Annotated in this window: 59 protein-coding genes and 3 pseudogenes (1 of these 62 only partly in view); 26 read left to right on the top strand and 36 right to left on the bottom strand. The window is 69.8% G+C overall.

What is annotated here, in order from left to right:
* On the bottom strand, window positions 1-259 hold the 5' portion of the coding sequence (locus ACFHVL_RS18985) for a hypothetical protein (protein WP_416629488.1). It extends 518 nt beyond the left edge of the window; 259 of the gene's 777 nt are visible here — the first part of the coding sequence; its start codon is at window positions 257-259; its stop codon lies off the left edge, out of view.
* Window positions 260-585: 326 nt separating this feature from the next.
* Here ACFHVL_RS18985 and ACFHVL_RS18980 point away from each other — a divergent pair, with 326 nt between their 5' ends.
* From ACFHVL_RS18980 to ACFHVL_RS18965, 4 genes are read left to right on the top strand one after another with little or no spacing between them, the layout of a single operon-like run.
* Window positions 586-1,071 carry a CarD family transcriptional regulator gene (locus tag ACFHVL_RS18980; RefSeq protein WP_326549844.1) on the top strand — a complete coding sequence of 162 codons (486 nt, stop codon included), beginning with the start codon at window positions 586-588 and terminating at the stop codon, window positions 1,069-1,071.
* Between the two features lie 53 nt (window positions 1,072-1,124).
* Window positions 1,125-1,850, top strand: coding sequence for a 2-C-methyl-D-erythritol 4-phosphate cytidylyltransferase (ispD, locus tag ACFHVL_RS18975; protein ID WP_416629512.1), 726 nt, complete (start codon window positions 1,125-1,127; stop codon window positions 1,848-1,850).
* Window positions 1,847-2,350 carry a 2-C-methyl-D-erythritol 2,4-cyclodiphosphate synthase gene (ispF, locus tag ACFHVL_RS18970; protein WP_416629485.1) on the top strand — a complete coding sequence of 168 codons (504 nt, stop codon included), beginning with the start codon at window positions 1,847-1,849 and terminating at the stop codon, window positions 2,348-2,350. Before ispD ends, ispF begins: the two co-directional genes overlap by 4 nt.
* A 44-nt stretch (window positions 2,351-2,394) precedes the next feature.
* Window positions 2,395-3,549 (top strand): tetratricopeptide repeat protein, encoded by a 1,155-nt coding sequence (locus ACFHVL_RS18965; protein WP_416629483.1) that lies wholly within the window; start codon window positions 2,395-2,397, stop codon window positions 3,547-3,549.
* A 15-nt stretch (window positions 3,550-3,564) separates the two neighbouring features.
* Here the strand turns inward: ACFHVL_RS18965 and ACFHVL_RS18960 are convergent, their stop codons facing one another.
* Window positions 3,565-4,734, bottom strand: coding sequence for a homogentisate 1,2-dioxygenase (locus ACFHVL_RS18960; RefSeq protein WP_416629481.1), 1,170 nt, complete (start codon window positions 4,732-4,734; stop codon window positions 3,565-3,567).
* 94 nt (window positions 4,735-4,828) lie between these two features.
* Between ACFHVL_RS18960 and ACFHVL_RS18955 the strand changes: the two genes are divergently transcribed.
* Together ACFHVL_RS18955 and fahA are read left to right on the top strand one after the other, a co-directional pair.
* Window positions 4,829-5,686: a hypothetical protein gene (locus ACFHVL_RS18955; protein ID WP_416629480.1), complete on the top strand. Its 858-nt coding sequence runs from the start codon at window positions 4,829-4,831 to the stop codon at window positions 5,684-5,686.
* Window positions 5,683-6,921, top strand: a complete 1,239-nt coding sequence (fahA, locus tag ACFHVL_RS18950; protein ID WP_416629478.1) for a fumarylacetoacetase — start codon at window positions 5,683-5,685, stop codon at window positions 6,919-6,921. Before ACFHVL_RS18955 ends, fahA begins: the two co-directional genes overlap by 4 nt.
* 101 nt (window positions 6,922-7,022) lie before the next feature.
* On the opposite strand, the gene ACFHVL_RS18945 is transcribed toward fahA, so the two are convergent.
* The 4 genes from ACFHVL_RS18945 to ACFHVL_RS18930 form a co-directional block, all read right to left on the bottom strand.
* On the bottom strand, window positions 7,023-7,382 hold the full coding sequence (locus tag ACFHVL_RS18945; RefSeq protein ID WP_416629476.1) for a PepSY domain-containing protein: 360 nt from the start codon (window positions 7,380-7,382) through the stop codon (window positions 7,023-7,025).
* 161 nt (window positions 7,383-7,543) lie between these two features.
* Window positions 7,544-9,061, bottom strand: coding sequence for an ATP-binding protein (locus tag ACFHVL_RS18940; protein ID WP_416629474.1), 1,518 nt, complete (start codon window positions 9,059-9,061; stop codon window positions 7,544-7,546).
* On the bottom strand, window positions 9,058-9,762 hold the full coding sequence (locus tag ACFHVL_RS18935) for a response regulator transcription factor (protein WP_416629472.1): 705 nt from the start codon (window positions 9,760-9,762) through the stop codon (window positions 9,058-9,060). Before ACFHVL_RS18935 ends, ACFHVL_RS18940 begins: the two co-directional genes overlap by 4 nt.
* A gap of 168 nt (window positions 9,763-9,930) precedes the next feature.
* A complete protein-coding gene (locus ACFHVL_RS18930; RefSeq protein ID WP_416629470.1) occupies window positions 9,931-10,350 on the bottom strand; it encodes a hypothetical protein in 420 nt (139 codons plus the stop codon).
* Between the two features lie 709 nt (window positions 10,351-11,059).
* Between ACFHVL_RS18930 and ACFHVL_RS18925 the strand changes: the two are divergent.
* Window positions 11,060-11,248 (top strand): annotated as a pseudogene (locus ACFHVL_RS18925) (DUF397 domain-containing protein); the annotation flags it as partial.
* 100 nt (window positions 11,249-11,348) lie between these two features.
* Here the strand turns inward: ACFHVL_RS18925 and ACFHVL_RS18920 are convergent.
* From ACFHVL_RS18920 to ACFHVL_RS18890, 7 genes are all read right to left on the bottom strand, one after another.
* The gene (locus ACFHVL_RS18920) at window positions 11,349-11,744 is read right to left on the bottom strand and encodes a DUF805 domain-containing protein (RefSeq protein ID WP_416629468.1); all 396 of its coding nucleotides are present in this window, start codon (window positions 11,742-11,744) and stop codon (window positions 11,349-11,351) included.
* Between the two features lie 107 nt (window positions 11,745-11,851).
* Entirely contained in the window at window positions 11,852-12,166 is a 315-nt protein-coding gene (locus tag ACFHVL_RS18915; RefSeq protein WP_416629466.1) for a type II toxin-antitoxin system RelE family toxin, read from the bottom strand.
* Entirely contained in the window at window positions 12,166-12,450 is a 285-nt protein-coding gene (locus ACFHVL_RS18910; protein WP_416629465.1) for a type II toxin-antitoxin system Phd/YefM family antitoxin, read from the bottom strand. The genes ACFHVL_RS18915 and ACFHVL_RS18910 overlap by 1 nt, the downstream gene beginning before the upstream one ends.
* A gap of 103 nt (window positions 12,451-12,553) precedes the next feature.
* The gene (locus ACFHVL_RS18905) at window positions 12,554-13,249 is read right to left on the bottom strand and encodes a hypothetical protein (protein WP_416629464.1); all 696 of its coding nucleotides are present in this window, start codon (window positions 13,247-13,249) and stop codon (window positions 12,554-12,556) included.
* Entirely contained in the window at window positions 13,246-14,466 is a 1,221-nt protein-coding gene (locus ACFHVL_RS18900; protein WP_416629463.1) for a hypothetical protein, read from the bottom strand. The genes ACFHVL_RS18905 and ACFHVL_RS18900 overlap by 4 nt, the downstream gene beginning before the upstream one ends.
* Before the next feature lie 176 nt (window positions 14,467-14,642).
* Window positions 14,643-15,176 (bottom strand): DUF6244 family protein, encoded by a 534-nt coding sequence (locus ACFHVL_RS18895; protein ID WP_416629462.1) that lies wholly within the window; start codon window positions 15,174-15,176, stop codon window positions 14,643-14,645.
* Between the two features lie 70 nt (window positions 15,177-15,246).
* Window positions 15,247-15,627 (bottom strand): MerR family transcriptional regulator, encoded by a 381-nt coding sequence (locus tag ACFHVL_RS18890; protein ID WP_289212004.1) that lies wholly within the window; start codon window positions 15,625-15,627, stop codon window positions 15,247-15,249.
* A gap of 54 nt (window positions 15,628-15,681) precedes the next feature.
* On the opposite strand from ACFHVL_RS18890, the gene ACFHVL_RS18885 reads away from it, so the two are divergent.
* Both ACFHVL_RS18885 and ACFHVL_RS18880 read left to right on the top strand, forming a co-directional pair.
* On the top strand, window positions 15,682-16,644 hold the full coding sequence (locus ACFHVL_RS18885) for an aldo/keto reductase (RefSeq protein ID WP_416629460.1): 963 nt from the start codon (window positions 15,682-15,684) through the stop codon (window positions 16,642-16,644).
* Between the two features lie 44 nt (window positions 16,645-16,688).
* A complete protein-coding gene (locus tag ACFHVL_RS18880) occupies window positions 16,689-17,264 on the top strand; it encodes a hypothetical protein (RefSeq protein ID WP_416629459.1) in 576 nt (191 codons plus the stop codon).
* Here the strand turns inward: ACFHVL_RS18880 and ACFHVL_RS18875 are convergent.
* Both ACFHVL_RS18875 and ACFHVL_RS18870 read right to left on the bottom strand, forming a co-directional pair.
* Window positions 17,251-19,131: a sensor histidine kinase gene (locus ACFHVL_RS18875; RefSeq protein WP_416629458.1), complete on the bottom strand. Its 1,881-nt coding sequence runs from the start codon at window positions 19,129-19,131 to the stop codon at window positions 17,251-17,253. The genes ACFHVL_RS18880 and ACFHVL_RS18875 overlap by 14 nt on opposite strands.
* A complete protein-coding gene (locus ACFHVL_RS18870; RefSeq protein WP_416629456.1) occupies window positions 19,124-19,819 on the bottom strand; it encodes a response regulator transcription factor in 696 nt (231 codons plus the stop codon). Before ACFHVL_RS18870 ends, ACFHVL_RS18875 begins: the two co-directional genes overlap by 8 nt.
* Before the next feature lie 111 nt (window positions 19,820-19,930).
* Here ACFHVL_RS18870 and ACFHVL_RS18865 point away from each other — a divergent pair, with 111 nt between their 5' ends.
* The 4 genes from ACFHVL_RS18865 to ACFHVL_RS18850 all read left to right on the top strand — a co-directional run bounded on the left by ACFHVL_RS18865 (window position 19,931) and on the right by ACFHVL_RS18850 (window position 24,790).
* Entirely contained in the window at window positions 19,931-21,184 is a 1,254-nt protein-coding gene (locus ACFHVL_RS18865) for an efflux RND transporter periplasmic adaptor subunit (protein ID WP_416629455.1), read from the top strand.
* 32 nt (window positions 21,185-21,216) lie between these two features.
* Window positions 21,217-21,876, top strand: a complete 660-nt coding sequence (locus ACFHVL_RS18860; RefSeq protein WP_416629511.1) for an ABC transporter ATP-binding protein — start codon at window positions 21,217-21,219, stop codon at window positions 21,874-21,876.
* Window positions 21,873-23,084, top strand: coding sequence for an ABC transporter permease (locus tag ACFHVL_RS18855; protein ID WP_416629454.1), 1,212 nt, complete (start codon window positions 21,873-21,875; stop codon window positions 23,082-23,084). The genes ACFHVL_RS18860 and ACFHVL_RS18855 overlap by 4 nt, the downstream gene beginning before the upstream one ends.
* 311 nt (window positions 23,085-23,395) lie before the next feature.
* Window positions 23,396-24,790: a PQQ-binding-like beta-propeller repeat protein gene (locus ACFHVL_RS18850; protein WP_416629453.1), complete on the top strand. Its 1,395-nt coding sequence runs from the start codon at window positions 23,396-23,398 to the stop codon at window positions 24,788-24,790.
* Window positions 24,791-24,842: 52 nt separating this feature from the next.
* Here ACFHVL_RS18850 and hisC read toward each other — a convergent pair whose 3' ends face one another.
* From hisC to hppD, 3 genes are all read right to left on the bottom strand, one after another.
* Window positions 24,843-25,928 carry a histidinol-phosphate transaminase gene (gene hisC, locus ACFHVL_RS18845; protein ID WP_416629452.1) on the bottom strand — a complete coding sequence of 362 codons (1,086 nt, stop codon included), beginning with the start codon at window positions 25,926-25,928 and terminating at the stop codon, window positions 24,843-24,845.
* A 14-nt stretch (window positions 25,929-25,942) separates the two neighbouring features.
* The gene (locus ACFHVL_RS18840) at window positions 25,943-26,992 is read right to left on the bottom strand and encodes an RDD family protein (protein ID WP_416629450.1); all 1,050 of its coding nucleotides are present in this window, start codon (window positions 26,990-26,992) and stop codon (window positions 25,943-25,945) included.
* Window positions 26,993-27,082: 90 nt separating this feature from the next.
* The gene (gene hppD / locus ACFHVL_RS18835; protein ID WP_416629448.1) at window positions 27,083-28,249 is read right to left on the bottom strand and encodes a 4-hydroxyphenylpyruvate dioxygenase; all 1,167 of its coding nucleotides are present in this window, start codon (window positions 28,247-28,249) and stop codon (window positions 27,083-27,085) included.
* Between the two features lie 142 nt (window positions 28,250-28,391).
* Here hppD and ACFHVL_RS18830 point away from each other — a divergent pair, with 142 nt between their 5' ends.
* Window positions 28,392-28,892 carry an Lrp/AsnC family transcriptional regulator gene (locus tag ACFHVL_RS18830; RefSeq protein WP_416629447.1) on the top strand — a complete coding sequence of 167 codons (501 nt, stop codon included), beginning with the start codon at window positions 28,392-28,394 and terminating at the stop codon, window positions 28,890-28,892.
* Here ACFHVL_RS18830 and ACFHVL_RS18825 read toward each other — a convergent pair.
* Window positions 28,876-29,862 (bottom strand): DUF5937 family protein, encoded by a 987-nt coding sequence (locus tag ACFHVL_RS18825; RefSeq protein WP_416629445.1) that lies wholly within the window; start codon window positions 29,860-29,862, stop codon window positions 28,876-28,878. The two genes, ACFHVL_RS18830 and ACFHVL_RS18825, sit on opposite strands and share 17 nt — an antisense overlap.
* Before the next feature lie 98 nt (window positions 29,863-29,960).
* Between ACFHVL_RS18825 and ACFHVL_RS18820 the strand changes: the two genes are divergently transcribed.
* The 3 genes from ACFHVL_RS18820 (at window position 29,961) to ACFHVL_RS18810 (ending at window position 34,472) form a co-directional block, all read left to right on the top strand.
* A complete protein-coding gene (locus ACFHVL_RS18820) occupies window positions 29,961-31,184 on the top strand; it encodes an MFS transporter (protein ID WP_416629443.1) in 1,224 nt (407 codons plus the stop codon).
* 57 nt (window positions 31,185-31,241) lie between these two features.
* The gene (locus ACFHVL_RS18815) at window positions 31,242-32,654 is read left to right on the top strand and encodes a PQQ-binding-like beta-propeller repeat protein (RefSeq protein ID WP_416629442.1); all 1,413 of its coding nucleotides are present in this window, start codon (window positions 31,242-31,244) and stop codon (window positions 32,652-32,654) included.
* Between the two features lie 135 nt (window positions 32,655-32,789).
* Window positions 32,790-34,472: a fumarate hydratase gene (locus ACFHVL_RS18810; RefSeq protein WP_416629440.1), complete on the top strand. Its 1,683-nt coding sequence runs from the start codon at window positions 32,790-32,792 to the stop codon at window positions 34,470-34,472.
* A gap of 102 nt (window positions 34,473-34,574) precedes the next feature.
* Here the strand turns inward: ACFHVL_RS18810 and ACFHVL_RS18805 are convergent, their stop codons facing one another.
* From ACFHVL_RS18805 to ACFHVL_RS18795, 3 genes are all read right to left on the bottom strand, one after another.
* Complete coding sequence (locus ACFHVL_RS18805) at window positions 34,575-36,035, bottom strand: alkaline phosphatase PhoX (RefSeq protein WP_416629439.1); 1,461 nt, start codon at window positions 36,033-36,035, stop codon at window positions 34,575-34,577.
* Window positions 36,036-36,265: 230 nt separating this feature from the next.
* Window positions 36,266-37,693, bottom strand: a complete 1,428-nt coding sequence (gene rox, locus ACFHVL_RS18800) for a rifampin monooxygenase (RefSeq protein WP_416629437.1) — start codon at window positions 37,691-37,693, stop codon at window positions 36,266-36,268.
* A 303-nt stretch (window positions 37,694-37,996) separates the two neighbouring features.
* Window positions 37,997-38,836 carry a LysR family transcriptional regulator gene (locus tag ACFHVL_RS18795; protein ID WP_416629510.1) on the bottom strand — a complete coding sequence of 280 codons (840 nt, stop codon included), beginning with the start codon at window positions 38,834-38,836 and terminating at the stop codon, window positions 37,997-37,999.
* A gap of 102 nt (window positions 38,837-38,938) precedes the next feature.
* Between ACFHVL_RS18795 and ACFHVL_RS18790 the strand changes: the two genes are divergently transcribed.
* Complete coding sequence (locus ACFHVL_RS18790; RefSeq protein WP_416629436.1) at window positions 38,939-39,673, top strand: SDR family oxidoreductase; 735 nt, start codon at window positions 38,939-38,941, stop codon at window positions 39,671-39,673.
* A gap of 236 nt (window positions 39,674-39,909) precedes the next feature.
* Here ACFHVL_RS18790 and ACFHVL_RS18785 read toward each other — a convergent pair.
* The 3 genes and pseudogenes from ACFHVL_RS18785 to ACFHVL_RS18775 form a co-directional block, all read right to left on the bottom strand.
* Window positions 39,910-40,101 (bottom strand): annotated as a pseudogene (locus ACFHVL_RS18785) (cell division protein DivIVA); the annotation flags it as partial.
* A gap of 933 nt (window positions 40,102-41,034) precedes the next feature.
* Window positions 41,035-41,292: a Txe/YoeB family addiction module toxin gene (locus ACFHVL_RS18780; RefSeq protein ID WP_326562447.1), complete on the bottom strand. Its 258-nt coding sequence runs from the start codon at window positions 41,290-41,292 to the stop codon at window positions 41,035-41,037.
* On the bottom strand, window positions 41,289-41,564 hold the full coding sequence (locus tag ACFHVL_RS18775; RefSeq protein WP_416629434.1) for a type II toxin-antitoxin system Phd/YefM family antitoxin: 276 nt from the start codon (window positions 41,562-41,564) through the stop codon (window positions 41,289-41,291). Before ACFHVL_RS18775 ends, ACFHVL_RS18780 begins: the two co-directional genes overlap by 4 nt.
* Window positions 41,565-41,898: 334 nt before the next feature.
* Between ACFHVL_RS18775 and ACFHVL_RS18770 the strand changes: the two genes are divergently transcribed.
* Window positions 41,899-42,444, top strand: coding sequence for an RNA polymerase sigma factor (locus ACFHVL_RS18770; RefSeq protein WP_416629432.1), 546 nt, complete (start codon window positions 41,899-41,901; stop codon window positions 42,442-42,444).
* Complete coding sequence (locus tag ACFHVL_RS18765) at window positions 42,444-43,166, top strand: hypothetical protein (protein ID WP_416629431.1); 723 nt, start codon at window positions 42,444-42,446, stop codon at window positions 43,164-43,166. Before ACFHVL_RS18770 ends, ACFHVL_RS18765 begins: the two co-directional genes overlap by 1 nt.
* A 187-nt stretch (window positions 43,167-43,353) precedes the next feature.
* Here the strand turns inward: ACFHVL_RS18765 and ACFHVL_RS18760 are convergent.
* Window positions 43,354-43,566: pseudogene (locus tag ACFHVL_RS18760) on the bottom strand (type II toxin-antitoxin system Y4mF family antitoxin); the annotation flags it as partial.
* 230 nt (window positions 43,567-43,796) lie between these two features.
* A complete protein-coding gene (locus tag ACFHVL_RS18755) occupies window positions 43,797-44,165 on the bottom strand; it encodes a hypothetical protein (protein ID WP_416629430.1) in 369 nt (122 codons plus the stop codon).
* 186 nt (window positions 44,166-44,351) lie between these two features.
* Here ACFHVL_RS18755 and ACFHVL_RS18750 point away from each other — a divergent pair, with 186 nt between their 5' ends.
* Entirely contained in the window at window positions 44,352-44,900 is a 549-nt protein-coding gene (locus ACFHVL_RS18750; protein ID WP_416629429.1) for a hypothetical protein, read from the top strand.
* Between the two features lie 70 nt (window positions 44,901-44,970).
* Here ACFHVL_RS18750 and ACFHVL_RS18745 read toward each other — a convergent pair whose 3' ends face one another.
* The 8 genes from ACFHVL_RS18745 to ACFHVL_RS18710 all read right to left on the bottom strand — a co-directional run bounded on the left by ACFHVL_RS18745 (window position 44,971) and on the right by ACFHVL_RS18710 (window position 50,549).
* Window positions 44,971-45,231, bottom strand: a complete 261-nt coding sequence (locus ACFHVL_RS18745) for a type II toxin-antitoxin system Phd/YefM family antitoxin (protein ID WP_416629427.1) — start codon at window positions 45,229-45,231, stop codon at window positions 44,971-44,973.
* Window positions 45,232-45,251: 20 nt separating this feature from the next.
* Window positions 45,252-45,383 (bottom strand): hypothetical protein, encoded by a 132-nt coding sequence (locus ACFHVL_RS18740; protein ID WP_416629425.1) that lies wholly within the window; start codon window positions 45,381-45,383, stop codon window positions 45,252-45,254.
* Window positions 45,384-45,414: 31 nt separating this feature from the next.
* A complete protein-coding gene (locus tag ACFHVL_RS18735; RefSeq protein ID WP_416629424.1) occupies window positions 45,415-45,816 on the bottom strand; it encodes a barstar family protein in 402 nt (133 codons plus the stop codon).
* A gap of 208 nt (window positions 45,817-46,024) precedes the next feature.
* Window positions 46,025-46,882 carry a hypothetical protein gene (locus tag ACFHVL_RS18730; protein ID WP_416629423.1) on the bottom strand — a complete coding sequence of 286 codons (858 nt, stop codon included), beginning with the start codon at window positions 46,880-46,882 and terminating at the stop codon, window positions 46,025-46,027.
* Between the two features lie 81 nt (window positions 46,883-46,963).
* Entirely contained in the window at window positions 46,964-47,833 is an 870-nt protein-coding gene (locus ACFHVL_RS18725) for a barstar family protein (RefSeq protein WP_416629422.1), read from the bottom strand.
* Between the two features lie 215 nt (window positions 47,834-48,048).
* Window positions 48,049-49,125: a DUF6183 family protein gene (locus ACFHVL_RS18720; protein WP_416629421.1), complete on the bottom strand. Its 1,077-nt coding sequence runs from the start codon at window positions 49,123-49,125 to the stop codon at window positions 48,049-48,051.
* A 46-nt stretch (window positions 49,126-49,171) separates the two neighbouring features.
* Window positions 49,172-49,732 carry a hypothetical protein gene (locus ACFHVL_RS18715; RefSeq protein ID WP_416629419.1) on the bottom strand — a complete coding sequence of 187 codons (561 nt, stop codon included), beginning with the start codon at window positions 49,730-49,732 and terminating at the stop codon, window positions 49,172-49,174.
* A 196-nt stretch (window positions 49,733-49,928) separates the two neighbouring features.
* The gene (locus ACFHVL_RS18710; RefSeq protein ID WP_416629418.1) at window positions 49,929-50,549 is read right to left on the bottom strand and encodes a hypothetical protein; all 621 of its coding nucleotides are present in this window, start codon (window positions 50,547-50,549) and stop codon (window positions 49,929-49,931) included.
* 183 nt (window positions 50,550-50,732) lie between these two features.
* Here ACFHVL_RS18710 and pglX point away from each other — a divergent pair, with 183 nt between their 5' ends.
* The 5 genes from pglX to ACFHVL_RS18685 all read left to right on the top strand — a co-directional run bounded on the left by pglX (window position 50,733) and on the right by ACFHVL_RS18685 (window position 53,622).
* A complete protein-coding gene (gene pglX / locus ACFHVL_RS18705) occupies window positions 50,733-51,662 on the top strand; it encodes a BREX-2 system adenine-specific DNA-methyltransferase PglX (RefSeq protein ID WP_416629416.1) in 930 nt (309 codons plus the stop codon).
* Window positions 51,663-51,746: 84 nt separating this feature from the next.
* Complete coding sequence (locus ACFHVL_RS18700; protein WP_416629415.1) at window positions 51,747-52,004, top strand: hypothetical protein; 258 nt, start codon at window positions 51,747-51,749, stop codon at window positions 52,002-52,004.
* On the top strand, window positions 52,004-52,630 hold the full coding sequence (locus ACFHVL_RS18695; RefSeq protein ID WP_416629414.1) for a hypothetical protein: 627 nt from the start codon (window positions 52,004-52,006) through the stop codon (window positions 52,628-52,630). The genes ACFHVL_RS18700 and ACFHVL_RS18695 overlap by 1 nt, the downstream gene beginning before the upstream one ends.
* A gap of 3 nt (window positions 52,631-52,633) precedes the next feature.
* Window positions 52,634-53,062 (top strand): hypothetical protein, encoded by a 429-nt coding sequence (locus ACFHVL_RS18690; protein ID WP_416629412.1) that lies wholly within the window; start codon window positions 52,634-52,636, stop codon window positions 53,060-53,062.
* A gap of 185 nt (window positions 53,063-53,247) precedes the next feature.
* Window positions 53,248-53,622 carry a hypothetical protein gene (locus tag ACFHVL_RS18685; RefSeq protein ID WP_416629411.1) on the top strand — a complete coding sequence of 125 codons (375 nt, stop codon included), beginning with the start codon at window positions 53,248-53,250 and terminating at the stop codon, window positions 53,620-53,622.
* Between the two features lie 71 nt (window positions 53,623-53,693).
* On the opposite strand, the gene ACFHVL_RS18680 is transcribed toward ACFHVL_RS18685, so the two are convergent.
* Window positions 53,694-53,979 (bottom strand): hypothetical protein (locus tag ACFHVL_RS18680; RefSeq protein WP_416629410.1); only part of this gene is annotated, 286 nt, incomplete at its 5' end.

Here is a 53,979-nt window from a genome sequence, read left to right as displayed (position 1 = left end):
GTAGTCGCAGGGCGGCGATCTCGTGCGGCCGGTGCCCGGCACCGAGGCCGCTGTTGCCGGGGTGTAGCCCGAGCCGTCGGTGCCACCGGTCTTGGCGACGGGCACGGTGCAGCTCCTGGCGGACCAGCTCGGCTTCGGCGGCGAGCTCAGCCGGGTCGTCGGGAATGACGATCGGACCCCACTCGGGTGGGATCGCCGGCAGGTCGTCGGGCGCTCCCGCCCCGTCCGACCACCCATCGCCGTTGCCTGTCCTGCCCACAGCACCCCCAGCCGCTCGCCCATGAGGTCGATCGGGGTCTAGCTATCAGGGTCCCGCACGGGGCTCTGTTGCGCCAGTACCGGACGCAAGATGGGTCGGGCGATATGCTGGAAGCGTCGAAACGCGCCTCGTCCGGCATGTCCAGCCGGTTAGCTGGCTGCTGATCCTCTGGTTACCCACTGTCGCCGAAGTGTGTCAGTGGTTGCCTGTCAAGCCCGAGAAAGACCTCTCACAGCCCCTCTGACCTGCGCTTACGGCAAAGACTACGACGGGACATCGGTGCCTGAGCGTGTTACCCTAGACACAGCGAAAGGGGCTTCGAACCTATGGTTTTCAGTGTCGGCGAGACCGTTGTTTACCCCCACCACGGGGCCGCACTCATCGAGGCAATCGAGACTCGGGTCATCAAGGGCGAGGAGAAGCTGTACCTCGTTCTGCGGGTTGCGCAGGGCGACCTGACGGTGCGAGTTCCTGCCGAGAACGCCGAGATCGTCGGTGTGCGTGAAGTGGTTGGCGAAGAAGGCCTTGGCAAGGTCTTCGACGTGCTCCGCGCCCCACACACCGAGGAGCCGACCAACTGGTCACGGCGGTACAAGGCAAACCTCGAGAAGTTGGCTTCCGGAAACCCGCTCAAGGTCGCCGAGGTGGTTCGTGACCTCTGGCGTCGGGAACGGGAGCGGGGGCTGTCCGCAGGCGAGAAGCGCATGCTCGCCAAGGCCCGGGACATCCTGGTAGGTGAGGTCGCGCTTGCGGAAAAGAGCACCAAGGACGAGGCGGAAACTCTCCTCGACAAGGTGCTCACCGACGCGTAGGCAGATCTCCACCCATAGATCATCTGATGCCTCCTGGTATCGAGGACCGCGACGTGACCGCGCATCTCCAGCAGCGCGGTGACGTCGCGGTCCTCGTTCCGGCGGCCGGTGCCGGCGTACGCCTGGGGCCGGGAGCCCCCAAGGCGCTTCGGCTGCTCGGCGGCATACCACTACTGGTGCACGCGGTGCGGCGGCTGGCCGGCGCACCCTCGGTCGCGGTGATCGTGGTCGCCGCCCCGCCCGACGACGTCGACGCGGTGCGTGACCTGCTCGCCCCGGCCGTCGCCGGACTGCTGTTGATCGTGGTGCCCGGTGGCGGCGATCGACAGGCCTCGGTGGCCGCCGCGCTGGCCGCCGTCCCCGCCGGCCCGCAGATCGTCCTGGTGCACGACGCGGCCCGCGCGCTCACCCCGGCAGACCTGGTCGAGTCGGTCGCCGCGGCGGTGCGCGCCGGTGCCGAGGCGGTCATTCCGGTGCTGCCGGTCGTCGACACGATCAAGACGGTGGACGCCGACGAGACGGTCCTCGCCACGGTCGACCGGTCGACGTTGCGAGCCGTGCAGACCCCGCAGGGATTCCGCCGGGACGTGCTGGCCGCCGCGCATGTCGCCGCCGCCGACCCGCACACCGACGACGCCGGTCTGGTCGAGAAGCTCGGCGTACCGGTGGTCTGTGTGCCCGGGTCGGAACGGGCTTTGAAGATCACCCGACCCTTCGACCTGGTGATCGCCGAGCACCTGCTCGGCACCGAGCCGTCGCCCCGTACCCTGCTCCCGTGATCGTTCCCCGGGTAGGTGTCGGCACCGACGTGCACGCCTTCGCCGCCGGTCGGCCCTGCTGGGTCGCCGGCCTGCACTGGCCGGGCGAGACCGGGCTGGCCGGGCACTCCGACGGTGACGTCGCCGCGCACGCCGCCTGCGACGCGCTCTTCTCCGCCGCCGGGCTCGGCGATCTCGGTGCCAACTTCGGCGTCGCCGAACCGCGGTGGGCCGGGGCCGCCGGCGTCGACCTGCTCGCCGAAGCGGCCCGCCGGGTGGTCGCCGCCGGCTTCGTGATCGGCAACGTCTCCATCCAGGTCATCGGGGTACGGCCGAAGATCGGGCCGCGCCGGGCCGAGGCGCAGCAGGTCCTCGGCGCGGCTGCCGGCGCGCCGGTGACCGTCTCCGGCACCACCACCGACGGGCTCGGGTTGACCGGCCGGGGCGAAGGGCTGGCCGGCCTCGCGGTGGCGCTCGTCTATCCGCGCGAAGCGGTTGACCTGCCGGATGCGGCCGGCTAACCGTACCCGGACAGGTTTCGGCAGCACCCGGATAGGCTCGACCGGTGTCCAGCGAGACTTCCCCCGAGCCGCCCGCCGACTTTGACGGCTACCTGCAACGCGCCGGCCTGCTGGCCGACCTGGGCCGGTACGACGAAGCCGCCGCCGAGATCGGGTTCGCGGTGGCGCTCGATCCGGACAGCGACGCCGCCCGGATCCTGCTGGCCCGGGTGCATCTCGCCGCTGACCTCCCGGATCAGGCCCTCGCGGCGATCGATTCGTTGTCCGCCGCCCCAGCCACGCTGAACCCCTGGTCGGCAGAGTCCGCCGCCCTGGACACGGCGGAGTCCGCCGGGCCGGACGCGGTGGCGACCGGGGCCGGGCGCAGCCTGCCGGACCGGATCGCCGTCACGGTGGTGCGCGGACTGGCGCTGATCGATCTGCGACGTTATCCCGAAGCGGCCCAGCTGGCCACCGACCTGCTGGCGGCGTATCCGGACGACGCGTACGCCCAGCGCAGCGGTGCGGCGATCCTGGCCGGCTCGCGCAACGGTCAGCCGGCGCTGAACGCGGCCTGGCGGGGGGTCGAGCTGGCTCCGTCGGACGCCCAGGCGCATCTGGTGCTGGGTCTGGTCGGTGCCCGGCTGGAGCTGTTCGATCTGGCGCATCGGGCGTACGAGGAGGCGCTGCGGCTGGATCCGCTGATCGGTGAGGCGCAGTTCGACATCGGTGTGATCCACCTCGAACGCCGACGGTACGCGGCCGAGCTGGCCATCCTCGCCGAGCGGGCCACGATGATGGTGCCACCTGCGCAGCCGAGGCCGGGCCCACCGCAGCAGCCTCGGACGGTCGAGGACGAGTTGCGCCGGCTGGTGCTGATCGGCGCCGGCTACAGCATGGTCGCGGCGGTGACGGTGGCCTGCCTGGCCGGCAGCGCCGCGTCGCGGGGCTGGGCCGTGCTGACGGCACTCGGCGGTGTCGCGCTGATCGTGATCCTGGCCCGGCGGGTGCCGGGTCGGATCACCGAACAGTTGCCGCTGCTGGTGGACCGCCGGTTGGCGACGAGCGTGTACGCGGTCGGGGCCGCGCCGGTGTTGATCTTCTGCTATGCGGCGATCGCGACCCCGTGGCTGCTGGTGGCGGCGATCGTGGCATCCGCCGCCGCCCAGTTCCTGGTGTTGCGGCAGATCACCACCCGACCGCCGGACCAGCGGCAGTAGCACCGGCCCGTGAGCTCAGCGGGCGGTGCCGGCCCAGGTCCAGGCGTACCCGGTGTCCTCGCAGGACAGACCGGCGTCGCAGAGGTCCAGTGGGCGGAACGTGTCGACCATGACGGCGAGTTCGTCGAAGCGCTCGGCACCGATCGACCGCTCGACAGCGCCGGGCTGCGGCCCGTGGGTGAAGCCGGCCGGGTGCAGTGAGATGGAGCCCTGCTCGATGCCGGAGCCGCGCCGTGCCTCGTAGTCGCCGCCGGTGTAGAACAGCATCTCGTCGGAGTCGACGTTGTGGTGGTTGTACGGCACCGGGATGGCCCGCGGGTGGTAGTCGACCTTGCGCGGCACGAACGAGCAGATGACGAAGTTGGGGCCGGCGAAGGTCTGGTGCACCGGTGGCGGTTGGTGCACCCGGCCGGTGATCGGTTCGAAGTCGTGGATGCTGAACGCCCACGGGTACAGGTGACCGTCCCAGCCGACGACGTCGAACGGGTGGTGCGCGTACACGTGTCGGGTCCAGCCCTGCCGGTGCCGGACGTACACCTCGACGTCGGTGCCGTCGAGCAGCAGCGGATCGGCCGGCCCGCGGACGTCGCGTTCGCAGTACGGCGAGTGCTCCAGGAACTGGCCGCGTACCGACAGGTAGCGCTTCGGTGGTCCGATGTGGCCGGTGGCTTCGATGGTGAGCAACCGCAGCGGTACCTCGTCGACCGGCACGATCCGGTGCACAACCGAGGTCGGGATGATCACGTAGTCGCCGGAGGTGACCCCGAGCACGCCGAAGCTCGACTCGACGCGGGCGGCGCCGGACTCGATGTACAGGCATTCGTCGCCGGTGGCGTTGCGGTACAGCGGGGACGGTCGGTCGGCGACGACGTACGACACGCGTACGTCGTCGTTGGCGAGCAGCGGCGCTCGGCCGAGGACGGCGTCGGTGTGTCCGGAGTCCAGCTGGTGGGTGCGCAGGTGGCGGGGGGTGAGCGGGTGGTTCGGCCGCCGCCGGGTGGTCGGCGGGTCGTAGACCTCGGCGGCGACGATCGCGGTGGGCGGGTGCCGGTGGTAGAGCAGGGACGAATCGGACGAAAAGCCCTCCTGGCCCATCAACTCCTCGGCGTACAGACTGCCGTCGGGTTGGCGGAACTGGGTGTGGCGCTTGCGGGGGATCTCGCCAACGCTGCGGTAGTAGGGCATCATTACCCTCCGTATCTCCCCGTTGACCGGCCGGTAGCGTCCGATAACCGGACGCTGTTGTCCGTTAATCGTAGAATCCACTAGGTTCAAAGGCGTGTCAATGCACGTACCCAGGATCTTCACCGGTCTCGTCGACGACGCCGCTGTCTTCCCGCCGGGCAGCGCCGAGCTGCCCGACGCGATCACCGCGCACCGGGGCCACCAGGCCGCCTGGTATGCCGGCCTGGTCGGCCCGTTCCTGCTGCCCGCCTCCGAGATCCGCGCCGCGCGACAACTGGTGCGGCCCGGCGATGAACTGGAGATCGGTCTGATCGGCGACACCGGCGTCGCCGCGCTGCCGGCCGCCGTCGAAGCGCTGCCGACCGACCGGCTCCGGCTGCGTCAGGTCGAGGTCGCCGTGGCCAAACGCGGCGAAGACCCCCAACCCGGCCTGCGTGCGCTGCTCACCGCACTCGCCGGCTGGCCCAAGATCAGCGGGTACGCCGAGGTGCCACTGACCTGGGGGCTGCTCGCCGCCCTGGACTCACTCGCCGAAGCACGGGCCAGCGGAGCCGACATCGCCGCCAAGTTCCGCACCGGTGGGCTGGCCGCCGAACTGTTCCCCACCCCGGTCGAGCTGGCCGCCGTCATCTGCGCCTGCCGGGACCGGGCGTTGCCGTTCAAGCTGACCGCCGGGCTGCACCACGCCATCCGGGACGTCGACCCGGAGACCGGCTTCACCCACCACGGCTTCCTCAATGTGCTCTCCGCCACCATTATCTCGGCCGACGGCGCAGAGGTGGCCGAGGTCGCCGAGCTGCTGGCCACCACCGACGCCGCCCGGCTGATCGAGCCGGCCCGGATACAGGCGGGCGCTGACCGGCCGTTGTGGGTAGGTTTCGGATCCTGCAGCATCGCCGACCCGCTGACCGACCTGGTCCGGCTGGGCCTGATCGACGGAGGATTCGCGTGACGACCTGCTGGGTGCCCGGTGCCACCGACACGCCGTACGGCGTGCAGACCCTGCCGTACGGCGCGTTCCGCCGCCACGTAACCGGTGCCCCGGCTGAGGGTGCCCCGGCTGAGGGTGAGCAGCGGCTCGGCGTACGGATCGGGAAGTTCGTGCTCGACCTGCGCGGCGCTGAGGATGCCGACCTGATCCTGGCCGGTGGTGCGCTGAGCGAGGCGACCCTCAACGCCTTCCTGACCCTCGGACGGGCACAGTGGACCACTGTGCGGCGGCGGATCGTCGAGCTGCTCACCGAGGCCGGGCACCGGGCCGCGGTCGAGCCGCTGCTGATCCCCCTGGATGAGGTCGACCTGGTCATGCCGTTCACCGTCGGCGACTACGTCGATTTCTACTCCTCCGAGCAGCACGCCAGCAACGTCGGGCAGATCTTCCGCCCGGGGCAGCCGCTGCTCACCCCGAACTGGCGGCACCTGCCGATCGGCTACCACGGCCGGGCCGGCACCGTTGTCGTCTCCGGCACGCCGATCGTGCGCCCCAGCGGGCAGCGGCGCAGCTCGAACGGCCCGGTCTTCGGCCCGTCGGGCCGGCTCGACATCGAAGCCGAGGTCGGTTTCGTGGTCGGGGTGCCGACTGCGCTCGGCGACCGGGTGCCGACCGACCGCTTCGCCGACCATGTCTTCGGCGTCACCCTGGTCAACGACTGGTCGGCCCGGGACATCCAGGCCTGGGAGTACCAACCTCTCGGTCCGTTCCTCGGCAAGTCGTTCGCCACCTCGGTCAGCCCGTGGGTGGTTCCGCTGGAGGCCCTCGATCACGCCTGGGTGCCGGCCCCGGCGCAGGACCCGCAGGTGCTGGACTATCTACGCGAGGCCGACCGGCGCGGGCTCGACCTGTCGATCGTCGTCGAGTGGAACGGCACCCGGGTCAGCGAGCCGCCGTTCGCCGGCATGTACTGGACCCCGGCGCAGCAGTTGGCGCACCTGACCGTCAACGGCGCGTCGCTGCGCACCGGCGACCTCTTCGCCTCCGGCACCGTCTCCGGGGCCCGGCGTGACCAGGTCGGCTCGTTCCTGGAGTTGACCTGGGGCGGCACCGAGCCGATCAAGCTGGACGACGGCGCTGAGCGCACCTTCCTCGAAGACGGGGACACCGTGATCATCTCGGCCACCGCGCCCGGCCCGGACGGCTCGACGGTCGGCCTCGGCGAGGTCACCGGCACCGTCCGCCCCGCCTCATGACCACGCCGATCCCCTCCGCGACGATCTTGCAGTTATCGACAGGATATGTCCGACTTGTTTGTCGATAACTGCAAGATCGTCGCGATCTTGGGGCAGGTTGATCAGTCGTCGTCGCGGAGGATGCCGCCGGTGACGGCGTCGACATCCACCTCACGTTCCCGGCCGTTGAGGATGAACTCCATCTCCCAGATCGGGCCGCCGTCCTCCTCATCCAGTTCGGCCTCGATCACCCGTGCACCGGGAAACGCCTGCTCCACGAGCTGAGCCGCCTGCACCGCATTGACCGGGCGCGGACCGAACTTCGCGTCCAGCTCCGGATCGATGTCGATCTCCAAACGCGCGGCGGCGTCACCGCTGCGGACCACCCGCCGGTCATCGTCGGCCGACGCCATGGCGGTGCCCACCACCAGCGGCACCCCGACACCCACGGCCACGATCGCCGCCAACACTGCCCGTCGCATCTGATTCTCCGTTCGTCGCCTCGGACGGCGGATCGATGAAGGTCCGCGTCCCCTTGTGATCGGCGGTACGGATGCGGTCGGCGGCGTGGCCGTGGCTCAGTGGGAATCCTGCCCGAACACTGGCCCAATGCTGGCCTGCCCTTCAAGAAGCCTCGCCAGCGTCAAACAAGTGGTACCGGGCCGCCGACGTCCGCTGTCGAACGGTCGACTGCCAGGCGGTGCAGGGTGATGACGACGTCCAGGCCGAGTCCGCCCGGCCCGGTACGCAACTCGACGCGACCGCCGCTGGCCTCGGCGAGCCGCCGGACCAGGGTCAGTCCGAGGCCGGTGCCGCCCTTCGGCGCTCCCGCCGCCCGCCAGAACGGATCGAACGCCCGGCTGCGCTGCTCGGCGGTCAGGCCGGGGCCCTCGTCGACGACCCGCAGCACCGCCGCACCACCGCCGGCCCGCCCCGCCGACTGCTGGACGTCTCGCGGGACCTTCAGCGGCTCGCTGTCGCCGCTGGCCAGCGGCGACAGCGCGACCGAGCGGTGCACGGTGATGGCGCTGCCCGACGGAGCCACGCACAACGCGTTGGCGAGCAGGTTCTCCAACATCTGGTCCACCGCTCCGTCGACCGCCTGGACGGTCCCGACCGGCCTGCCGGTCACCAGTAGCCGGACGCCCCGCTGACGCATCAGCGGTTCCCACAGGCTGACCCGGTCGGCCACCACCTGGTCGCAGTCGACCGGCCGCGGCTGAGCCGGCATCTGCTCGGATCGGGCCAACGCCAACAAGGTGTCGACCATCTGCGCCAGCCGGTCGGTCTCGGCCAGGGCGGCGGTGAACCCGGCCCGTGCGGTCGGCGGCACCTCGTCCTCCAGGTTCTCCAACCGCAGCCGCAGCGCCGCCAGCGGAGTCTTCAGCTGGTGGGAGGCATGCCCGGCGAACGACCGCTGCGCGTCCAGCAGCCGCTGTACCCGGCCGGCGGCCCGATGGAACGTCACCGTCAGCCGGTGCAGCTCCGGCGGTCCGGCGTGCCCGACCGGCGGCGCGGTCAAGGTGCCGTCGGCGAGCTGCCGGGTAGCCCCCTCCAAGGCCCGTACCGGCCGCACGATCCAGCGGGCCAGCGCGAACGCCAGCAGAGTGACGATCACAAGTACGCCGGTCCCGGCGGCAGCCAGCCACGACCAGACCACGATGATCCCGTTGCCCACCGCCGCCACCGGTACGGTCAGCCGCACCGCGCCACGGATCGCCGCCGGCTGGACCGGGACCGCCACCGACAGGCTCTCCACCCCGTCGACGTCGCTGGTCCGGATGCCGACGTGCCGGTCGCTACGCAGGGCGGTACGGATCTCCGGAAGGTCACTCAGCGCGGTGCCGGGTGCCGCCGCCGGGTCTGAGCTGGCCAGCAGCACACCCGTACGGTCGACGATGTCGACCCGGCCGCCGACCTGCCCGGCGGTTTCGACGGCGAGCAACTGCAGCCGGTCGCCGTGCCCCTGCCCACCCGTCGGGTGAGCGTCATCGCGGACCGTCTCGTCGACGAACGCGGCCAGCACCTCGGCGGAGTGCTCCAACTCGGTCTCCATCCGGCGGTGCTCGCTGATTCCGTACAGGTAGCCGAGCGGGATCTCCAGCAGCAGCAGGACGACCAGGGCGACTCCGACGTAGCTGGCGACCAGCCGGCGGGTCATCGGCCGGCCGGGGCAGCTCGCGACGGTACGGGCTGTGGCGGTACGAGTCGTGGCGGTACGGCGAGCAGGAAGCCGACGCCGCGCCGGGTCTCGATCCAGGCCGGGTCGCCGAGTTTGCGGCGCAGGCTGGCGATGTGGAAGTCGAGGGTCTTGCCGGCGCCGAAGAAGCGTGGCCCCCAGCAGACGTCGATGAGCCGCTGCCGGGTGACCACCGCACCGGGGTCCTCGGCGAGGATCGCCAGCAGGTCGAACTCCTTCGGTGACAGCGCCAGTGGCCGGCCGTCGAGCTGCACGTGACGGCTTCGCCGGTCCACGACCAGCCCGTCCGCCGCCGGGTCCGCCACCGTCTGCCAGCCGCTGCGTCGGCCCAGTGCCCGCATCCGGGCGACCAGCTCACGCATGCTGAACGGCTTCGCCAGGTAGTCGTCGGCGCCGATCTCCAGGCCGACGACCCGGTCGGTCTCCGAGCCGCGTGCGGTCAGCATGATGATCGGTACGGTGGTGACGGTCCGCAGCTGACGGCAGACGTCGATGCCGTCCATGTCCGGCAGCCCCAGGTCGAGCAGCAGGATCTCGCTGGTCGGGGCCGCGAGCGCGGCGGCACCGGTGGACACCCGGGACACCTGGAAGCCGTACCGGCCGAGGCCTTCGACGAGCGGCTCGGCGATGGTGTCGTCGTCCTCGACGAGTAGTACCCGCATCAGTCAACCTCCTACGGGCACGCCGACCGACCCGCGCACCTTTCGCAGAGGAGCACGGTCGTGAGCGCCGTCCGGTTCAGCCGGCTACCCGGGCCGAGACGACAAATGGTCGACAGCGGGTGTAGCGAGTGGAGCCTGATCGACGTTGTCCGGTGCTCACAACGTCGATCAGACGCCAGTCGTGGGTGGCTCTTCGAATGGATCCTGAGGAGGGGTGAGGCCGGCGTGCCGCAGGACGGTCCGGATCCGTCGGGCGGCGGCCTGGTCGCGCCGGTCCAGGACCGCGAGCGCTTCGAGGAACAGATCGCAGTACGTACGCCCGCAGTGTCGGCAGCCGCCCATCCGGTCCGGCAGGTGCCGCTCGGCCATCCGTCTGGCGATCTGAGTCACCGCGGACAGTTCGCCGCCGGGTGCCGGGGTGCCGTTTCGGGCGCCGACCAGGTTGAAGCGTGGGTCGGTGTCGACGTCGGTTTCGCCGGGCACCCGTCTCGTCAGCGGCAGACGCCCGGGGGTTGGCAGCTCGTTGATCAGATCCGATGGCTGCGGTGTGCGGGTGAACCGCTCTGGCTTGTCATTGCGGTACGGCATGCTTCCCCTCGCATTGGCGTTGCTGCTCTCCGTGGAATTTGCGCGTGGAATTTGCGCGTCGACCTCTAATGTTGCTGCGCTGGTCATCGGTCTGGCGGCCGGGGGTAGGTCATCGCGCCGCAGTCCGGGCACCACCGACTCTTGACCTTGAAGCTCAGCAGGCCGGCGAGAAACCCGATCATGGCGGCGCTGGCCATGGCGATCCCGAATCCGATCTACCACATCGTACTGCCCTTATCGTGTCGGCACTGAGCTGCGGTTATCCGGCGGCGTGGCGGCCGGGTGGGCTCGGGCGTGCCGGGTCGGCCGCCACGCCTGATCGGGGAGATACGACGTTGGCCGTTCGGATGGTTTGCCGCCCACCGATCGGCCACGTCGTATTCGCGGAGTGGAAGGTCGCGCCGATCTGCGGCGCTACGTTCGCGTTCCCGAACGATTACGAGTCTGTCGGTCGACCGCTAGGTCCGCAACAGCTTCGGGGTCACGATAGAGAAATCGCCGGTCAGTCAAATGGACCTCGGTCGACTGAGACCCGATCTTTCGAGCGGGCATGATCAGCACGCGTGGGACCAATTCCCAGACCAAGGAGAATGTGTCGATCCGGCGAAGCCGAGCGCCATACGGTTGCCTTCGATGACCTGACGACCGTCGCGCTCGGTCAGGCCGCGACGCGTGACCTCCTCGCCCGGACCGCAAAGGAGTACGAGTCATGATCGACCTGTCCACCGCCACCTGGCGCCAGAGCAGCCGCTCCTATGACCAGGGTCACTGTGTCGAGGTGGCCGACGGGCTGGGCGTCGTCGTCGGCGTGCGGGATTCCAAGGACCCGGCCGGCCCGGTGCTGGTGATCTCCCCGGCCAGCTGGTCTGCCTTCACCACCGCCACCAAGACCGGCACCCGCACTACCTGCGTTGGCTGTATCCCCGATGTGAGGCTGAGATACCTGTCGCCGTACCGGATAGGTATCTCAGCCGCACATCGGCGTAGCTGTCGGGGTGTCAGGCGGCCGGGCCGAATCCGGCGACGTCCTTCGGGTCGGGGCCGAAGCGGTTGGGGCCGGGCGTGCCGTTCTGCACGTAGAACACCAGCAGGACGATCCAGCCGATGATCGGGATCAGCCCGATCAGGATCCACCAGCCGGACCGGTCGGTGTCGTGCAGCCGGCGTACGACGACCGCCGGGCCCGGCAGGAGCAGCGCCAGGCTGACGATCAGGCCGATGACGCCGTTGGAGGAACCCTCGAAGTTGGTGCCCAGCGCGGTGTCGAGGATCGAGGTCACGATGCTGACGAGGAGCGAGAAGAGGGCGAACCACCAGTACTCGGAGCGGCGGGCCCGCCCGCTGAACCCGACATACTGGGTGAGCACAGACCGAACTGCGGCGGTAAAGGACATGACGCCGCCAGCGTCTCAAGCGGATCGATGCGTGACACTCAGGTTAGGAGCCTGTCACAAGTGGATTTTGCCTGCCTGAGCGCACGACGCCCTTGAGACCTGCGCTTCTACGAACGGTAGGCGTCGCGTCGGTGGCGGATCGACTGGATCTCGACGACCCGCTTCGCCTCGTTGATCCGGTAGATGATCCGATATGTGCCGCGCCGGGCGGAGTGGAAGCCATCGAAGGGCTCGTCGAGCGGTTTGCCAGCCCGGTAGGGATTGACCGCGATCGCCCCCGCGATGGTCTCCGTCGCCGCGATCGCCACTGCCAACGGCAGGTCCTCGTGTAGGTTGCGGCGGGCCTGGCGAGAGAACATCACCGTGTACGAGCTGGGTGGCTCGCTGGCGCTCTCGCCTGCCTGTGCGCTCCGTTCGGGCATCAGGCTGCCTTGCCGCGACGTCGCTCCAACTCACCGAGGACCTCGTCCATCGAGAACGTGTCGCCCGAGGCGAAGTCCTCTCGGGACTGGCGGAGATCCGCGAGGGCTTCGTTGTCGGAGAGCAGGTCCAGCGTCTCCCGCATCGACTCGTACTCGGCTACCGAGATCAGCATGACGTCCGCGCGGCCGTTGCGGGTGATGGTGAAGTGGTCGTGCTCCCGAGCGACCCGATCGGCGAGTTCAGCGATCCGGGCCTTGGCTTCAGTGATCGGAATGGTCTCCATGGAGGTCATTCTAGCGACCGGTCAGAATATTGACTATCTGCTGCTGGGCTGCGAGCACCCACGGCAGCGCGGCGGGCGACCACGAACCCGCCACGGGTCCGGGCTACCAGCGCAGCGTGTTTTTGATCTTGCTGGCGGCCTTGTCCACGCCGTGCATCACCTTCTGGGCCGTACCGCTGCTGACCTGCAGGAGCATGCTGGTGCTCAACGCCTTTTCGACCTCGGACAGGTCCTCCTGCGCCGACCCGCCGAGCCGGGTGGCCGCCGCCTGCATCACCTGTTTGGCCCGGCCGTCGTCGGCCTTCTCCGCGCAGTTGGTCAGCGACTGCGCGTTGAGCACGCCGAGTGACATGGTGGCGAACGCGGCGTTGAGCCCGGCCGTCTCGAAGGTCAGCTCGTCACCGGAGCCGTTCATCAGGAACGACGAGATGATCTTCTCGTCCATGCCGCCGGTCATTCGGGCGGTCGGACTGACGTACTTGGGCATGCCGCCCAGCTCGCCGATCAGCGCCTCCCAGGTCTGCACCCGCTCGCTGGCCGATGTCCTGAGCCGGCCGTACAGTCCGGCCAGGATCGGGTTGGGGGTGCGCCGGGTCAGCATGGCGAACAGGTGGACCGCCATCAGGTCGTGGGTCGTCCACGCGGAGAGCTGGTCGGCCAGGAACGGGCCGTTCAGACCACTGCCAGTGGCGAAGGTGGCGAGTCGGTCGTCGTCCACCGCCCGCTCCGGCGTGACCGTCACCATCGGGCCGGGCTTGATCATCGCGCCGGTCTCGGTACGTACGGCACTGCGCGTCATCGCACGACCTCCTCTCGGACCTTCTCACGGGCGTACTGCTCGGCCGGGTACGGGCCGTCGGTGATATTGCGGTACTCGCGGCCGTTGCGCTGCGCGTTCTCGTCGATTACCTGCTCGCTCGGCGCGCCACCGGCGTTAACCGTAGCCATGTGCTTGATGTATCGCGCCGGCCACTCGGCGACGAAACCGGTGCCGAACGTGGTGATGTCCACCTGTTGGGCGATCACCTCGCGGATGAAGTCCTTGTTCGGCTGGAACTTCGTCGGCTGCGGCATCTCGGCGGGGAGGATCTGCTCCGGCTCCCGGCCGTCGTACCGGCGCAGCAGGTCGGCCGCCACCTTGAGCTGCTCGATCTCCATCGCCAGGTTCAGCTCCCAGACCTGCTTGATCCGGCGGTCATCCTCGTCCTGGGCGAACGACCAGTACATGTAGCACTCGTTGTACTCGTGGTGGACGAGCTGCTCCAGCCAGCTCTCCGCCGGGTCGAGCATCGACTCGTACTGCGTGACGTGTTCCTCTTCCACCATCGCGATCTCCAGGTAGAGACCCCGGGCGATCGGCTCGACGAACTCCGGCCCCACGTTCATGTAGTAGTTCATCGTCTGCTGCTCGGCGGCCGTGATGGTGATGGCGTGCATCCGTGACAGCGGATCGACGGTGTGCTTGTCGTAGTGCTTGCGGATGTTGTCCTCGGGGTGGCGGTGGTGGTGCGACGTCGGCCGCCCCGGCATGACCTCGGTCAGGTAGTCGACGATCGCCTGCGCCTTCTTGCCCTGGGTCAGCTCGTACAGGTTGGAGTAGCGGTAGAGGTGGTCGAAGTCCTCCAGCAGGCCGAACTTGTAGTTCTGCCGCAGGTACGGGTCGGGCTCGTTGCGGGCGACCCAGGCGGTGATGTCGGTCGCCACCTGCTCGTACCCGAGTACGACCTCCAGCACCGACTCCTGGCCGGGGATCATCCAGTTGATGGCCTTCTGCTGCTGTTGCTCGATGTAGCGCAGGTAGGCGAGCTTCTGCCGGAGGTCGATGTCGTCGACGTGCCGGTTCATCTGGTGGCTGAACGTGATCGCCTCCACCTCGATCCCGTTCATCACGATCACCCGGCACCGGGTGTACGGATCGACCCCGTGCGGCTCGTACGGCTCGACGTTGAGTTCGGACCAGCTCCGTAGCTGTTTCTCCAGCGGGATACCGGCTTCTTCGAGCGGGTTGAAACGCATCGCCTCTCCTCGTGAGGACCATCCGACACATCGCCTGCTGCCTACTGAGCCGGCTACGGAACGAAGGCCGCCGACCCACACAAATCACACCATTTCCTGCGAGCTGTCTGCAGCGGAACGGCCGGATGGCGGCGGTCGAACGTCAACGGCGGCCGAACATCGACGGCGGCGGACGGTCAGCTGCCCGGGTTCGCGCCGACCTGGCGGGCGGTGGCGGCGGCAGCGGTCAGCGACTCGTCGACGACGCCGGCGCGTTGCCGTACCGCCGCCAGCGTCTCCTTGACAGTGCCGAGCGCACCGAGCAGCTGGGCCGGGTCGCCGCCCTGCAGCACCCGCGCCACCAGCCCTGCCGCCTCGTCGGCCTTCGCGGCGGCCGCGCCGATGCCGTCGCGGACGGCGCGCAGCTTGTCGCCGGCCCGACCCAGCGTGGCCAGCACCTCCGCCGGTGACGGCTCCCTCGGCACCGGCACCACCGTGGCCGCCACCTCGTCGAGCGTGCCGGTGACCCCGGTCAGCCCGGCCTGCAGATCCTTCAGCGTGTTGCGTACCTGGATCATGCCGGCCACGATGCCGCTGAAGCCGCCGGCCGCCGCCTGACCGGCGACCCGCTCGGCCTCCTCCTGGGCCGCCGCTGCGGCAGTCCGGGCCCGTTCGGCGCCCGCTCGCATCGCCTGCAGATCCTTGCCGACGTTGTCCACCGGTGCTGCCACGACCGCTCTCCTCACCCCGTTTGACCTGCTGTTCCCATGGTGCGGGGTGGTCGGCGGAAAAAGCCGGCAACTAGCCCTCGGCTGCGGTGGTGTCCGCCGCCTGGCCGTGGTACCAGGCGAGCTTCTCACCGAGGCGGGCCCGCCAGCGGTGCAGCTGTTCGATCTGCTGCTCGACCGCGTCCGCGTGCTCGCGCAGCAGCGCGATCCGCTCCGGGATGGTTTGCGGGTCACGGCACAGTTCGCCGTAGCGGCGTAGCCGTTCGATCGGCATCCCGGTGTCCCGCAGGCAGCGCAGGAAGTCGAGCATGCCCAGGTCGTCGTCGCTGTAGACGCGGCGCCCGCTGGAGTTGCGGGCGACCGGCGACAGGATGCCCTCCCGTTCGTAGTAGCGCAGCGTGTCGATCGAGAAGCCGGACCGGGCCGCCGCCTCGGCGGGTGAGTAGGCCGTCATACCGCCGACGGTACCGCTTGACCTGGAGCGCGCTCCAGGTCGCAGGGTGGACCCATGACGTACGAAAACAGCACGCCGGCACCGGCCTCGCCGCTGGTCCTGGGCGCGATGATGTTCGGCACCCGGATCGACGAGGAGACCTCCTTCGCCCTGCTCGACCGGTTCGTCGAGCGGGGCGGCGAGTGGATCGACACCGCCGACTGTTACGCGTTCTGGGCAAGTCAGGACGGCCGGGGCGGCGACAGCGAACGGGTCATCGGGCGGTGGCTCGCCGCCCGCCCCGGCGTACGGCAGCGGGTGCGCATCGCGACCAAGGTCGGTGCCGAGCCGCTGTGGGCCGGATCGTGGCCGCGGGTGCGGGCCGGGCTGAGCCGCCGCGCCGTCGCCGACGCCTTCGCCGGCAGCCTGGACCGGCTGGGCGTGGACAGCGTCGACCTGCTCTGGCTGCACCAGGAGGACCGGGCCACCCCGATCGAGGAGACCGTCGACACGGTCGCCGGGCTGGTCGCGTCCGGTGCCGTACGTCGGGTCGGCGCGTCCAACCACCCGGCCTGGCGCATCGAGCGGGCCCGCGCCCACGCCGCCGCCACCGGCACCCGGCCGATCGACGCCCTGCAACTCAACGCCACCTACCTACGGGCCCGCCCCGGCACGCTGCCCGAGGGGGTGGAGCATCCGTTCGGCCTGCTCAGCGACGAGCAGCGGGACATCGCGCAGGCGTACCGGATGGAGGTGTGGGCGTACACGCCGCTGCTGACCGGTGCCTACGACGACCCGGCCAAGCCGATCCCGCCGGTGTACGACCATCCCGGCAGTACTCGGCGGCTCGCGGCGCTCGACGACGTCGCCCGGGACAGCGGCGCGACCCGCGGCCAGGTGGTGCTGGCCTGGCTGGTGGCGCAGGGCATCCGCCCGATCCTCGGCGGCAGCAAGCTGTACCAGTTGGAAGCGGCGCTCGACGGCGTCACTCTTGCCCTCACCGACGAGCACCTCGCCCGCCTGGCCGTCGCCGGCTGACAATGCTGACAGGTTCCTGACGGTTGGCCGGAATTCTGGCTTGTATGAGCAGATATCGACAGATGCGTCCGGCGAGCCGGCTGGCCGAACCGTTGCTGGCCGCGCTCGCTGTGACGGCGATCGGGCTGTCGGCCGGGTGCGGCGGCGGTGACGGGAACACGAGCGCTACCGGTGCCCGAGGGTCGGCTGGTGACACCGGTGACAGTGGCGTCGCCTCAATCGCGGGCAGCGCTGGGCCGGACGCGTCACCATCGCCGCAGGCCGAGCGTCCGTTGATCCGCCCCGACACTTCCGCCGAGGAACAGGAGCGGCTCACGAACCTCTGGCTGCAGTGCTTCGAGGACAACGGGGTATCGGACACGGAGCGGAAGACGAGAGCGGACACCCCGGAGGTGCGGCAGGTCACCGAGGACTGCGCTCCGCTGGAACCCGAACGGCTGTGGCAGCGTTCCCTGCGCCTGGACCCCGAGTATCCGGACAAGCTCCTGGCTTGGGCGGAGTGTCTGCAGGACCGCGGGGTCGACGCCTTCGTCGACGGCGACTTCCTGTCACTCACCGACGGGCTGCCGTCCGGCACAGAGCTCGAGGACTGCGAGGCGGAGGCGTTCAGCGTGGGCTGACCGGCGACCGGGCCGGGAGGCGTACGGTGACGTGCGTGCCCCGGCCCGGCTCGCTGGCCACGGTGATGTCACCGCCGTGCGCGCGGGCCAACTGCCGGGCGATCGGCAGACCCAGCCCGCTGCCGCCGGTGCGCCGGCTGCGCGAGGCGTCGGCCCGCCAGAACCGGTCGAACAACCTCGGCAGGTCGTCGGCGGTGATCCCGATCCCGGTGTCGGCCACCTCGATGGTGAGCCAGTCGTCGCGTACCGCGCCGTCGACGGTGACCGAACCACCTGCCGGGGTGTGCCGGAGGGCGTTGCCCACCAGGTTGCCGACGAGCTGCCGCAGCCGTACCGCGTCGAGGACGACCTGCGGATCGCCGTGCACTGTCCCGGTCATGGTGATCCCAGCGGCGGCAGCTGTCCCCTGGTTGGCCTCGACGACCTGGCTGAGTACGTCGCCGACGAAGGTCGGCTCCGGATGCACCGAGAAGGTGCCGTCGTCGGCGGCGGCCAGGTCCCGCAGGTCGTCGATGACATGCTGCAACAGGGTCGCCTCCTCGGTGAGCAGCTCGAGGGTGCGGGTGTCGGCCGGTGCCAGCCCGTCCTGGGCGGCCTCCAGCCAGGCCCGGATGTTGGTCAGCGGGGACCGCAGCTCGTGAGCGACGTCGCTGACCATCGCCCGGCGTTGCCGCTCCAGCTGGTCCCGCCGGTGTGCCAGGTCGTTGAACGCGGTGGCGAGACTGCCGATCTCGTCCCGGGTGGTGACCGGTACCGGGCGTTGTCGGTCCACCGGCTCGCGGGCCGCTTCGGCGAGCGCCCGCAGCGGCCGGACCAGCCGCATCCCGACTCCGACAGTGACCGCCACGGTGAGCAGCAGGACCAGCCCGGCGACACCGGCGATTCGCAGCAGGTTCCCGGTGGACAGGTCGGCCGTCGGTAGCCCGGGGTCGGTGGCCGTCGCATCGGTGACGAACAACAGCACCGGCGGTGCCACGTACGCCCGGAGCTGGTCGTGCAGACTCGTTTCGACGCAGGCGCGGGCGGCGGCTTCGGTCGGCGCACCCGGCAGGGTACGCAGCACCTCGACCTCCAGGCTCGGAGTGATCGCCAGATCGATGCTCGCCGCGGCCGGGCCGAGGCAGGTCTCGGTCCGATCGAGAAGCTCGGCCAGCGGGGCGACCTCGCTGGGGAACGGTTCGCGCAGCAGCGCCGGCTCCGGGCAGACCAGCGACCGGCCACGGTCGGCGTCGGCGTCGGCGTCGAGGATCGCAACCGTCGACCGGCCGCCCGGCAGCTCGACGATCTCGGCAGTGAGTCCCGCCCTGTTGACCAGACAGCCCCGATGGTCCTGGGCTGTCTTGCGGATGCCGGCGCGTTGGTCGTCGCCCAGCTGGTACGGCCCGACGACCCGGGTGTCGATGCTGGACCGCTGACGGCTGGCGGCGAGCGCCGGGTCGAGGTCGAGCGGGTCGACGATGGCCGACGGGCGGGCGTCGCGCAGTGCCGGCCCGGGTGCCGACTCGGCGACCGGGTCGCGGGTCACCGGGTCGAGCAGCACGATCCGCCGGCCGGTACGCGACGCGAGGTCGTCGACGACCGGCGTGACCGCCGACCAGTCGCGGTGGTCGATCGCGTACGTGATCATCTCGTCGTAGACGCTGACGTCGTCGGCGAGGGACTGGCCCTGCTCCTTCTCGATCGCCCGGGTGGTCGTCGCCACCGTCAGCCAGGCGGTGGCGACGACCGCGCAGACCGTCAATAGCACCGACGTGCCGAGTAGCCGCAGCATCAGGCTGTGCCGCAGTGGCACCCGCGCGGCCGGGGCCGGCTCCGGACCGCCGGCGGTCGGGGCCGGCTGCGGACCGCCGGCGGTCGGCTCACCCACCGGCGGGGTCGCGCAGCTTGTAGCCGACGCCGTACACCGTCACCAGGTACGCCGGTCGGCGTACGTCCGGTTCGATCTTCCGGCGCAGGTTGACCATGTGGGTGTCGATGGCCCGCTCGGTCGAGTCCCGGTCCACGCCCCGGGTGTGCTCCAGCAGCTGGGCCCGGGTGAAGGCCCGTTCCGGCTGTTCGACCAGGGCGGCCAGGATCGCGAACTCGCCCGGGGTGCAGCCGACCGGTCGTCCGTCGACGGTGACTTCGCGGCGGACCGGGTCGACGGCGAGCGCACCGACCCGCCGTACCCCGTCGATGGTCGTCGGCACCCGGTCGACCCGGCGCAGCAACGTCCGGACCCTGGCCATCAGTTCGCGCGGCGAGTACGGCTTCGTCAGGTAGTCGTCGGCACCCAGGTCCAGCCCGCGCAGCAGGTCGTCCTCGTCGGCGCGGGCGGTGAGCATCAGCACCAGCAGGTCCGACTCGCGGCGCAGGATCCGGCAGACGTTCAGCCCGTCCAGGCCGGGCATCATCACGTCGAGCACCAGCAGTTGCGGCCGGTGCCGGCGGGCCTGGTCGAGCGCGTCGCGCCCATCGTGGACCACTGTGGTCCGGTGTCCGTCGGACTCGACGTAGCGGCGCAGCACCTCGGCCTGCCGCAGGTCGTCCTCGGCGATCAGTACATGGGCAACCACGGGGCGAACCATACTGCGTGCCAGTGTCGGCGCAGCGGTGGGAAATCGCACCGTACCGGTCTGACAGGTTCCTCACAATCGCGGGCGACGCTGGTCGGCATGGTGTTCTTCGTGCGAACGACCGCAGGTCGGCGGTGGCGTCGGCCGTTGGCGTACGGCCTGCCGGCCGTGATCGTGGCGGCCGGACTGGTGGTGACCGGGACCATGGCCGGCTGGGGCTGGCCGGGTCGGGGCGTGGCTGAGGCGGACGCCGCAGCGGCGGATCCGCTCTGGGTGGCGACCACAGAGGTCGTGCGGATGGACATCTCCGACGCCCGGGAGCTGGCCGGCACCCTCGGCTACGGCGCCGCCCGACCGGTGCGGGGCTCCAGCGGAGGGGTGCTGACCTGGCTGCCGGAGCAGGGATCCGTGATCGAACGCGGTGAGCAGCTGTACCGGGTGGACGATCAGCCGGTGCTGCTGTTCTACGGCGGTACGCCGTTGTTCCGTTCCCTCGATCAGCCGAATCTGGTCGGTCGCGACGTGCGGGTGGTCGCTGACAACCTGAAAGCGTTGGGCTACCAGATCGGCTGGCAGCCGCCGGTCGGCAGCGCCGTCGCGGTGCCGCCGCCGGTGCCGCCGCCGGTGCCGCCGGCGGACCAGGACGGTGCGGCGGAGCCGACCGGCGAGAGCGCTGCGGCGGCATCGCCGGACGAGGGGGATGTGGCGCCGACCCCGACGGGCGGTACGGCCATCGTCCGGTCCGGCGACGCCGTTCTCACCCCGGAGCTGATCGCGGCCATCGAACGCTGGCAGCGGGACCGTGACGCGCCGGCCACCGGGGTCGTCCAGGCCGGGGACGTCGCCGTACTGCCCGGGCAGGTCCGGATCGGCTCGGTTGCCGCGCTGCCCGGTGACAGCGCTGCGACGGACATCATGTCGGTCACCCCGACCGACAAGGTGATCACAGTACGGGTGGAAGCTGGCGAGGCGACCGGGATGGCGTCCGACGCATCGGTGACGATCACCCTGCCCGACGGCGCGACCGCCCCCGGCACGGTGGCCACGGTCGGCACCGTCGTCGAGGATGCCGACGGACCGCCGGGGCAGGGGCCGACAGTGGACGTCACCGTCGTGCCCGACGACCCGGCGGTGCTCAGCGGGCTGGAGTCCGCGCCGGTCCGGGTGCAGTTCCGCACCGAGCTGCGTGAACAGGTACTCGCCGTACCGGTCGGCGCGCTGCTGGCGCTCGCCGAGGGCGGGTACGCGGTGCAGCTGACCGACGGTGCACTGGTCGCCGTCGAGATCGGGCTGTTCACCAGGGGCATGGTCGAGGTCACCGGGGCCGGTCTCGACGAGGGCATGACGGTGGTGACCGCCTCGTGAGCGCTCCAGTGCTGTCGGTCGTACGGGCCGGGATGCGGTACCCCGGCGGCGTCGCCGCGCTGACCGACGTCGACCTCGACATCCACGCCGGCGAGCTGGTCGCGATCGTCGGCCCGTCCGGTTCCGGGAAGTCCACCCTGCTCAACATCATGGGCACCCTGGACCGCCCGACCAGCGGCACGGTCCGGCTCGGTGGCCACGACGTGACCACCCTGTCCGACCGGCAGCTGTCGGCGCTGCGTGGGTGCTGGCTCGGCTTCGTCTTCCAGCAGTTCCACCTCACCGACGGGCTGACCGCGGCCGAGAACGTCGCCACCGGGCTGCTGTACGCGGGTGTGCCGCGTCGCCGTCGCCGACCGCTGGCCGCCGAGGCGCTGGCCCGGGTCGGTCTGGCGCACCGGGTGGGTCACCTGCCCCGGCAGCTGTCCGGCGGGGAACGGCAGCGGGTGGCGATCGCCCGTGCGCTGGTCAACGGGCCGGCGCTGGTGCTGGCCGACGAGCCGACCGGCGCGTTGGACACCGCCACGGGCCGCGCCGTGCTCGACCTGCTCACCACACTCAACGCCGAAGGCACCACCATCGCGGTGATCACCCATGACCGGGACGTCGCGGCGTGCTTGCCGCGCCGGGTGGAGATCCGCGACGGCCGGCTGGTCAGCGACGTCCGCCAGCAGCCGGTGGTCGTCGCGTGAACCCGGTGCAACTGCCGCGCCCGGTGCGGCTGGCCCCGCTGGACCTGCTCCGGCTCGGGCTGGTCGGGATTAGGACCCGCCGGCTGCGGGCGGCGCTGTCGGCGTTGGGCATTTCGATCGGCATCGCCACGATGATCGTGGTCACCGGCATCCCGGCGGCCAGCGAACGGGCGTTGCTGGCCGAGCTGTCCGCCCTCGGGGTGAACCTGCTGCAGGCGAGCGCCCAGCCCGACGAGGACGGGATCACCCGGCTGCCGGTCGAGGCACCGGCGATGGTGGCCCGGATCGGGCCGGTGACCGCGACCAGCGCGGTCGCCAACACCAACACGGTGATTCGCCGCTCCGACTGGATCGACCCGCGCGACGGTTCCGGGTTGACCGTGTTGGCCAGCGAGGCGAGTCTGCCGGCGACGCTCGACGCGCGGCTGCGGACCGGCCGCTACCTCGACGCCGCCACCGAACAGTTGCCGACGGTGGTGCTGGGCGCGGTCGCTGCGACCCGGCTGGGCGTCGCCGACCTGGGCCCGGCGGACTCGCCGACGCAGGTACGCGTCGGCGACGTCTGGTTCACTGTGATCGGCATCCTGGAGCCGCTGCCGTTGGCCCCGGAGATCGACCGGTCGGCCCTGGTGGGATGGCCGGCGGCCGAGTCCGAGCTGGGCTTCGGCGGGCACCCGACGGTGATCTACCTGCGGGCGCACGAGCCGGCGATCGAGGCGGTGCGGACGGTGCTGCCGTCGACGATCGACCCGCAGCGGCCCAGCAAGGTGCAGGTGACCCGGCCCTCGGACGCACTCGCCGCCAAGCGTGCCACCGAGAACAGCTTCGCGTCGCTGTTTCTTGCGCTGGCCGGGGTGGCGCTGCTGGTCGGCGGGATCGGGGTGGCGAACACGATGGTGATCTCGGTGTTGGAACGCCGGTCGGAGATCGGGTTGCGCCGGGCGCTCGGCGCCACCCGGGGGCAGATCCGGGCCCAGTTCCTCACCGAGTCGGTGGCGTTGTCGCTGCTCGGCGGCCTCGCTGGCACGGCGCTCGGGGTGGCCGCCACCGCCGGCTACGCCCTGATCAACGACTGGCCGGTGGTGGTGCCGCCGGGGGCGACCATCGCGGGGTTGGGCGGGGCGCTGCTGGTCGGTGTGGTCGCCGGGGGTTATCCGGCGATCCAGGCCGCCCGCCTGCCACCGACCCGGGCCCTGAGCGCCCCCTGACCGACCGTGGCCGACTGGCGGAAAGGAGTCCATGGCAGGTGCAAAAAGGAGCCTAGTGGATGTCGGCCCGCTGAACCGCACAGTCGTCGCGTCGGCCCTGCACGGATAGGTCCCTTCCGTAGCTGGGCACCCGCAACCTCGTCAGCGAGGCGACTTCGCAGCTTCGGGCGTGGCCGCGGCTCAGCACGTGCAGGGTCAGGTGCGTCAAGGCGGCGACGGTCACCAGCAGGGGTGACCTCTCGCCCGCCCCGCGGGCGGCGTTGCCTCACGGCCACTGTCCGGTTCGGTAGGGTGCGGGGGGAGGTGCCTGGATGGCCGAGCCGGCAAGCAGCACGCAGCACCCAAACAACACGCAGCACACAGGCGGCGCACCGCACTCAACGGAGCGCCACGGCTGGCGGGCCCGCCCGCGCTGGCAGCTGATCACCGCCGGTGCGATGGCCGCCGTGGTCGTCCTCGCGGCAGGCGCGATCGTCGCGTGGCGGGTGCTCGCCCCCGCCGAGGTCGTCACCCCGGCCGGCTACCAGCCGTCCCCACCGACCGCCGGGCCCGGCCCGGTGGCCCGGCTCTCCGCCGCCCCGCTGCTGGTCGATAAGCGGTTCCGGGTCTACGCCACCACCCGTCAGGTGCGCGCCGATGGTCCGATCGACATGCGGACCCAGGTCACCCCGGCCTGGTCGTTGCGCCGCTGGCCCGAGCAGGTGACCGGGGTGGTCGCCACCGGCACCACCGTGGTCAGCCGCTGGTCCGACGGCGAGCTGGTGGCGATCGACGCGGTCACCGGCGAGGTCGCCTGGCGGGCCGCCGGCCCGGAGCCGGCCGACACCGGGTACGCCGGTCGGCGTACCGGGGCGCAGACCGTCTACGCACCGGCCGGCCTGCACACCGCGACCAGCGGCACCGACGGCCGGACCCTGGTGTTGGCCCGCGGCGGCTCGCAGTTGATCGGGCTGGACGCGGGGTCCGGTCGCCAGCTGTGGCAGACCACGCTGCCCGGCCAGGGCGACGCCTGCCGCGAGGCCGCCTTCAGCACCATCGGTGGGCAGTTCGCCCTGGTCAACAGTTGCGCGGTGCCACCGACGGTGGAGTTCTACGAGGTGGCGACCGGGGAGCTCGTCGCGACCTGGCAGCCGGAAGGTGCCGGCCCTGGGCTGGCGGTGGAGCCGCTCGGCTGCGTCGTCGCCCGTTCGCAGTGCGCCGCGCTGCGTACCACCGGGGCGGGGGAGTCGAAGGGCTGGTTGGTCGACGGACCGGAACCGGTGCCCGCGCCGGTCCTGGATCCGGTCGACTCGATGCTGGTCGACGCGATGGCGGTCCGGCTCGGCCCCGGCAGCACCGGGGATCCGGAGTTGGTGGCGCAGGACGTGCGCACCGGCGAACGGGCCTGGCAGTGGCGGGTGCCGGCGCCTACCGTGACGCCGGGCCCGGCGACCGCGGGTGATCGTCTGCTGGCCGTGCAGCCGGGTCGGGTGCACCTGTTGACCGCCACCCGTGAGCTGATCACCTTGGACGCGACCACCGGCGCCGAGCTGTCCCGGTTCGTATTGATCATGCCCAGCGAGCGGATGACCGACTGGGCGCCGGGCTACGTCTACACCCAGGGCGGCTTCGTCGCGGTCGAGCGGCTGCGGCTACCGGTCGACCCCGACGCCGACGACGGCGGCTACTACTGGATTCAGGAGACGGTCATCGTCGCCGGCACCTGAGGCGACGACTTCGATCCGGGCCGGCGGCCTAGACGGCGGACTCGGCGGCGGCCTAGACGGCGGACTCGGCGGCGGCGAGGAACGCGTCGTTCTCGGCCGGCGTACCAATGGTGACCCGGACCCCGTCGCCAGCGAACGGACGCACGATCACGCCGCGGGCCTCGCAGGCCGCGCCGAACGCCGCCGCCCGCTCACCCAGCGGCAGCCAGATGAAGTTGGCCTGACTCTGCGGCACGTCAGGCACCAGCTTGCGGACCGCCTCGGTGACCCGGTTCCGTTCGGCGATCACCAGATCGCACCGCCGTCGGACCTCGTCGGCCTGGTCGAGGGCGGCCAGCGCCGCCGCCTGCGCCAGGGCGTTCGTGCCGAACGGGGTGGCGACCTTGCGTACCGCCGTGGCGACCTCGGGGTGCGCGACCAGGTAGCCGATCCGCAGCCCGGCCAGCCCCCACGCCTTCGACAGCGTCCGCAGCACCACCACGTTGGGCCGGTCGCCGTATGCATCGAGTCCGTCCGGCACGTCCGGGTCGGTGACGAACTCCCGGTACGCCTCGTCCAGCACCACCAGCACGTCGTCCGGCACGGCGTCGACGAACCGGTCCAGCTCGGCCCGGCGCACGCTGCTGCCGGTCGGGTTGTTCGGGTTGCAGACCAACACCATCCGGGTCTGCTCGTTCACCGCTTCCGCCATCGCCGGCAGGTCGTGGCCGTGGCCGGCGGTGTTGGGCACCCGCCGGCTGCTCGCCGCCGTGGTCGCGGCGATGATCGGGTACGCCTCGAACGACCGCCACGCGTAGACGACCTCGTCGCCGGGCAGGCAGCTCGCCCGCATCAGGTGCTCGCAGAGCGCCACCGAACCGCAACCGGTGACGATCCGCTCGGCCGCCACCCCGAGCCGCTCGGCCAGTGCGCCCCGCAGCGCCAGCACTCCCATGTCGGGGTAACGGTGCGCCGACGCGGCCGCCTGTGCCACCGCCTCGACGACGCCGGGCAACGGCCCGAACGGCACCTCGTTGCTGGCCAGTTTGATGGCCTCCGGCAGGCCGAGCTCCCGGGCCAGGTCCACCGGGCTGCGGCCCGGCACGTAGCTGGGTAGCGCCTCGAGATCGGTACGGGTCAGGCCGAGCGAGGGTGGCATCGGGAGGTCTCCTGTCATCCGGAGCTGCCGGGGGTGCGGTCGCCCGCAGAGTTGTCCGACCGACCGCCGGCCGGCACTGCCGGCACGCCCGGTGGCAGCTGCACCACCACGGTCTGTGCCGACTTGTCGTGCAGGGCCTGGCGCAGTGGACGGTCGAAGAGCAGATAAATGCAGTCGATCAGTTGGAGAATGAACCCTACGCAGCAGATCCACAACAGGGTGGGCAGGCCGAGGGTGTTCCAGCGGCGGAACGAGCGGGCGAAGCCGAGTTGTCCGCCCGGATCGACCGTCACGACCTTCAACCGGGTCAGCCGTTTGCCGAGTGTCTGACCCGTGTTGGCGATCGCCGGTACCTCGTACGCCCACCAGATCAGCGCCGCCAGCAGGATGATCGCCATCTGCAGCCCGCCCGCGCGGTCACTGAGCTCCGGGAGCCCGTCGGTTGAGCGGTCACCGGCCAGGGACCGCCGCCAAATCTCCGACCAGACCGGCCAGCTCTCCGCGACGTACTGCCAGACGAACCAGCCGTTGATCGCGATGTTGAGCAGCAGCACGACACCGATGTCGATCAGCCGGGCGGCGAACCGGGCCCCGAGCGGCGCCAGCGCCATGCCGTGCGGCCGGGGTTGCGGCTGCCAGCCGGGCGGCGGCACCGGGTAGCCCGGCGGCACCGGGTAGCCCGGCGGCACCGGGTAGCCCGGCGGCACCGGCTGGCCGGGTGGTACCGGATATCCCGGCGGCACCGGGTAGCCCGGCGGCACCGGCTGGCCGGGTGGTACCGGCTGGCCGGGTGGCATCCAGTACCCGGGCGGCACCGGCTGTGCCGATCCCGGTGCAGCCTGATCCGGTGTCGCTGGTCCGGGGAGCGCCTGCGGGGCCTGCTGCTGCCCGCTGGTGGGCTCGGCGGCCGCGGCCGGGCTCGGCTTCTCCTCCTCCGGTGGTGGCCCGTCCGGTGGCGTGGCGTCCGCCGGCAACGGCGCACCGATCCACCCGCCGCCGTCCCAGTACCGCTGGGTGGTCGGTTCGGCGGGATCTTTGTACCAGCCGGGCTCAATGGACGTCACTGCACGATTCCCATGGTGGGGCCGGCCGGCCGGGGCGCGTTGGGCAAGCTCACCCTGGCACCTTAACGACCGGCCCGGCCGGCTCCGCAGTCAGAGGTTGCCCCGGCTTTCCTGCTCCCGCTCGATCGCCTCGAACAGGGCCTTGAAGTTGCCCTTGCCGAAGCCCAGCGAGCCGTGCCGTTCGATCAGCTCGAAGAAGACCGTCGGACGGTCCTGCACCGGCTTGGTGAAGATCTGCAGCAGGTAGCCGTCCTCGTCGCGGTCGACCAGGATGCGGCGGGCCTTCAGCTCCTCGATCGGGGCGCGGACCTCGCCGATGCGGGCCCGCAACGCCGGATCGTCGTAGTACGAGTCCGGGGTGGCCAGGAACTCCACGCCGGCGGCGCGCATCGCGTCCACCGTCGTCAGGATGTCGTTGGTGGCCAGCGCGATGTGCTGCACGCCGGGACCGCCGTAGAACTCCAGGTACTCGTCGATCTGCGAGCGGCGCCGGGCCACCGCCGGCTCGTTGAGCGGGAACTTCACCTTGCGGCTGCCGTTGGCGACGACCTTGCTCATCAGCGCCGAATAGTCGGTGGCGATGTCGTCGCCGATGAACTCGGCCATGTTGGTGAAGCCCATGACCCGGCGGTAGAACTCCACCCACTGGTCCATCCGGCCCAGTTCGACGTTGCCGACCACGTGGTCGACGGCCTGGAAGAACCGTTTCGGCTGCAGGCCGGCCGCGACCATCGGCGTCCGGTCGACGATCGGGTCCCGGGACACGAAGCCGGGCAGGAACGGTCCGTCGTACCCGGACCGGTCGATCAGGGTGTGCCGGGTGTCGCCGTACGCGGCGATGCAGGCGACCCGTACGGTGCCGGAGCCGTCGGTCAGTTCGGCGGGCGCGGCCAGGCCGGTCGCGCCCTGCGCGACAGCGTGTGCGTACGCGGCGTCCACGTCCGGTACGGCGAGCGCGATGTCGAGCACCCCGTCGCTGTGCCGGGCGACGTGCGCGGCGCCGTCGGCGTCGGCGTGCACCGGGCCACGCAGCACAAACCGGGCTGCGCCGCTGGTCAGCACGTACTCGGCGTGGTCGCGGTAGCCCTGCTCGGGTCCCCGGTACGCGACGCAGGTCATGCCGAACGCGGTCGAGTAGTAGTGCGCGGCCTGCTTGGCGTTGCCGACCAGGAAGGTCAGGTGGTCGACGCCCTGCACCGGGAACGGGTCACGTACCTCGGTGACGTCGGCGTCGCGGGATTCGGTCAGATAGGCCATGATCGTCCTCCCTTGGGAGCCGGCCGTGCGGAACGCTGTCGGACCGCCGAGGCCGGTAACGGCAGGATGGGCGATTCATCCCCACTGGGCAACTGCCTCGCCGATGGCTGGGCAGGCTGACCACTCGGTAGGGTCCAGACCCATGGACACTGAACAGAATGTCCAGCTCGATCAGCTGGACGCTGAGCTGATCGCCCTACTCACCACCGAGCCGCGGATCGGGGTGCTGGAGTGTTCCCGGCGGCTGCGGGTGGCCCGGGGCACCGTGCAGGCCAGGCTGGACAAGCTGGTCGGTCGGGGGGTGATCAACGGCTTCGCCCCGCAGGTGTCACCGGCCGCGATCGGTTTCGTGGTGACGTCCTTCGTCACCCTGGAGATCGGGCAGCGGCACGGGTACGACCCGGTCGCCGCACATCTGCGCGGCATCCCGGAGGTGCTGGAGGCGCACACCATCAGCGGCTCCGGTGATCTGATGTGCCGGATCGTGGCCAGGTCCAACAGCGATCTGCAGCGGGTACTGGACCAGATCCTGGCGTACGACGGGATTCGTCGGGCGTCGACGATCATCGCGCTGGCCGAGCAGATCCCGTACCGCGTTCTGCCGTTGGTGCAGGCTGCGGCCGAGGTCACGGATCGACGCTGAGCGCGTCGCCGAGCGCGGTCCGTTCGTAGCGAACCTCGCGGCCGGTGCGTACCCTGCGGACCAGGCCGGCGTCGCGCAGCACGGCCAGCTGCCCGCCGATGGTGCCCAGTGCCAGGCCGAACTGTGCGACGAGTTGACTGGTGGTGGCTGGTACGGCCAGGGCCCGCAGCACGGCGGCCCGGGTCGGCCCGACCAGCCGGTCCAGCCCGTCGGCGGCCCGGTCGGCGGTCGGCGGGCCGAACAGTCCGGCGACGCCGCGGGCCCGGTAGCCGATCGCGTACGGCCAGGGTGGGTCCAGGTGCAGGCTCAGCGCGCCGAAGACCGTCGGCACCAGCAGCAGGCCACGCCCGCCGAGCCGGTGCCGCTCCGGGTTGAATCCGTCGACGGTGATGGCACCCGGCTCCGGCTCCCACTGCAGTCGGGCGTCGAGGTCGGCCAGTGCCGAGGACCAGCCGTAGGTGGCGAGCCGCCCGGCCCGGTAGATCACGTCGCGTTCCAGGATGGCCCGCAGCCGTGGCCAGTCCGGGGCGATCAGCGCCCGCCAGGCGGCCTGGATCGTGTCGGCGAACCGGTCGACGACGTCGTCGGCGGCGAGGAACCGCCCGGCCGCCCCGGTCGGTGGCGGGAGGCCGTCGAGGTTGCGGCCGATCTCGTCGCGCGCCCGGTCGAGCGGGGTACGCCGGACGACGGCGAGCTGGTCGGCGAAGGTCAGCCCGACTCCGTCCGGCGGAGGTTGGACGAAGTCCGCGTGGTATCCGTGCCGGGGGCGGTCGAGCGCCCGGAGCGCGGCGATGCCGGGCTGAGCGCGGCGTAACGCCTCGTAGCGGTCGCGGTGCCGGTGCACCCAGGGCAGCAGCGGCCCGGCGGTGTGGACGCCGGCGAACAGCCGCAGCGCCGCCAGCGTCTCGCCCAGCGGAGAGATCGCGAAGCGGCTGGCCGCGATGTCGCCGGAGCTCACCACGATCCGCACCCGCCACCGCCCCCGATCGTCATCTGCTCTCGGGAGAATCCTTTCGCCCTGCGCCGAAAGGTTACCGCCGGCCAGGTCCTCGCCGGCATGCTTCGGCGGTGACCACCAGTGCCTCGCCGGCCGAGCGGGCCACCTTCCGGGACCTGTTCGCGGTGGCCGAGTTCCGGGTGATTTTCGCCAGCTTCGGCATCTTCATGATCGGCGAGACGGTGAAGATGCTGGCGCTGTCCGTACTCGTCTATGAACGCACCGGGTCGCCGCTGCTGGCCGCGCTGGCGTACGTCGCAGGGTTCCTGCCCAGCGTGATCGGCGGGATGTTCCTGCTGGCGTACGCCGACCGTTGGCGTCCCCGGGCGGTGATGGTCGGCTACGACCTCATCCGGGTGGTGACGGTGGCGGTGCTGGCGCTCGGGGTGCTGTCGCCCGGTGGCGCGTTGGCGTTGGTGTTCGTCGTCGGGCTGGCGTCACCGGTGGCGTCGGCCGCCCGTACCGCGCTGCTGCCGGACCTGCTGGCCGGCGATCGGTACGTGCTGGGCCGGGCGTTGTTCACCATCACCGCCGGCGCGACCCAAGTCCTCGGGTTCGCCGTCGGTGGCGCGTTGATCGGCCTGCTGGGCGCGTACGGCGCGCTCTGGATCACGGCGGTGACCTGCCTGACCTCGGCGACGTTGATCCGGTTCGGATTGACCGACCGGCCGCCCCGGGTGGTCGGTGCCGCCGTCACCGGTGGCGCGGTGCGCGAAACCTGGCGGGTGAACCGGCAACTGCTGGCCGACCGGCCGGTGCGCGGGCTGCTGCTGGCCAACTGGCTGCCCGGTTCGCTGCTGGTCGGCGCGGAGGGGGTGGTGGTGCCGTACACCGGCGGTGCGGGCGCCGGGGTGCTGTTCATGGCGGGTGCCGCCGGGATGCTCCTCGGTGACCTGGTGGTGGGGCGGTGGGTGGCGCCGGCCCGCCGGGAGGCGTTGGCTCCGTGGCTGGCGCTGCTGCTCGGGTTGCCGATGCTGGCCTTCGTGACCGATCTCGGGCTGGTGGTGGCGGCGGTGCTGTTCGGGGCGGCGACGTTCGGGTTCTCGTACCATCTGGGGTTGGCCCGGCGGTTCCTGGAGGCGGTGCCGGCGCAGCGCCGCGGCCAGGCGTTCGGCCTGTCCCACATGGGGATGATGACCGGGCAGGGGTTGGCGGCGGGGGCGGCCGGGGCGGCGGCCGAGTGGGTGGCGCCAGGGCTGGTGATGGCCGGGTTCGGTGCGCTGTCGATGGTGGCCACGCTGCTGCTGTGGCGACAACTCCGGGTACCGCGCATGAATGTCCCCCGACACGCCTAAACGCCGCAATTCGGGCGGCAGGCGGATCGGTTCGCCGCCGCCCGCTACGGTGGCCCGATGGCGAAGGGGAGCGCGCCGTGCGTGAAGTGCTACCTGGCCTTCGCGCTGATCGTGGTCATCGTGCTCGCCGCCACCAACGTCTGGAACCCGTTCCCCGGCCTGTGGGATTGGGTCAACCGCAGCCAGCCGCTGTCCGAGCCGGACGTCACCTGGCAGCAACGGATCGGCGGAACTCCGCAGAGTGTCACCATCACCGAGCGCGCGGTCGTCATCGAGCACCGACTCAAGGTCGAAGGGCGCAGCATCACCTCCGGAAACCAGGTCTGGGAGCGCGAGGCCGACTGGGCGGCGGTGGCCGGTGAGGGCGCCGACCAGGTCGTCGCCACCGGGGAGCTGCTCATCGACGGCTACCAGGTGCTCAACCCGGCGACCGGTGCCGTGCTGCGTACCGACGACGCGGCCGTCGCCGTCTGGACCTACCGCAACGCCCTGCTCGACGTACGCTGCGCCGGCCCGCGTGACTGCACGCTGACCGCCTGGGATCCGCGCGGCAAATCTCCACGGTGGACATCCCAGCTCCCCGGCATGGGGTTCGTGCTCTTCGCCGACAATCCGCAGCTGCTCACCGCCCGGCCGTTGACCGCCCGGGACGTCGCCGACGACGCCGGCGGGCCGCAGACCCTGCCGGCTGTGCTCGGCTTCCCGATCGACGGCAAGATCTACGTCGTCGAGACCCTCAGCGGCCGGGTCCTGCAGGAGCTGGAGGAGGAGCGGCACGAACGCATCGTGGCCTTCGCCGGGCGGACCTTCAGCCTGGTCGCCACGCCGCGCGACGGTGCCTGCTACTACACCGCCCAGGCCGAAGACCCGGTGACCGGCCTGCAGGTCTGGCAGCGCACTGGGATCAACCTGCGGACCGCCGACCGGGTCGGTTGCGCCCAGCGGCAGAACCCGACCGGCGGCCCCAACGTCCTCGCCGGCACCGCCCCCGACATGCGGGAAACGGTGATCGACGCCCACGACGGACGGGTGCTGTGGACCAGCGTCGCCGGGCAGGAGCTGCGGGCCGTCGACGACCGGTACGTCCTGGCCCGTTCCGCCGACGGCGGGATCCTCCAGGCGTACGCCCTGCCGACGCCGAGCCCGCGCTGGACCCGCCCGATGCATCCGGACGCCCAGCTGGCGCTGACCCGGCACGCGGCGCTGGTCGTCGACCGTAAACCGGACCGGCTTCTCGCCGTCGACCCGGCCACCGGCGCCGAGTTGGCCAACCTGCGTACTTCGGCGGAGGTGCTGGCCGTCGGACCGCGCGGCATGGTCATCGGCGACGGCCGGGAGATCGGCTACGTGCGGTTCGCGCGTGCCGCCGGGTCACCTCCGGCCACCGAACCGGCCGATCCCGGCACCCCCTACCCCGGCCCGACCTGTGGCGGCGTCAAGCAGGCCGAGTGCCCCGCCGCCCCCGGCTGACCCCACCCCCTCTTCCCCGACGATCTTGCACTTATCGAGAGCATTTGTCGATAATGTCCCTCGATAAGTGCAAGATCGTCAGGATCTTGGATGGGGTTGGGAGCAGCGGCCCGGTCTGGCCTAGGCTTGCCGGTCATGAGCAGTGCCGCCCCGTTCTCCCACACCCCGCTGCTACCGACCGGCGACGACCTGACGGAATACCGCCTGATCAGCGACGAAGGCGTCGACGTGGTGCACGGGCCCGGTGGCCGCCGGTTCCTCACCATCGACCCGGCGGTGCTGACCGCGCTGACCGCCGAAGCGATGCATGACATCGCTCACTATCTCCGGCCGGCGCACCTGGCTCAGCTGCGGGCGATCCTCGACGACCCGCAGGCGTCGCCGAACGACCGGTTCGTCGCGCTCGACCTGCTGCGCAACGCCAACATCGCGGCCGGCGGCGTGCTGCCGATGTGCCAGGACACCGGCACCGCCATCGTGATGGGCAAGCGCGGCCGGCACGTGCTCACCGACGGCACCGACCACGAGGCGATCGCCAAGGGCGTCTACCAGGCGTACACCAAGCTCAACCTGCGCTACTCGCAACTCGCGCCGATCACCATGTGGGAGGAGCGCAACACCGGGAGCAACCTGCCGGCCCAGATCGAGCTGTACGCCGAGGACCCGGGTGGCCAACCCGACGCGTACAAGTTCCTGTTCATGGCCAAGGGCGGCGGCTCGGCCAACAAGTCGTACCTGTACCAGGAGACCAAGGCGCTGCTGAACCCGACCAGGATGATGCAGTTCCTGGAGGAGAAGCTGCGGCTGATCGGCACCTCAGCCTGTCCGCCGTACCACCTGGCGGTCGTCGTCGGCGGTACGTCGGCTGAGTTCGCGCTCAAGACCGCCAAGTACGCCAGCGCCAAGTACCTGGACAACCTGCCGACCAGCGGCAGCATCGGCGCACACGGCTTCCGCGACGTCGAGCTGGAGGCGCAGGTCCTCGAACTGACCCGGCAGTTCGGCATCGGCGCGCAGTTTGGCGGGCGCTACTTCTGCCACGACGTACGGGTGGTCCGGCTGCCCCGCCACGGCGCCTCCTGCCCGGTGGCGATCGCCGTCTCCTGCTCCGCCGACCGACAGGCCGTCGCCAAGATCACCCCGTCCGGGGTGTGGTTGGAGAAGCTGGAGACCGACCCGGCCCGCTTCCTGCCCGACGTCACCGACGAAACCCTCGCCGCCGATGCGTCCGCCGACGCCGACGTGGTCCGGATCGACCTGAACCGGCCGATGGCCGAAATCCGCGCCGAACTGTCGAAGTACCCGGTGAAGACCCGGCTGTCGCTGACCGGCCCGCTGGTCGTCGCCCGCGACATCGCGCACGCGAAGATCGCCGAGCGGCTGGACGCCGGTGAGCCGATGCCGCAGTACCTGCGCGACCACGCCGTCTACTACGCCGGCCCGGCCAAGACCCCCGAGGGATACGCGTCCGGCTCGTTCGGCCCGACCACCGCCGGGCGAATGGACGCGTACGTGGAGAAGTTCCAGGCCGCCGGCGGCTCGCACATCATGCTGGCCAAGGGCAACCGGTCCGCGCAGGTCACCCGCTCCTGCGGTACGCACGGCGGCTTCTACCTCGGCTCGATCGGCGGCCCGGCGGCCCGGCTGGCGCAGGACTGCATCCGGCACGTGGAGGTCCTCGAATACCCGGAGCTGGGTATGGAAGCCATCTGGAAGATCGAGGTGGCGGACTTCCCGGCGTTCATCGTCGTCGACGACAAGGGCAACGACTTCTACGCCGAGGTCACCAAACCTGTTCTCACCGTCGGCCGCCGCTGACCACCCGGTGCACGCCCTGGGCCGGACCTGCTCGGTCCGGCCCAGCCGTACTGTCGATCGGGTCAGCCGTACTGTCGATCGGGTCAGCCCAGGTCGATCGGGTCAGCCCAGGTACTTCTCCCACGGGCCGGTGATGGCCAGGGTGAGGCCGGGGTCCTGCATGTTGACGAAGAGCACCTTGCCGTCGTCGGTGAAGACCGGACCGCAGAACTCCGAGTCGTTGAGCTGGTTGCGGGCGATCGCGTAGGTGGGCCCGCCCGGGACCGAGCTGAGCACGTGGGACGCGCCCGAGCCGTCCTCGGCCAGCACCAGGCTGCCCCACGGGGTGACGGTCACGTTGTCCGGCCCGTCGAAGGTCAGATCGCTGTACTTCGGCGGCGTACCCTCCTCCGACGAGGTCTGGTGCGGGAAGTACGTGACCAACTGGATGGTCTCGGCCCGGTAGTCGTAGAACCAGACCATGCCGTCGTGCGGGGCGGCGTCCGCCGGCAGGTCACCGCCCTCCCAGGCGTACGAGTTGACCACGTACACGCCCTGGTCGGTGCCCCACACGCCCTCGAACTTGCGGCCCCGGGTGACCTGATCGTCGGTGAACTGCTCCCGTACCGGTCCGGTCTGCGCGTCGCGCTCCGGCACCTCGATCCACCGGACGGGGAACGGGCGGCCCAGCTGCGCGGAGGTCAGGTAGGCGACGTCCGGCAGCACCGAACCGTCGTCCATGATGATCTGCATCGCGGCGAGGGTGCCGGCGTCCGGGGCGAGCCGGGTCAGCACGCCGGGGCCGAGCTTCACGCCGCGCGGCGCGGTCCACCGGTAGAACAGACCGTTCGGCTCGTCGGCGTCCTCGGACAGGTAGATCCTGGTGCGGTCGGTGTCGACCGCCAACGCCTCGTGGGCGTACCGGCCCAGGCATTTGATCGGCGTCGGGTCGGCGCTGCCGTCGGCCCAGACCTCGAAGACGTAGCCGTGGTCCTTCTGGTACGTGCCGGTACGGCCGTCCTCGTCCCACTCGTCACCGGCCCGGTCGTCGGTCTCCTCGCAGGTCAGCCAGGTCCCCCACGGGGTCGGCCCGCCCGCGCAGTTGTCGACGGTGCCGGAGATGGCGACGAACTCGCCGAGGTTGCGGCCCGCCCGGTCGGTCCTGATCACCGTGCAGCCGCCGGCGTCGACCGCGCCCGGGTCGTAGACAGTGCCGGCGACGTGCGGTACGCCGAATTCGGCCCCCGGGCCGAGTTCGTGGTTCTGGATCAGGGTGTACCGGCCGCGTCCGGTGTCGAAGACGGCCATCCCGTCGTGCTCGGCCGGGGTCAGGCCCTGGCCGCGGTCGAGCCGGGTGACGCCGGTGCGGGTGACCACGGTGTAGCGGAAGCCCGCGGGCAGGGCGAGGATGCCGGCCGGGTCGTCCACCAGCGGCGGGAACGGTACGTGGCCGCCGCCCTTCGGCGGGTGGCTCCGGCCGGGGTGGGCCTGGGCCAGCGACGGGAGGCCACCGGCGACGGCGAGGCCGACGCCGGCCGCGCCGGCGGCACCACCGGCGAGGAAGGTACGACGAGAGGTAGGCACGTCGATCGACTCCTGTTCACATCGAAGGTGTTGACGTGACGCAACTCCGGCGAACCGACTGCCACCCATCGAGCCGGTTATGATTCGGCGATATCGATCTAAACAGCCGGGGTCGCCCTCGGGTCTGTCGTCGGTCAGGGTTCGGGCTCCGGCTTCATGCGTCGAGCAGGTTGAACCGGTCGAGCCGGTTGAACCGGTCGAGCCGGTCGAACGGCTGGTCGTGGCCGCCGTCAACCGGCGGTGGGCCCGAACCAGCGGGTCAGCCGGTCGTGCAGCTCCTGCTGATCGTCGCCGACCCACGCCACGTGCCCGTCCGGGCGCAGCAGCAGCGCCGGCACCGCCAACTCGTCGCTGACGTCGACGACGTGGTCGACCCGGTCCGCCCAGCCGGTCACCGACAGCCCACCGGTCTGATCGAGCAGCAGCCCACGCCCCCGATGCGTCAGCCCGTACAGCCGGCCGCGCTGGAGCCCGACGTCGCGCAACCGGCGGCCGAGCAGTGCGTGGCCCGGACCGAAGTCGTAGCGGACCGAGACCGCGGTGATCTTCTCGACGAGGTGCCGGTTGACCTCCTCGAAGTCCATCAGCTCCGCCAGTAGCCGCCGCACCGCCCGCGGGCCCGGTTCCAGCGACATCAGCTCCGTCTGGGCCCGGGTGTTGTCCAGCACGTCCGCCGCGACCGGCCGCCGCTCGGCCTGGTACGTGTCCAGCAGATCAGTCGGCGCCCATCCGGCGAGCTGCGCGGCCAGCTTCCAACCCAGGTTGAATGCATCCTGGACGCCGAGGTTGAGGCCCTGCCCGCCCAGCGGCGGATGCACGTGCGCCGCGTCGCCGGCCAGCAGCACCCGGCCGACCCGGTACCGCTCGGCGAGACGGGTCGCGTCACCGAAGCGGGACAGCCAACGCGGCGAGTGCACCCCGAAGTCGGTCCCGGCGGTCGTCCGCAGTTGCTGCCGGAACTCCTCAAGCGTCGGTGGGACGGCCCGGTCGCCCGCCACACCCGCCGCCGGTACGACGACGCGGTACAGCCCGTCGCCGACCGGCCCGGCCCCGAACCGCAGCTGGGTCCGGCGTACCCGCGTCATCACGGCGGTCACCTCGTCGGGTGGCGCGGTCAGCTCCATCACGCCCAGCAGCGTTTCGACCCTGGCGGGCTCGCCGGGGAAGTCGACGCCGAGCAGCTTGCGTACGGTGCTGCGGCCGCCGTCGCAGCCCACCAGGTAGCGGGAACGCAGCCGGGTGCCGTCGGCGAGTTCGGCGGTCACCCCGTCGTCGTCCTGGGCGAGCCCGATCAGTTCATGTCCGCGCCGGATCTGCGCACCGGCCGCCGCCGCATGCTCGGCGAGCAGCCGGTCGGTGACCGGCTGCGCGATGCCGAGAATGTAGTCGTGCGTGGTGTCCATCGTGGTCGGCCACGCTTTTGCGATTCCGGCGAAGTAGCCGCCGATCTGGAATTTCTGCCCGTACGCGAGGAACCGCTCCAGCAGGCCGCGCTGGTCGAGCACTTCGATGCTGCGTACGTGCAGGCCGAGCGAGCGGACCACTTCGGTCGGCTCCACGTCCCGCTCCACCACGACCACCTGTACGTCGTGCAGCCGCAGCTCGGCGGCGAGCATCAGGCCGGTCGGTCCGCCGCCCACGATGATCACGTCGTTCATGAATTCCCCGTCCGGTTGCTCGCATTCGCACCCGTCGACAATGAATGCCTCGGGTTGCAAAGACCTGATTCGCCAGATGCACTGGCTCCGGCTGGAGATTCTGCGGCAGACCCGGGGTCTTGTGGCAAGACCCCGGGTGCGATATACGTTAAGAGTGGCGGGAAGTGAGCGTGTGGCGATCGGGGCTACTCACCCCTGACGTCCGGTCGAACCGCTGGATCAGCAGTCAGCAGTCCGGAGTCGAGGAAGAACACTCCGTTCTCCACCAGCCGGGAAACTCCGCCGGTTGAGCTTTGTGGATGGTCACAGCCGGGTCGCGGTGCGGACGAGGCCGGCGACGGCCCGGGACCGGTTGTCCGGCAGCCAGGCGAGCACGGTGGTGACGTGCGGGGCGTCGGTGACCGGCACGGCGGTGTGCGCGCCCCACAGCCACGACCGGGACGAGGCGCAGAGCACGGCCATCGTGTGGCCGAGGGCGATCAGCTGGGCCAGCTGCGACTGATCGTGGATCTCCGGTCCGGGTCCGGGTTCGTACGTACCGTCGGGGCGCGGCCAGCGGGCGACCGGCAGGCCCGGCACGTCGCCGATCTCGGCCATGGTCAACGCCGTACGCATGGTGAGTGGATGCCCGGCCGGCAGGATCGCAACCTGCTGCTCGGTCAGCAGGTCTTCGGTGTCGAAGCCGGCGAGCGAGTCGAACGGCCGCTGCATGAGCGCGGCGTCGGCGCGGCCGTCGCGCAGCATCCGTGCCTGGTCGCCCATGCCGCACAGCAGCACGTCGATCTCGGCGGCGCCCGGCTCGGCGGCGTGCGCGTCGAGCAGCTTCTGTAGCAGTTCGTGGCCGGCGCCGGCCTTGGTGACCAGGGTCAGCCGGTTCACGCCGGCAGCGGCGCGGCGGGTACGCCGGGCGGCAGCCGCGGTGGCGTCCAGGATGGCGCGGGCCTCGTCGAGCAGCACCTGACCGGCGTCGGTGAGGGCCACCCCCCGGCGGTCACGGTCGAGCAGGGTGACGCCGAGCCGGCGTTCCAGCTGGGCGATCGCCCGGGACAGCGGCGGCTGGGCGATGCCGAGCCGTTCGGCCGCCCGGCTGAAGTGCAATTCCTCGGCGACGGTGACGAAGTACCGCAGCTCACGGGTCTCCAGCGTCTCCACGCCGACAACGATACGCCGGTGATACCCACCGGGTATGACAGTGGCACCCAAGCGGTGTAACGCCGGCACCCGCTACCGCGCCACCATCGCCCCATGACCGAAACGAAGACCGCGCTGATCACCGGCGCGAACAAGGGACTGGGCTACGAGATCGCCGCCGGGTTGGGCGCGAAGGGCTACCGGGTGGCGGTGGGAGCGCGCGACGCGGCCCGCGGTGAGGCGGCAGTCAAGGCGCTGTACGCCGCCGGCGTCGACGCGTTCGCCGTACCGCTGGACGTCACCGACGACCACAGCGTCACCGAAGCCGCGCGTCTGATCGACCGCCGGGGCGGCGGCCTGGACGTCCTGGTCAACAACGCCGGTATCTCCGGCGAGACCGGTCCGGGGTGGGACCAGGACCCCACCACCCTCGACCTCGACGCCGTACGGGAAGTCGTCGAGACCAACGTGTTCGGCGTGATCCGGGTGACCAACGCGATGCTGCCGCTGCTGCGCCGGTCGGCGTCGCCGCGCATCGTCAACATCTCCAGCAGCGTCGGGTCGCTGACCTGGCAGTCGGACCCGGAGATCAACGTCGGCCCGATCATGGCGGCCTACTCGCCGACGAAGACGTACCTCAACGCGATCACCGTGCACTACGTGCGGCAACTCGCCGACACCAACATCCTGATCAACACGGCCTGCCCGGGACTGGTCGCCACCGACTTCACCGGCGGGGTCGGGCGTCCGGTCCAGGAGGCCGCCGCCACCCCGATCCGGCTGGCCATGCTGCCCGACGGCGGCCCGACCGGCACGTTCGTCAACGACGACGGCGTCATCGCCTGGTGACATTCGGCCCGAGCGGTGGACCGACGCGGCAGGGGCGGCCTCCGCGATGTCGAGGGTGACCCTTGACATCGGTCGGCCCACGCAGGTCAGGACGTAGCCGTCGGCCTGCCGCCCTGGGGTGAGGCAGTTCGGCTCGTTCTTGGGAGCCCACGGGCGCGAGCGCGCCATGGCAGGGTTGTCGGTCAGTTCGGCATGCTCGACGTCGACGACTGAGAGGGCGGCGTCGATGTCCGATTCCGTTCGGCGCGGGTGATCCCAGCTGCCTGCTCGTGCGCCCGGTCCAGGATGGCCTCCGCCTCCCGCCGGGCGGCGGTCAGGATCTTGTCGGCCTCCCGCTTCGCCTCGGTGCGGTGATCGTCGGCCTGCTCCTCGGCGAGCCGGAGAACCTGCTCGACCCGGGTGCCCAGGCCGGCCAGGCCGGGCCGGTCCGCTCGACCTGTGTGCGCACGTCGCGGCCGACTGCGTCGGCGACGCGCGGAGTCTGCCGATCCCACCGCCGCCGCCCCGTCGCCGGCCACCCCAACGTCCTCGTCATGGTCGTCCGGCTGGTCAACGTTCGCTGCCGTACCGACCAGGTGGAGCGCGAGACCGAGCGCGGTGACGGCGATGCCGGACCAGAGAGTGGCCGAACCCAGCGACGGACCGACCATTACTCCGACGCCGAGCCCGAAGAGCACAGATGCAGTCTTCGCCGGTTTGCGCACGGAACCTCCTCCCTGGAGCGTGGTAACAGGTTGGCCGTCTGCCGCAAGCATGGCGAGCGAAGTCAACCCGGCGGTAGCCACCATGGCTTTGGGTGGCGGCGTCGGGACCGCGAAGTGCTATGCCAACTCGGGCCCGGTCGCGGTGAACATCCACGGCGTCCACCCGGGTGTCTTCGGGCGCCAACAAGGTAGCCGTGAACTACGAGGCTGGCGGCCGGTGCAACACCGTGACCATGAGCAAGGGCAAGCCGACCGGATTCAAGAACGTTCAGGTGTACGAGCTGCGCATCTGGTGACGGCGGTGTGGCTCGACCGGCGTCAGCCCGGTCGAGCCACGGCCGGGGACCCTCGGTGGAGCGGGCCGCAGGTCACATGCGGATGATGATTTTGCCCTTGGCGCGGCCCTGTCCGAGGTTGGGCGAAGCTCTCGGCGATCTGCTCGAACGGGAAGACCCGGTAAGTCACCGCCCGCAGCGTGCCCTGGTCGACCAGGCCGGCGGCTCGGCGTACCGCCGGTCGCGGTGGCCACGGACGAGTACGTCGAGGTCGGTTCCGCTGGGACGCATCCCCCGGCTCCGGTCGAGCGTGTCACGGTGGGCCGGAGGCAGCACCTTCGGTGGCCACACGACCGATGCTCCTGATTTTCAGTCCAGTCCGCTACCGGTCAACGTAGTGGTAGCGGCAGGCGACGATCTCGACGTCGTCCTTGCTGATCCGATACACCAGTCGATGTTCGCGATCGATCCGGCGGGACCAGAAGCCGGACAGCTCCCCCCGAAGGGGCTCCGGCTTGCCGATGCCCTCGTATCCGTTGCGCATCACGTCCGCGATGAGGTCATTGATGCGCTTGACCAACTTCCGGTCTGTATGGCTGAGATACTGGCTCCACGCCGTCGCGGTGAAGACCAGCCTCATGCGACGTCCCGCACAGTGGCCGGGTCGATCAGATCCCTCTCGGCCACGTCGCCCTTTTCAAGCTCCGCCATCGATCGGCGCAGAGCGGCGGCGTTGCTCGGGCTGCGTAGGAGGTACTCGGTTTCCTTCATCGACTCGTACTCCGCGAGCGGCACGATCACCACGGGATCGTGGCCTGACCGGGTCACCACCACTTCCTCCGCGTCGTTGATCACGCTGTCGAGTTCGGCGGCCAGGTTCTGCCGAAGCTGGGTGAAGTTCACGGTCCGCATGATCACCTCCGGGGTAAGTACAGAAAATTGTACCTCACGTGGGCTGTTCGGCCAGGTTCGCACGGAAGATCAACAAAGTGGGTCGCCTGAGACTCGAACCCCGAACGTTCTGATCCCAGGAGGTCGAGAAGGAAGCGCGTCCCCGGCCGCGCAGGCGGAGAGCGGACGCGCTAGCAGTCGGACGCGCTAGCCAGTTGAGCCAACGACCCCAGAGGTTGATCATCGCACCGATCGGGTCGATCCGGCCACCTGGTATCGGGGGCTCCGCCCAGCGCCGGTCGACACCAGCCCCGGCCAAGGTAACCCCGACGGCGGAGGCGGAAACAGACCAGGCATGGAAGACGACCGGACAAGATTCGCGGAACTGTTCCGGCGGCACTACGGCCCGGTCATGTGGTACGCGGCCCGCCGGGTCGGCCGGGAACGCGCCCCCGACATCGTCAGCGAGGCGTTCCTGGTGGCCTGGCGACGCCTGCCGGACGTGCCGGTCACCGACCCGCTGCCCTGGCTGTACGCCACCACCCGGCACCTGATCGGCAACGAGATCCGGGGCCGGGACCGGCAGGCGAGGCTGACGTCCCGGTTGGGCGCGGTCGTCGAGACGGTCGCGGCCGACCACGCCGATGCCGTCGTCGACCAGGTACGGGTACACCGAGCGTTGGCGCAACTGTCCGAAGCAGACCAGGAGGCGCTGCGGTTGGCCACCTGGGAAGGGCTCGACGCCACTGCCGCCGCCACGGTCCTGGGGTGCAGTCGTACCGCGTACAAGGTGCGGTTGTTTCGGGCCCGGCGGCGGCTGGCCGCCGCGTTGGAACCGGCACCGACCAGGAGGCCGGCGGACGCCGCGCTCTCCCCGCTGGCAAACGAAGGAGGATCGTGATGGAGACCGACCGACTGATACGGGATGCGGATCCCGTCGCCGACTGGCGGGTGGACGCGGAATCGCCTCAGGCCACAGCGATGCTGGCCGGCATCCTCGCGCAGCCCCGGTCCGACACCGTCGAACGGCCCGGCTTGGCGGCGGTACGGAGACAGCCCGGCGCTGTGCGTCGAATGCGGCACCGGCGGCTGGCGGTCGGCGGGGTTGCCGCTGCAGCTGTGGCGGTGGCCCTCGCGGCGTCGACGATCTGGATCGACGGCCCCGGCGGTGCCACCCCCGCGTACGCGGTGACCACGAACCCCGACGGTTCGGTGGAACTGATCGTGGAGTGGGACCGGCTCAATGATCCAGCTGGTCTCGCCGCCGACCTGCGCCAAGCCGGCGTACCAACCGAGCTGCGCTACGCCGAGCAAGCTCGCCCTGTGCCGTTCTGCGACCCCGCAGAGACGGAGCGAACGGGCGAAGGCGTGAACCAGATGAGTCCCAACGGGCAGCCGGTCTCCACTGACGGGTACGTCATCCGGCCGGCGCTGTTCCCCGATGACAGCATCCTGGCCATCTCGCACTACTCAGACACGGCGACCCAGATGACCTACACGATGTTCTATCTTGCGCCAACCGACGGCACCTCCTGTGCCTTGTCCGGCGTGCTCGGCTCAGCCCGCTACACCGGGCCCAGCCCGCACCCGACCAGGGTCGTGTGGCCGCAGCCGGCTGAGTGACCGTGCGGCTGCGCGCCGAAGTGACGCTGACGCACGTTAAAACGCGAAAATAGCGTGCGTCAGCGTCACTTCGGTGGCTCGCTCCAGACGTCCGAGCACACGTGGTCGGGGCCAGCCATCGGAAGGTCACCATTCTCCCCCGTTCTTCCCCTGTGGTGATCTCGCGGCCCGCGCCACGGCGTAACTCCAGATGCAGGCCGAGGGTCGAGGTCACGGCGAGGACCTTGTCGAGCTGTACGGTCCGTTGGCCGTTTTCCAGGGCGTAGACGAACCGTTCGGAGACTCCGGCGAGATCAGCCAACTCGTCCTGGCGCAACCCGAGTGCGCGCCGACGCTGACGGATGGTCTCGGCGAACTCGTCGCGTTCCCGGCTGCGCTCCACAGGTTCGGCTCGTTCCATCCTTCAGCCCAGCAAACCGCACGATCGTGCGGCCCATGGGCAGTGCAGGCCCGATCGGGGCGTCAGGGCAGCGCAATCCACACGTACGTGCAGATCGCCGGCCATCGGAAGGCGATGCGGGTCAGGCGTAAGTCGTCAGCCGCGCGATACTGTAGTGCGGTTACGCGCCCTGCGGTTCGATCGCCAGCGGGGTAGTAGGCCGGTCAGGGTCCAGTCTGTGGCCTCGTTGATCAGGCTTCCGAGCGCACGTTTCCGTTGGCGTCGACGTCGATGTTCCCTTGCAAGCCGCTGCCGCAGTCTCCTCCCGGTGCATCGACCCGCTTCGCGGTGAGCACCCGGGCTTCGTTGACGATCTCCGCGCCGCCGGCGTCAACCAGGCTCAAAGTCACCTCGACCGGGCTGGACGGCAGGTTGGCGACGGAGGCGAATCCGACCCTGTCACCGGTGGCGAACGCGTCCGCCGAGCAGACCCCGTCAGATCCGCCTTCAGCGCAGCCGTTGTCGGTGACGGCCGAGCTGGGGAGGAGAGTGACCTGTCGTCTCTGACAGGAGGAATCCCAACAGATCACGAACTCGGCTGTGCTGACCTGCTCCGCCAACGGTGCGGCAATACGGACCCCGATCCCGGTCTGGACACCGACCAGTCGACACGCCTCTCCGGTCGAGGTGCTGGCGCAACCCGCCAGCGACCCCATGATCAGTACAGCGGCAACCAGAGACCTGCGCCTGCCTATTACGACTCCCATCGTTCCAATAGTGCCGCCGGGTAGTGGTACGGTGCGGGCGTGCGCGCTGTCCGGGTTGGACTGGCCATCGCCGTGCTGTTTCTGGTCGCCAGCGCGACAGCGGTGGCCGTGCCGCTGGTGCGGGCCGGCCGGTCAGCGAGCGAGCCGGATGGGCGGCCGGCCGCGACCGTCGAGCAGTTCGCCTGTGCGCAGGTGACGTCCAGCATCGATGACTACTGCCAGCGCATCCTGGAGGATCTCGGCCGGCGTACGCCGCTGACGGACGACGAACGGGTAGCGGCGCAGCCGCGCCGGCAGGCGGCGCTGGACGGCTTCGTCCGCCAGCTCGGTGCGGACTGTCCTGGGCCGCTGGAGCACTGCCGGCTCCCGGTCACGACACCGGAGGCGGTCCGGCAGGCGCTGATCGCCGCCGGCTTCAACGAACCGGTGGTACGGCCGGCCCGGTTCACCGACCCCGCCCCGGCGGGTGCGATCCTGTACGCCGTCCGGGCCGGGCACGCCTGCCTGCTCGGCTACCTTCGGTCGGAAACCGCCGCGCCACCCCTCATCGTGGGCCGCCTGCCCGACGACGCCTGCCTGTCGCACTGAGCGATCCCCCACGCCTGAAGTAGTCCACCGTCACCAGAGTGTCCAAGACCGGCGACGTCGGCGGTGCGCCTCAGGCTCCGTAGGGGTCCCGGAGGCCACCGTCCATGACGCTGTCCGGGTCAGCACGGAACCGCGCCGTATCCGTCACCGGTGCGTTCGTTGACCCGCCCGCGAACTGCTCACGGGTCACCACTCGATGCCGACGCAACGGAATCAACTCGCCGATGGGGGTGCCGTTGCGGGTGACGACAAACGACTCGCCGTGCGCGACGGCATCCATGATCTTTCCGGATCTCGCCCGGAGATCCCGTTGGGTGAGCTTCGCTGCCATGCAGGAAGACTGGCATGGCATCAGGCGCTAGTCCTCGCATCGAGAGCGACGAACGCGTCTACGGAGGCCGCGGTGTCCGTGTCTGGATCGAGCAGGAACCGTGCCACGAACGCCGGCTCGGTGATGGTGGTGTACGGATCGCCGGTGCCCATGGACGCCAATCATGGCCTACCGCCGGGGTCGTCAGCGCGTCTCGTGGAGTGCCTGGTAGACGGCCTGTCGCAGATGTACTGCCTCTTCTTCGTGGTCACAGAGCAGCAGCACGGTGAATGGGACGGACCTCCCCTCCGGTCGGCCGCCCGCGCCAGACCAGTGGCGAACTGCGTGGGCAAGGACGCGGAAGAGCGTGCGCTGATCCGGAGCACTGTCCGGCAGCAGTTGGGGTGCGTTGTCGACGATCACCAGGTAGCCGTCCGCCGGCAGCCAGTGCAGATCTCTCAGACAGTCGGACAGTGCGTCCCAGTTCCAACCGAAGTAGCTGGGGAAGAAGAAGGAATCCGAAAAGTCGTAAAAGACCTGGTTGGCATCTGTTGTCCGCGTACCGCCGAGGCGGGCCACCACGAACTTGCCGGATGCCGGTAGCACCGTGGCCAAACTCCACCAAGGAGCCACGCGAGCAGACCACGAGCGGCTCGCTGAAGCGTTGCCACGCCTCCTGCATCGTCCTGTCCACCTCGTTCGATGTTCCCCAAACCTTCTCCGTCTTGTGCACTGGTCCGCTCGGACCTTTCCAGTCTCCGGGATCCGTGACCTCCGCAAGCAATGAAGGGTTCTGGGACGGCTTGCTCGAGAGTCACGGAACGGTGTCGGCGGCCGATGGCGGTGGGAACAGTTGACGCAGCGTCGGGCCGATGGCGGCGGCCAGGGTGCCGTTGTCGCCGGAGTGCATGACCAGGTTGACCACTCCCATCGCGACGTGTCCGGTGCGGGTGTCGGCGGCTGCGGTCGCAATGTCGGGCAGTGCGAGATCGGCGAGTAGTCGCCGTACCAGGATGCCTTCGCCCCAGAACGCCTCCGTCGGGATGGGGAGCCGGCCCAGCCAGGACAGCAGGATCATCGCCCTACCGGTCGGTGAGGGCATGATGGCATCGAGTCGGTGACGCACGTCGTCGATCTGGGCCTCGGCCAGTTCGCCGGACTGCTGACCGGTGACGGTGACCAGCACGGGATGCAGGACATGAGGAACTCCGCGCTTAGTGAGGTATCGCCTGCCCGCCTCGCCGGCTGGTCGGAACTGAGGGTTTGTCTCGTGTAGGCCCAGCAGGTCGGCCAGCGGTGGCACAAAGGCGGCGAGTTGATCCGGCACACCGTGCTCGGCCAGGAACAGGTGGAGCGCCGCGGGATCCGCCACGGCATGGTCGTCACGGAACCGCGACCGCTCCCAGCTGACGGAGCCGTGCCCGTGGATCCCGGCGCTGGCGAGCACCTGACCTCCGGCGGCGCGGAGCACGATGGTCGGCCCACCGTGACAACGACAGATGCCGCCGGGGAAGCGGCCTTTGGTCGTCAAGACGCGTGCCGCGTCGACCGCTGCCTGGTCCGACAGCTCAGCCAGGATCGTACGGTCGCGAAGAGGACCGCCGTCCTCACCGCCCTCGACAACCTGCACCATGTGCGTTCGGGACCAGACATCGTCAAGCCACTCAATCATCTGCCCTCCTGCCGGCGATCGGTTCGGCCACTCAGTCGAACCAGTTGAACAGCAGAGCACTCCATCTGGTTCCTGCGCGGGTCACTGCAGATGGACGTGGATCCCGTCCTCGGCGAGCCAGTGCAGGAGTTGCCCGAATGCCGGGCCGCCGGCTGCGGCGGGCGGGGTCAGGTGTTCCTGAGCCACAGCCGAATGCCGCCAGACCAGCTTGAATGGCCAGGCAGCTCCCCAGCCACCTCGTGTGCAGTCGTGTAGCGCGTCGGCGTTCGAGCCGAAGTAGCCGCCGGGCCCGTTGACCGCCTCACCGATGGCGCAGTAGAAGCCTTCGACGTCGGTGACGTTCCGCCCGTCGAGCTCGTAGGTGGTGCCGGCCGGCTTGTCGGCGGCGTCGTGCCGCTGGTGGGCAAGCGCCGCCATGGTCCACTGGCGACGGACAGTGCGGTCGCAGCCCACCCAGTTGCCTGGTTCGGCCGGACGCCCTGCGCGCCAGAGTTCCCAGATCTGGCGTGCCCCGCGCGGCATCGGGCCAGCTATGGCGGTGTCCAGGGTGACATCGACCAGGCCGCTGCCCAGGGCCGACGGGCGAACCGCAGCCACCGCACCTTCGACATGTACGCCGACCACCGGTGTCGCGCTGCCGTCGTTGGCCACGCTGGCGATGGAGGCACGGATTCGGCGGCGCCACGCCGCACCGCCAGGGTCGCCGGTCCCGCGATCCAGCGCGTCGAGTGCGCGTCGCAGAGCCGGCGCGGGATCGCATCCGATCAGCACCGTCGGCCGTACCGCTGACAACACGTGCTGCACGTCCTCGAAGAGCCCGTCGATGTCGACACAGGCGGCGATGGCTTTGTCTGGACCGTCCGCGTCGTCGTCGACCAGCAGCCAACGGAGCGGCACCGGGCGCACCGAGGTCAGCAGCGAGTCTTCCTTGCTCCATCCGCCATGAGGCATTCCACGACCGTACCGGCAGGCAGCCTGGCGGCCGTCTGCCGAAGCAGCGCCACAAGCCGTCCGGGCTGCTGAAGTTCACCTCGTGGGGGGTCTTCTTACCGCCGTTGACTGGGCAGCAGGGCATCGACGCCGATCGCGCGTCCCCAGCTCACCGTTGACCAGATGCATCAAATCCTCGCCGGCTCAACCGGGGCTGATCAGTGCTCGTCGGTGGATCAGTCGGTGTCGGTGGCAGCCTGTACCGCCAGCCGCCGCCGGTCCGGTGACACCACCGCCAGACCGATATTCCAGGCGACGTTGTCGAACCATCCGGGGCCCCCGGCGAACGAATACCACGAGCAGCGATGCGCCAGCGCTTCGACGTCACCGGCCGGTGCGTCGTGCGCAGCGCCGACCAGCGCCGCAACCGATTGCCACGCCAACAGTCTTCCGTACGCTCCGTACTCGCCGCGGTTGTACGCGCCGCCGGTCGAGGCTGCCGAGAACAACTGCCGCCACGCCTGCGGCGGCGAGCATGTGCCGAGCCCGGTCGTCATGCCCTGGGTGCACTCCAGGTCGATGCTCAGCAGCGCATCGCCGACGGCGTCCGGCGGGAGGTCTTCGTCGAACGCGAACGTCCGTGCCTCGATACGGCCGTTGGATCCCTCAGCCCAGTTGTCGACCGCCGCGCTCAGCGCGGCCGTCTCGTCGGACGCGGTCGTCTCCCGCCAACGAGGAACAGGACCGTGCCCGTGCACGGGCTCCGCCGCCATGACCGGTAGGTCATGGCTGCCCCGACCGAGGTGGTACCTAGGACGGCTGGGGTGCCCTTTGATCGGCGTCAACGACAACGGCAGCCAGCCGAGCGGATGATGGCGCCAGTGCGGCGAGACAACCCACCGGTGGTGCACCTCGGCACCACGCAACACCAGTTCCTGCAGCAGGCAGGCCCGCAGCTCCTCCGACCTACCCGTATCGAACACGCCGCCCAGGTCTGCGACGGAATGGGCCGAAGCGAGCAGCGACGCGGCGTACCGGACCTGGCGACGGTCCTGGACGACGGAGATCAACCGAACGGCCTGGTCGGTCGCCCCCGGCGTCTGAGTCAGCAGCCTCAGCGTCCGATCGAAAACGTTGCGATACTGCCAAGGCGTTGTCGGATCGCCCCCGTACCTGCGCCACGCCGCGATGCCGAGGTCCGTGACGAAGCGCGCGTCGCCGGCCTGGAGACGCTGCTCGGCGAGCTCCCAAATCCCCGTCACTTCGCCCAGCTCGGCGAGGCCGGCAACGATGCTCCGGGGATCGTCATCCACGCCGAGGACTCTAACCAGCATTCACCCCCTGGGCGACACCGTCTGGTCAGCCGTCGACGGCCAGGAACTGGCGGCGCCCCCGCAGGTAGGGCTCGACATCCGTGACCCGGCGAAGCCGTACCCCCGATGGATACATGCCGCGCGCCCGGAGCACGATCTGGTAGCCGTCAATCCTGGTCCCGGCGATCCAGCCACCAGGATGCCGCCAGAGCTGGAAGGCGCGCGGCTGGTCATCGACGTGGATGACGACCGGCTCTGGCGACGCCGCCTGCAGCTCCGCCTCGATCCGCCGGAAGGCCGCCTCGTCCCGAGGCGGTTCGGTGCCATACCGTTGCTCCCGCCGGGTCTCGAGCACGACATCTCCTGTGGTGGGCGAGCCCACCAGTACATCGACGTACGGCTCCGAGCCGGTGGGCGATCCGTGCCCCAGCCCGGCCAACTCCAAGTGGTCGTCCCACCTGGCCCAGCGGCTGATCAACCGGAGCCCGCCCCACGCATCGAGCCCGTAGAGGGGCAGAACGTGGGCGGTGGCCCGGATGGCCGCTTCCTGATCGTCCGCCCGTACCCTCATCTCCTCCGGACCGAGCCGGGCCGGTTCTTCCCGCATCGCGTTCCTCCGAATGTCCGGTGCGCGAACCCTCTTCCGCTCACGCTATCATGCTCGCCATTTTGGAACCGCCTGCTGCCCGGTCGTATTCGTCACCTGACGAATACGACCGGGTAGATTCACTTCACACAGACGGGTCAGTCACAACATTTCTCCGCCGACCGGAAATCGTGGCAACCGGATCGCAAACCGAGACTCAGGTGATCTGCTCGGTTGTCGACGGACCGAGCGAGAAGCAGATCGTACCGTCCGTCAGGATGACGTAGGAATAATAGGGAACTCCTGCGGTTGCCAGGCTGGGCGTGAGGCTGAGGATTCTCGCCGGGGCGCTCCAGACCGAAGTTCCGACCGGAGCGTCGTAGCCAGTCTGTTGGCTGCTGCCCCCAGCGTCGGTGATGTTGACGCGCCAGTTGATGTCCCAGATTCCCGGCCAGTCGAGCCGGACCGTAAACCCGGTTCCCAGGTCGGCGTTGCCGCCGCCCATCGCCAACAGTCGGACCCAGGACAGGCCACAGTTGCCGTCTTCGGCGTCGTAGCCCTGGGTGCCGACCGTGCCGACCGGCGGCAGTACCGCACCGGTTGGTGCGACCCGCCCGGCCCGTACGCTCTCTGCCAGATCGTGGCGTACTGAGGTGCGCGACCCGTCGGGGAGGGTGACCACCTCGTAGCCATTGCTGGCTGCGACCTTGACATCGAAACCGCCGACTACCAATCCCTTGGCGGTGCTTACGGAAGTGTCGCCCGGAACGGCTGCATTCGCCAGGGCCCCAGGTGCCGCCACCGTTCCGGCCACGAGTAGCGCGAACGCGATGGCCATCAATCCGAGACGGCGCTTTGTTGAACGCCAGATGCTGGTGCGAACAAGATTTTGCATGGTCCCCGTTCCCTGTGTCGGTAACAGAAATTCACCCGGCCAGGTCTCTACACACTAACATCGATGCCGTCCATATTGTCCTAACTATAACTTTAGTGGCAAAAATGCTTGATCGCGATCAGTGCAATGTCACTTGAGGTGGAGACGGGCTGGTTAGTGCGGCACGATTCCGTACCGGTGGACAAGCCGAACCCCGACTGGCCTGCGGATTACCGCGACCTGGTGGAAAGACGGATGTCTGCCACGGCCGGAAACCGGCACCTGCAGCTGATCGAGCGTCCGGAGTGCAAGCGTCGGTGGAAGACCGATGGCTGGGCCAAGATGCAGGCGGATGCGTTGCGGGACTGGCTGCTGGAGCGGTTGGAGGCCCCCGAGCTGTGGGGCGGCACGCCGGAGCCGCTGTCGGTGGCGCAGCTCGCCGACCGGGTGGCCGGCGACGCCGACTTCCAGCAGGTGTTGGCGCTGCTGCCGGAGTACGAGGGGATGAGCCTGGTCGTCGCACTCGACAAGTTGCTCGCGACCGAGCATGTGCCGTTCCTGCCGAAGCAGCGCTACAAGCCGTCCGGGCTGCGTAAGCGGGTGTTGTGGGAGCAGACCTGGGAGAAGCAGCGGCGTGAGGACGCTGGGGAGTCGGTGGAGATCGACGTGCCGCCGAAGTACACGTCGGCGGACTTCGTCCGGCCGTCGTACGCGAAGGCGCGGGGCAAGCTCGATGTGCCGAAGGAGCGCTTCATCTCGTACCCGGAGATGGGCCGCGACACCGATTCCAGCCTGCTGCTCGGCTGGGCGGGGTGGGACCACCTGGCGCAGGCGCAGGCGTTGGCCACGGTGTACGTGAATCGGCGCAGCCAGGAGGCGTGGGAAGCGCACCGCCTGCTGCCGCTGCTCGCCGGTCTGCTGGAGCTGGAGCCGTGGCTACACCAGTGGTACGCCGCCGAACGCCCCGGCTACCCCGGCTCGCCGGCACAGTTCTACACCGATTTCATCAACACCGAGCTGTCCACCCTCAGTTCGGACCGCACCGCCCTGTCCCTGCTCCGCGGCCTCCCCGAGTAGGACCCGACATCGTCCGACCCTGTTGGACGGTGCCAGCGTTCGATAGGTTCGGCTTGTAGCGGGAGGGCGATGGATCGGTGGCCGATGAGCGTTGACGATGTGAAGCGCACGGTCGAGCTGGGCAACGAGGCAGTCCGACAGGGGTGCCAGATCCTTGAACAGGCACTCGCTGAGGCTGAGGAAGCGGGTGCCCTGGCGCGGGCCACGATGCATGACAGCACCCACGACGAGGTGGAGAAGGCAAAGGCGAAGCTGGACTCGTTGGAGCGTGAGGTCGAGCTGGCGATCCGGCGGTTCGAGGCTGCGGTGCAGAACGCGAACGAGTACGTGGCCAAGCTCTGATGTCCGGGACCCTCGGCGACGTCGTGGCACGGCTTTACGCTGCCAGGGAGCGGCTGCTTGCCGCAGCCGTGACCGCCAACCGCGCGCAAGCCGACGCCGACCAAGCGGCGACTCACTACGCGGAGGCTGCTCAGGGAAGCGACGATCAGCTGATCAAGACGGCGATCGCCGAGGTAAAGATCGCTGGCGCGAAAGCCGACCGGGTCGCTGGGATCCTGAACGACATCTGTGAGCACATCGTCGAGTACGTGAATGACATTGCTCCGGGTGTAGCGCCTGCTGCTGACCCCAAAATTGATGTCTCCGGCGAGCGCCTTGTGGCAGAGGCTGAGGGAAGTGGAAGCAGAGCCGATCGATTCGCGCGTCGCTTCGTGCAGAAGTCAGACTCCGCTGAGGAGCATCTGCAGAACGCCGAAAAGACGATGCAGACCGGGAAGGAAATTCTGGATCTGTTCAAGATCAAGCCGGGTTCGGAGAGTGCGACGACGATAGCCCCGGAGTCGCTTCCTGCCGATCGTCCGGCTGTGGACAACCCTGTGACTGCAGTAATCATGGCTGCGGGTGCCACCGCGTTGGTGGGTCGCGAGATGTGGAAGAAATACAAGAAACGCCGTGAAGGGAAGTAGATAATGAAGATCGAGCCAGGCCTGGTCGAATATTTTCGCACCATGCTCAGGGGTGACTACGTCGAGAATGATCGCCTAGAGGCTCAGTTGAACACCAAGGGTTGGGGCGACTTCTCGACTCTGCTGGGGATTGTCTTCTACTATGCAGTCAACCATCGCCTATCGGAACGTGCTAGTGAAGCCGACATCGTGCAATTCGTTGCGGAGCTGCGCACAGCTGCTCCGGTGGATCCGCGTGAGATCGATGCCAATGCTGCGGAACGCCTGGTGAAGGCGGCACTCGACCCCGATGTCGAGTCTGACTTCGATCCTGAGATGGCAGGCAAGATCCAGAGCCTCACCATCATGCATGTGCTCGGCGAGGGCCGGGCTAGCGGGGACGAGATTGATGCCATCCTCGTCAGCGCGGTCGAAACCGCGAACCGACTCTGATGACTGACTCGCAGTCCAGTAAAGCCTTTAGATTTCTTCGATCACAAGTTCTGCTATCGAAATTGGTTGTAGTTTTCTGTGCGGCATCTGTCATTGCTGCCTGTGATTCGGTGCCTAACGTGGCTCCGAGTCAAAGTGCCAACTCTACAGTGCGGTCAGGGCGAAGCGCTGCTGCGTCAGTCAAGATGGCTGAGTACGTCAAATTTGTCGACGAGGCAAATGTGCAGGATTCGTCCACTCTCGTTCGCGCGGCTGCCCAACCGATCACCGTGAACCAGGAATCTTCCGAGCAGGCGGATATCATTCGTGATGAGGACAGTAGCCGGTGGCCGCCCGGCAACTACCGGTTGGTGGTCTACTGCGCGGGATCGGGGACGCTGCGTGGCCACCTTGGGATTGGTGACGATTTGAGAGTCGAAGCGTTTCCTCCCTGTTCCGTCGATGGCACGACCGGTGTAGTAGATCTCCGTGTCGCCGAGCAAACCTCGGACTTGAAAGTGATCATCTCGTCTGCTGGACCGGTGGAGGCGGCTATCGCATATCAGTTGCAGCGACAGTAACTTGCGCGGCGAAACATAGTACACTGTGGAGTTTATTGTTCAGGTACAGGTGCCACTCAAATTCACCTGCTTCAAAGAATCTCGGCGTCCCCCTCAAGCTTCGTAGTGCTCGGGGGGTGGGCTTCGTGGAGCAGGCCTTCGGCTTCCAGGAGGAAAGCATCAAGTTGTTCCTCGGTCGATTGGGCGTCCTCGACGAGCCTGAACAGTAGCTTGGCCTGGATTTCTGCCATCTCGCCGATGTCGAGTTTGTCTACGGTTTCTTCGGTGCCTGCGAGGTCCAAGCCGAGAGGGCCATTCAAAACCTGATCGACACCCGTAGAGGTGACGGTGGGTGATGTTCGTGGGTGGCCGGCACCG

Origin of the sequence: Micromonospora sp. LOL_023, from assembly GCF_048060115.1 — a bacterium.
Classification (GTDB): Bacteria; Actinomycetota; Actinomycetes; order Mycobacteriales; family Micromonosporaceae; genus Micromonospora_E.
This window is presented reverse-complemented; position numbering and strand designations above follow the sequence as displayed.

Excerpts from the sequence above, each read along its gene's own strand:
- ACFHVL_RS18980 (WP_326549844.1), top strand. The coding sequence starts at position 586 with ATGGTTTTCAGTGTCGGCGAGACCGTTGTTTACCCCCACCACGGGGCC.
- ACFHVL_RS18960 (WP_416629481.1), bottom strand. The coding sequence starts at position 4,734 with ATGCCCTACTACCGCAGCGTTGGCGAGATCCCCCGCAAGCGCCACACC.
- ACFHVL_RS18945 (WP_416629476.1), bottom strand. The coding sequence starts at position 7,382 with ATGCGACGGGCAGTGTTGGCGGCGATCGTGGCCGTGGGTGTCGGGGTG.
- ACFHVL_RS18940 (WP_416629474.1), bottom strand. The coding sequence starts at position 9,061 with ATGACCCGCCGGCTGGTCGCCAGCTACGTCGGAGTCGCCCTGGTCGTC.
- ACFHVL_RS18935 (WP_416629472.1), bottom strand. The coding sequence starts at position 9,762 with ATGCGGGTACTACTCGTCGAGGACGACGACACCATCGCCGAGCCGCTC.
- ACFHVL_RS18930 (WP_416629470.1), bottom strand. The coding sequence starts at position 10,350 with ATGCCGTACCGCAATGACAAGCCAGAGCGGTTCACCCGCACACCGCAG.
- ACFHVL_RS18920 (WP_416629468.1), bottom strand. The coding sequence starts at position 11,744 with ATGTCCTTTACCGCCGCAGTTCGGTCTGTGCTCACCCAGTATGTCGGG.
- ACFHVL_RS18915 (WP_416629466.1), bottom strand. The coding sequence starts at position 12,166 with ATGCCCGAACGGAGCGCACAGGCAGGCGAGAGCGCCAGCGAGCCACCC.
- ACFHVL_RS18910 (WP_416629465.1), bottom strand. The coding sequence starts at position 12,450 with ATGGAGACCATTCCGATCACTGAAGCCAAGGCCCGGATCGCTGAACTC.
- ACFHVL_RS18905 (WP_416629464.1), bottom strand. The coding sequence starts at position 13,249 with ATGACGCGCAGTGCCGTACGTACCGAGACCGGCGCGATGATCAAGCCC.
- ACFHVL_RS18900 (WP_416629463.1), bottom strand. The coding sequence starts at position 14,466 with ATGCGTTTCAACCCGCTCGAAGAAGCCGGTATCCCGCTGGAGAAACAG.
- ACFHVL_RS18890 (WP_289212004.1), bottom strand. The coding sequence starts at position 15,627 with ATGACGGCCTACTCACCCGCCGAGGCGGCGGCCCGGTCCGGCTTCTCG.
- ACFHVL_RS18885 (WP_416629460.1), top strand. The coding sequence starts at position 15,682 with ATGACGTACGAAAACAGCACGCCGGCACCGGCCTCGCCGCTGGTCCTG.
- ACFHVL_RS18880 (WP_416629459.1), top strand. The coding sequence starts at position 16,689 with ATGAGCAGATATCGACAGATGCGTCCGGCGAGCCGGCTGGCCGAACCG.
- ACFHVL_RS18860 (WP_416629511.1), top strand. The coding sequence starts at position 21,217 with ATGCGGTACCCCGGCGGCGTCGCCGCGCTGACCGACGTCGACCTCGAC.
- ACFHVL_RS18850 (WP_416629453.1), top strand. The coding sequence starts at position 23,396 with ATGGCCGAGCCGGCAAGCAGCACGCAGCACCCAAACAACACGCAGCAC.
- hisC (WP_416629452.1), bottom strand. The coding sequence starts at position 25,928 with ATGCCACCCTCGCTCGGCCTGACCCGTACCGATCTCGAGGCGCTACCC.
- hppD (WP_416629448.1), bottom strand. The coding sequence starts at position 28,249 with ATGGCCTATCTGACCGAATCCCGCGACGCCGACGTCACCGAGGTACGT.
- ACFHVL_RS18830 (WP_416629447.1), top strand. The coding sequence starts at position 28,392 with ATGGACACTGAACAGAATGTCCAGCTCGATCAGCTGGACGCTGAGCTG.
- ACFHVL_RS18815 (WP_416629442.1), top strand. The coding sequence starts at position 31,242 with ATGGCGAAGGGGAGCGCGCCGTGCGTGAAGTGCTACCTGGCCTTCGCG.
- ACFHVL_RS18810 (WP_416629440.1), top strand. The coding sequence starts at position 32,790 with ATGAGCAGTGCCGCCCCGTTCTCCCACACCCCGCTGCTACCGACCGGC.
- rox (WP_416629437.1), bottom strand. The coding sequence starts at position 37,693 with ATGAACGACGTGATCATCGTGGGCGGCGGACCGACCGGCCTGATGCTC.
- ACFHVL_RS18790 (WP_416629436.1), top strand. The coding sequence starts at position 38,939 with ATGACCGAAACGAAGACCGCGCTGATCACCGGCGCGAACAAGGGACTG.
- ACFHVL_RS18780 (WP_326562447.1), bottom strand. The coding sequence starts at position 41,292 with ATGAGGCTGGTCTTCACCGCGACGGCGTGGAGCCAGTATCTCAGCCAT.
- ACFHVL_RS18775 (WP_416629434.1), bottom strand. The coding sequence starts at position 41,564 with ATGCGGACCGTGAACTTCACCCAGCTTCGGCAGAACCTGGCCGCCGAA.
- ACFHVL_RS18770 (WP_416629432.1), top strand. The coding sequence starts at position 41,899 with ATGGAAGACGACCGGACAAGATTCGCGGAACTGTTCCGGCGGCACTAC.
- ACFHVL_RS18765 (WP_416629431.1), top strand. The coding sequence starts at position 42,444 with ATGGAGACCGACCGACTGATACGGGATGCGGATCCCGTCGCCGACTGG.
- ACFHVL_RS18745 (WP_416629427.1), bottom strand. The coding sequence starts at position 45,231 with ATGGCAGCGAAGCTCACCCAACGGGATCTCCGGGCGAGATCCGGAAAG.
- ACFHVL_RS18740 (WP_416629425.1), bottom strand. The coding sequence starts at position 45,383 with ATGGGCACCGGCGATCCGTACACCACCATCACCGAGCCGGCGTTCGTG.
- ACFHVL_RS18730 (WP_416629423.1), bottom strand. The coding sequence starts at position 46,882 with ATGATTGAGTGGCTTGACGATGTCTGGTCCCGAACGCACATGGTGCAG.
- ACFHVL_RS18725 (WP_416629422.1), bottom strand. The coding sequence starts at position 47,833 with ATGCCTCATGGCGGATGGAGCAAGGAAGACTCGCTGCTGACCTCGGTG.
- ACFHVL_RS18715 (WP_416629419.1), bottom strand. The coding sequence starts at position 49,732 with ATGCGGGAAGAACCGGCCCGGCTCGGTCCGGAGGAGATGAGGGTACGG.
- ACFHVL_RS18710 (WP_416629418.1), bottom strand. The coding sequence starts at position 50,549 with ATGGCCATCGCGTTCGCGCTACTCGTGGCCGGAACGGTGGCGGCACCT.
- pglX (WP_416629416.1), top strand. The coding sequence starts at position 50,733 with ATGTCACTTGAGGTGGAGACGGGCTGGTTAGTGCGGCACGATTCCGTA.
- ACFHVL_RS18700 (WP_416629415.1), top strand. The coding sequence starts at position 51,747 with ATGAGCGTTGACGATGTGAAGCGCACGGTCGAGCTGGGCAACGAGGCA.
- ACFHVL_RS18695 (WP_416629414.1), top strand. The coding sequence starts at position 52,004 with ATGTCCGGGACCCTCGGCGACGTCGTGGCACGGCTTTACGCTGCCAGG.
- ACFHVL_RS18690 (WP_416629412.1), top strand. The coding sequence starts at position 52,634 with ATGAAGATCGAGCCAGGCCTGGTCGAATATTTTCGCACCATGCTCAGG.
- ACFHVL_RS18685 (WP_416629411.1), top strand. The coding sequence starts at position 53,248 with ATGGCTGAGTACGTCAAATTTGTCGACGAGGCAAATGTGCAGGATTCG.